Raw genomic sequence first — 57,671 nt, forward strand, 5'->3', positions numbered from 1 at the left:
ATAAAAATGGCAAGCGTACTAGGGATGCTTAGCCTCGTAAATTCGGTGATAAAATGAGAAAACACCGTTATTCGTGTAATTTTCAGAAAATCGTGTTAAACTGTTAAAGCGAAAATAATATATAATCTACGGCTGTCTGCCGGGATTAATTGAAGGATGTTATCATTAAATGGAACAAAATAAATTTTCAGAGTACAAGTTAGATGAGTCAATTATTAAAGCTTTGACTGTTCTAAAGTACACAGAACCAACACCGGTTCAAAAAGAAGTCTTACCGATATTACTCAATGAAAAAGATATTGTTGTCAAGTCACAAACAGGTAGTGGGAAAACAGCGGCATTTGGTATTCCTTTAGCTCAATTGGTTGATTGGGAAGAGCGTGCACCGCAAGCCTTAATCCTAACGCCAACACGAGAATTGGCAATGCAAATTAAAGATGAGCTATTTAATATTGGTCGTTACAAACGATTAAAAATTGAAGCGCTATACGGAAAAAGTTCGTATCAATCACAAGTTAAGAACTTGAAACAGCGTACGCATATTGTCGTTGCTACACCGGGACGTTTGTTTGACCATATCGTAAGAGGATCGATTGATTTATCAAAAATTAAAACGTTGATTATTGATGAAGCTGATGAAATGTTTGCGATGGGCTTTATCGATCAAGTGGAAGATATTTTAGCTGAATTGCCATCGGATCGTACGACTGCTTTATTCTCAGCGACGATGCCACAAGCGGTGAAAGAATTAGCGGATTCATTCTTGTATTCACCGAAATTCATCGAAATTGCGACACCTGAACATGCAAAACCACGTGTACGTCAACAATTTATTCGTGTTGAAGAGGAAGACAAGTTAAAAGCGTTCAAAGACCTCTTTATTGTAGATAACCCTGATAGCAGTATTATTTTCTGTAATACGAAAATCATGGTCGAGCGCTTGACGAAAGAAATGAGTCGCTTAGGCATTCAAGTTGAAATGCTACATGGTGGTATGGAGCAAAAAGATCGTACGCGAGTGATGAGCGATTTTAAACGTGGTTATTTCAGACACTTAGTTGCAACAGATGTCGCGGCCAGAGGGATTGACGTGGCAGATATTGCTTTGGTTGTAAACTATGACTTACCTGATAAGACGGAAACATATGTCCATCGTATTGGTCGTACCGCGCGTTTTGAAAACAAAGGAAAGGCGCTATCGCTTGTCGGACGTAATGATGAAGTGCAATTAGAAAACTTATTATCCCTTCAAGACCGATTAGTCGAAGAAATTCCCCGTCCGAGTCGTTCAACCGTTGAGAAATATCGGATGGATTTTGATCGTAAACAAGGCGAAAGACCAACAATCCGTAAAGAAAAAGGGTTAGACTTTAAAGAAGATATTATGAAAATCCATATTAATGCTGGGAAAAAGACCAAAATGCGTCCGGGAGATGTTGTTGGAGCGATTTGTAATATTGAAGGTGTCACAGCAGACGATATTGGTGTTATCAATTTAATGGATGTTTCCACTTTTGTCGAAATTCTAAATGGTAAAGGGGCAAAAGTGTTAAGCGCGTTACAAAAAATGCCAATCAAAGGGCGTCCACGTCGTGTAAGTCGTTCAAATGAGACAGAATACGAACGTGATTTAAGAAACGGTTACTAAAAAGCCTGTTTCTACTGTTTGCGGAGCATTCATCTTTCAACTCGGCGTACTCCATGTTAAAATAACAACATAATGAAATAATTTAAGCGGAGGAAGCCGATGATAGGAAAGAAAGTACTTTACTTAGAAGTTGCAAATGCTTTAAAAAAAGATATATTAAAAGAAGTTTATCCTGTCGGAAGTCTGATTCCTACTGAAAATGAGTTAGAGATGGTCTTTTCCGTTAGTAAGATAACGATTCGAAAAGCCGTTGAAATTCTTGTGCAAGAAGGTTATTTAGAGAAGAAGAGTGGGATTGGTACGACGGTGATCAGTAATCGTCCATTCAATAAGTTATCGAAAGCTGTCTCTTTTTCAACAATCTTAGAAAATGAAGGATTAAATATTCGGAAAGAATTTATTGCCATTGAAGAAGTAGCGAAAGAAGATTTGACGTTTAACTTAACGGGTCTGGGTCCTAAAGTCGTCAAATTAACGCGCTTATACTATTTGGATGATAAGCCGTATATTTTATTTGAACATTATTTACCCAATCTAGATGATTTTTCCTCGATTTCAAAAGATGAAGCATCCTTGTATCGTTGGCTAAGTCATAATGGCTATGTTATTAATTACATTAAGGATGATTTCGATTTAATTGAAGCGACATCAGAAATTAAAAAACAACTATCTTTAACAACACCTTATGTTTTAAGGCGTCATCGTTACTCATATAGTCGTCAACAAGAACTGGTCGAATATTCGATTGGTTACTATGATGTGACGCAACATGCTTACAGTATTGAATATGAAGTATAAGCGATCAGACAGAGAAGTTTCGGCTTCTTTGTCTTTTTTTATTTTTATTTACAGCCAAACATTATAATGTTATGATTTACTAAGGTGAAAGATAGGGTATGAATTTATTCATACCTTAAGGTGATAAGAAATGACAACAGGCATGCTATTGTTAACGGTAACAGGTTTATTATTCCTCTCTGTTTTAATTGGTATTTTTACTCGAATAACAGTCATCCCGATGGGTGTCACAATTTTACTTGCCTCGGTAATTTCAGCAAGATTTCGTAAAGGATTCAATCAAATGGAAAAAGGTGGAAAAGTATGAAAAGAAGATTAGGTGTTTCGTTATATCCAGATAACAGTGATTTTAATGAAGATAAGAAGTATTTAGATTTAGCTGCTAAATATGGCTTTTCTCGTATTTTTATGAGTATGTTAGAAGTTAGTGAAGGCCGTGATGTGGTCTTTCGTAAATTTAAGACCATCATTGATTATGCGAAAAGTCTCAATTTTGAAGTGATGCTTGATATTGCACCGGCTATCTTTGAAGCGTTGAATATTTCTTATGATGATTTATCCTTCTTTGCTGAAGTTGGAGCGGATGGTATTCGGTTGGATTTAGGTTTTGACGGTAATAAAGAAGCGCTCCTATCATTTAATCCTTATGGTTTAATCATTGAATTGAACATGAGTAATGACGTGGCTTATCTAGAGAATATTTTAAGTCATGAAGCGAATAAACCTTTTATTTATGGCTGTCATAATTTTTATCCGCAAGATGGTTCGGCATTACCACTTGATTTCTTTGTTTCATGTAGCCAACGTTTTAAGAAACATGGCATCCGGACAGCCGCTTTTGTGACGTCTGCAGCCGGAAAATTTGGTCCCTGGGATATTAATGATGGCTTACCAACGCTTGAAATGCATCGTTACTTGCCACTAGAAGTACAGACGAAACATTTATTTGCAACAGGATTAATTGATGATGTCATTATTGGTAATGCCTACGCATCTGAAGAAGAGTTAAAGGCGATGAGTGCAGTCAATCGTTATCAGTTGTCCCTAGCAGTTGAATTGGTACCCGAAGTGAATGACGTAGAAGAAGAAATCGTTCTTAAAAACCAACACATTCGTCGAGGCGATATTACCGCAAGAATGGTTCGTTCGACACATGTCCGTAAAATTTATCATGAAGAGAGCAATTCACCGCACGATAATCAGCAAACTTTCCAAAGAGGCGATATTGTCATCGGTAACGATCAATTCGGAAAATACAAAAATGAACTACAAATCGTGTTAGAAGAACACCTAGATGAACGAAAAAATAAAGTCGGACGGGTGATTGCAGAAGAGCATATTTTACTCGATTATATTAAACCATGGAGTAAGTTTTTATTTCAGTGAAAGTAGGAATGCAGATGTTGGATTTAGTTATCAAAAATGGCAGAACAATCGATAATCGTCCGATTGAAATCGGCATTAAGGCTGAAAAAATTGCAATCGTTGCAGAAGAAATAACGGAGTTGAGCCAATCACTGTTCGATGCAAAAGGAGCGATTATTTCAGCTGGATGGATTGATAGTCATGTCCATTGCTATGAAAAAATGAGTTTGTATTATGACTTTCCAGATGAAATTGGTATCAAAAAAGGGGTCACCACTGTAATCGATGCAGGTACGGCCGGTGAAAAAAATATCGAAGACTTTTATCAAATTTCAAAAAATGCCAAAACCAATGTCTTAGCAATGATGAATATTTCGGAAAGTGGGATTGTTCATCAAGATGAATTAGCCGATCTATCAAAAATAAATGAAGAAAAAAATCTTGATCGTATTGCTCAATTACCCGATTTTATCGTCGGAATTAAAGCGCGAATCAGTAAAACGGTTGTAGGAAATAATGGTGTCATTCCTTTAAAAATGGCGAAACAGCTACAGCGAAAAGCCAATCATCTACCATTGATGGTTCATATTGGTTCCGCTCCACCGACATTGGATGAAGTTTTAGAACTATTGGAAGCGGGCGATATCGTTACACATTGCTATAACGGCAAACCAAATGGTATTCTTGATGAAAAGGGACAGTTAAAATCATTTGTGATTGATGCCTACAAACGAGGCGTGTTGTTTGATATTGGTCATGGAACGGATAGCTTTAATTTTAAAGTCGGAAAAAAAGCCATTCAAGAAGCATTTTTATGCCAAACGATTAGCACCGATATTTATCACCGTAATCGTGAAAATGGACCTGTTTATGATTTAGCTACAACGATGGAAAAGGCCCTCTATTTAGGAATAGACAAACAAGAAGTACTTAAAATGGTCACTGAGAATCCAGCAAAAAACTTTCATTTAGATTCAAAAGGTCAATTGGAAGTGGGAAAAGATGCCGATTTGACGCTTTTTAAGTTTGAAGATGCAGAAAAAGTGCTAATTGATTCAAATGGAAATGAAGTAACCATCACGCAGCAAATCCATCCAATAGCAGCTGTTGTTGGTGGGGAAGTGCATGTCATTGAGGAGGAATAAAAGTGACGATTTATGAGAAATATGACTTGAAAAAAGTGATTAATGCCAGTGGTAAAATGACAATATTAGGGGTTTCAAAAGTGAGTGAGACCGTCTTAAATGCTCAAAAAATCGGTGGAGAAAATTTCTTTGAAATGTCTGAACTAGTCATCAATACCGGACGTTACATTGCTAATTTATTAGGCGCGGAAAATGCCACGATTGTTTCTTCTGCCAGTGCAGGTATTGCACAGTCGATTTCGGCTTTAATCGGACGAGGGGATGCGTATCATACGATGCATCCTTATACCCCTAAAATTACCCGTCGAGAAATTATTTTACCTAAAGGGCACAATGTCAATTATGGAACGAGTGTCGAGTTGATGGTACAGCAAGGTGGCGGTGTTGTTGTAGAAGCGGGGTATGCCAATGAATGCACCGCACAACAAATTGCGATGGAAATAACAGAACATACGGCAGCGCTGCTTTATATCAAAAGCCATCACACCGTTCAAAAAAGCATGCTTTCGATTCAAGAAATGGTGGAAATCGCTCAGGCACATCAATTGCCTTTGATTGTCGATGCCGCCGCAGAAGAAGATTTAACGACTTACTATGAACAAGGAGTCGATGTGGTTATCTATAGTGGTGCCAAAGCAATTGAAGGACCAAGTTCAGGATTGGTTGTTGGAAAAGAACCCTATATTACTTGGATTCAAGAGCAAAGTAAAGGCCTTGGTCGCTCGATGAAAATTGGAAAAGAAAATATTTTAGGGTTTGTTCAAGCTATTGAGGATTTCCTAGTCCATGGTTCTGAGTCAGGAGACAGTATGCAAGCGCGCTTAAGCCCGTTTATTGCGGACTTAAATCAAATGACCGGCATAGAAGCTTCAGTGGTTCAAGATGCAGCTGGACGCGATATTTACCGCGCGAAAGTTGTCGTTTCAGGTAATCTATCAGCGATTGAAGTCATTGAACGACTAAAACAAGGCGATACGGCCGTCTATACTCGTGAATACCAAGCAAATAATGGGATTATTGAGTTTGATATTCGCGCAGTGAATGCGGATGAAATGAAAACCATTGTCAAAAAAATAGCAGCGATACTAAAAGGAGCGAATTAAAATGTCAAGAACACCAAAATTTTACCAAGATCAAGTTTGTTTGAATGTGTTGGCTAATTCTGTCGATAATGCGATGGATTGTTACGATGCCGCTAAAGGGCACATCGTCTTAGGAGTCTTATCGAAAAACTATGCAAGCGATCAGTCGGCAATTAATGACATGAAACGTTATCAAGAGGCAACAGGAAATGCGCTATCCGTCGGTTTGGGTGCTGGTGATCCAAATCAAAGTGATATGGTCATTCGTCTAGCAGAAGCCTTACAGCCGCAACACGTCAACCAAGTATTTACGGGTGTTGGTGGTTCTCGCGCGGTATTAAAGCAAGAAGAAACATTTATTAATGGTCTTGTTTCACCAACAGGAAAAGTCGGGTATGTGAATATTGCGACTGGTCCGCTCTCATCTAAGGGAGAAGCGGTCGAAGTACCGATCGAAGCGGCAATTGCTTTATTAAAGGACATGGGTGGTTCTTCCATTAAATATTTTCCAATGAATGGATTAGCACATCTAGAGGAATACAAAGCTGTTGCAAAAGCGTGTGCTGAGAATGATTTTGCGTTAGAGCCAACGGGTGGCATTGATTTAGAAAACTTTGAAGCAATCTTACAAATAGCAGTCGATGCAGGTGTTAAAAAAATTATTCCACATATTTATAGCTCAGTGATTGATTCTGAAACAGGGAACACGCGACCAAAAGATGTTGCAACATTGTTTGAATTAACAAAAAAAGTCTTAGGAAAATAAAAGAGGTCAAACGATGAAAATTTTAGCATTTGGTGAAGTCATGATGCGTTTAAACCCTAACGGCTTCAAAAAAATGACCCAAACCGATTCGATGGATTTTTCTTTCACGGGAACTGGATTGAATATCTTAGCAGGACTGGCTCAAAATGGCTATGACACAACGATGCTAACCGCCTTACCCGATAATAATTTAGGCAAAACAGCCGCTGCCAATATTCGCAAATTAAACGTATCCGATCGAAAAATTTCATATTCAGGAAATCATTTAGGGATTTATATTTTAGAGTTGGGTTACGGTGGTCGACCATCGGAAGTGACGTACCTTGATCGCGCGCATAGTGCATTTAATGAATGGGAAGTTTCTGAAGCAGACTTGGAACAAGCATTAGAAAATGTTGACCTAATACATATTTGTGGAATCGCTTTGTCAACCTCTGCTATTTCGCGTAAAAATGCCTTAACTTTAGCAAAAAAAGCATCAGAAAAAGGCATTGAAATCTGTTTTGATTTTAATTTCCGTGCGTCATTAAATAACGAAGAAGGCATGACGAGTCTATTAGCAGCCTATCATGAAATATTACCACTAGTAACCATTGTCTTTGGTTCATTGCGTGACTTGCAAGAGCTATTGAAGATTCCAGGAGAGACAGAAGAAGACGTGGTTCAAACATTCATGTTAAACTACGGCATTCGTATTTTCTCTGGTACTTATCGCCACCAAGAGGGAAATCAAAAGCAGTTGCAGGGTTTCGTTTATCAAGGAAATAAAAAAGTTGTTTCTGATAAAATAACTTATGAAGTTTGGGATCGAATCGGAACAGGCGATGCTTTTGTTGCGGGAATATTGACTGGTTTGATTGAGAAATGGGCATTTGAAAAAACGGTGAAATATGGCGTGTATAATGCTGTATTAGCACATACTACAGTTGGAGATAGTCCGGTGTTGTCGAAAGAATTTGTGTTGAACTATATGGAGAAACAAGTAGATGTGATACGGTAAGAAGATAAAAAGCTAGCAATCATGAAAACTCTTCATGATCGCTAGCTTTTTTTATGAATAATATAAATTAACATTAATATCTTGATCGTGATTTCCGAAGCCTTCGCCAAAAATTGTAACGCCACCGGGATTTTGAGCGTCCTTACGTGATTCAATCTTGAGAGAAATAAATTCAGAATCATGGAGATTTAAATCAGTCACTGTAACTTTTGATGTCTCAGCACCGTTAAATGTTGTTGCATCATTCTTAATTAAGATTCTAAGAAGAACACCGTACTGACTAGAGTCATCAGCCCACCAATCTGGAGTGTGAAATCCACGGACATCTGAAAAGTTTCCTGGGCATGTCCAAGTACCCACCAAAACGTCATTAACGTAAAAATCAATGTCACTAGGCCAGACGTTACTAGAATTGGGGAATTCGGAAGCGATTTCCATAGTGATTTCTAAAAGTTCAGGATCAATATGTCGTTCTAAATTGTTAGGAATCTTATAGCTAACATGCCCACTGGCGAACCAAAGTAAGGAAGCTTCTGTGCGATCCGGAGCGAGAAAACTTTTAGTATCATCGAAATTACCAATCAATCTTTTCTTACTAGCCAGGCCGCAAGTAGGGTTTACAGAAAAGTCTAAATAGTGACCTAATTTTATTATTGATTTTTTTTGTTTGAATTCGCGATATACCGTACTAGGGAATACAATCTCGATATTGTCTACATTCTGGGAAACAATTTTCTGAGAACCAGAGTTTTTTTGTTTGATTCGATGAATAAGTAAACCAGCATCAATTAATTGTTGGACATGTCGTGTCGTTATAGCTTTACTTATATTTAAAGCTTTAGCAATTTCTGTTATATTAGAATCGTTTTCAGCAACTAAATTAAGAATATCTAGTCGGGTATCGTTAGCTAAGGCTTTATAAACGTTTAATGAATTATGAGAAATATCAAGCTTCATAGAGAACACCCTTTCCTTAAGTTTATTATTATTATATCAGATGTTATCAATTTAACCAAGTTAACAAATAAGTTTATTTACAGTGTGTTGTTGATATAGTTAACTAAATAGTTAAATTAATGAAAGCGCTTGACTACCTTATTTTGTTGATGTATATTCAATTTGTCATATATTTTATGTTGTTTACTAAAAGGTATTTATTTTACGTGTTAACTTTTTAGTGATGTTTTATAAGGGGTGGGAATGGGAGGGAGGAAGTAAAAATTATTTATCATTGTAATATTTTAGGACTATAAGTATAGGGAAAATAACATGTTTTGAAGTTAATTGATAGAGTCAACAGATACTCAAGAATGCATAGTTATAATTTGTTTTATCTATCCCTTTTATTAGCTGATAAAGGGGTAAATATAAAAATAATTAGGAGGAAGAAAAATGAACCGAAAATCATTTGCAGTACTGTCATTATTATCATTATCGTTATTGGGAGCATGCAGTTCTGAAAAACCAACAGAAGAAAATGCAGCAGCAAGTACGGATGCAGTGGAATTACACTTTACATTTTGGGGGGATCCGTTAGAAAAAAAATCTATCGAAGACTTAGTGGGAGCGTTTAATAAAGAAAATCCGGATATTAAAGTAACTACTCAAAATATTCCTCATGGAAACTACATGGAAAAGATGAATACCATGGCTAGTGCTAATAAACTTCCTGATGTAGGTTATTTCATGGAGGATAACTTAGGTGAATGGATGAATAGTGGTCAAATTAGAGATTTATCTGCACTATACGAGCCGGGACAACCTTTTGAGGGGAAATTAAAAGAAGGGATTTTCCAATTTGAGGAAGATGGACCAATAGCAGGTAACTTTAACTCTTTAGGTGCAATTACAATGTACTACAATGAAGCATATTTTGAAGAAAACGGTATTGATTTACCACCGCACAAACTAGAGGATGCTTGGGAATGGGAAGAATTTATTGATGTTTCTAAACAATTAACAGTTGATAGAAATGGAAAGCACCCTGGAGAAGATGGATTTGATGAGAAAAATATTGAAACATACGCAGTTAATAACTTTGCTGGTTTTACGTTCGAATCGTTCTTAGCTAGTAATGGTGGCGGAGTTGTTAGTCAAGATAATAAACAAATACTAATTGGAACAGAAGAGTCTATTGAAGCAATTCAAAATTTACAGGATTTAATGTATGTGCATCATGTGATGCCTAAACCTTCTCAAGCTTCAACAATACCTTCAACTGATACCGCTTTGTTAACAAATCGAGTAGTTATGTCAATTGGTGGTAGTTGGGATCTAAACGGATTAGGAAAAGCAATCCGTGAAAAAGGACTTAAAATTGGATCAGGCATACTACCAAAAATGGGAGAAGAAGTACGAATGATGAACTATGGCGCTCCTATAGTAGTTTTTGAAAACGATAACACTAAAGAAAATTTTGACGAAGTTCAAAAGTTCTTAGAATTCGTGAATGACCCTGAAAATAGTTTACCTATTATTAATTCAGGATTATGGAGACCCAATGAAACTTCTTGGTATACAGATAAAGATAAATTAGCTAAGTGGACAGAAACAGATATTACTCCTGATAATTATATTGAATCATTTGTTGAACCTGTGAAAACAAACTTAGTAAGAAACAAGGCTTTCTTTAATACGGATACTGCTCAAATCGGTGATATTGTAGGACCATCATTAGAGCAAGTTTGGACAGGTAAAAAGAGTGCAGAAGAAGTTGTTAAAGAAGACATTTTACCAAAGTTGAAAAAAACATTTGGTGATAAATATGAATATGTAGAGTAATAAGATGAATAATAAAGGGGGGAAATCAGTATGCAAAATATAAAAATAGAACAAGATATAAATAACGTTAAGAAAAAAAAGAAATTTTCGTTAAAGCGTAATGAAGCAATTGCGGGTTATATTTTTGCGATGCCAGCAATTTTAGGTTTATTAATTTGGACATTAGCACCAATGATTGCAAGTTTATTTTTAAGTTTCACAGATTATAACGCTATTAGTGATTTTAATTTTGTAGGTACAGCTAATTACAAAGAAGTTTTATTTGATGATTTATTTGTAAAAAAATCTTTAATAGTTACATTTATTTTTGCTCTAGGAAGTACCTTCTTTACACTCTTAGGAGCTTTAATTGTTGCGATGTTGATGAACTTAAAAGTAAAAGGACAAACATTTTATCGAACAATTTTCTACTTGCCGGTCATAGTACCGGCAGTAGCTTCTAATATCTTGTGGCTATGGTTGTTTAATCCGGATTTCGGACTATTAAATTCAATTTTAAAATTTTTTCACTTACCTGGATCAAATTGGGTATTTGATGAAAGTACAGCAATCCCTTCATTAATATTAATGGCAGTGTGGGGATGTGGAGGAACAGCATTAATATTTTTAGCAGGCCTACAAGATGTTCCCATCCAACTATTAGAAGCTGTTGAAGTTGATGGTGGGAATAAATGGCATAAGTTAAGATATGTGACAATCCCTTCACTGACTCCAATTATTTTTTTCAACTTAATTATGGGGTTGATAGGTTCATTCCAAACGTTTACACAGTCCTATGTAATGACTGGGGGAGGACCTAATAATGCGACATTATTTTATTCGCTTCTTATTTATCGTAATGCATTTGAGCAAAATCGATTCGGATATGCGAGTGCATTGGCATGGCTATTATTTATTATTATTGGATTATTTACATTGTTTATCTTTAAAACAGCTAAGGGTTGGGTATTTTATGGAGGTGATAACTGATGAAATTAAGTAAAACGTTTAAATGGTTTGTATATTTAGCATTAATCGTGGTAACAATATCATCTGTAATCCCATTTTTATGGTTAGTTAGAAGTTCATTGATGACAAGTAGTGAAATATTTGAATTTCCTCCCAAACTTTTACCTGAATCATTAATGTTTTCAAATTATTCTGACGTCTTTAACTTATTAGACTTTGGTACATATTTAAAAAATACAATGATTATAATGGTACCTGTAATGTTAGGTACTGTGTTTACTTCGTGTATGTGTGGTTATGCTTTTTCTAGATTAGATTTTCCATTTAAAAACTTTTGGTTTGGATTGATTATCGCAACAATGATGTTACCAAGTGCGGTGACAATGATTCCGACATTTATTATGTGGGCAAAAGTAGGAGGAGTAGATACATTTCTTCCGTTGATATTACCTGCATTTTTTGGTGGAGGAGGTTTCAATGTATTCTTGATGAGACAATTCTTTGCAGGAATCCCTAAAGAATTGGATGAAGCAGCGATTTTAGATGGAGCAAGTTATTATCAAATTTTCTTTAAAATAATGTTACCGTTAGTAAAACCAGCTTTAATGGTTGTAGGTTTCTTTACATTTATGAACGTTTGGAATGATTTTTTTGGTCCATTAATTTACTTAAATGATGAATCAAAACATACATTAGCTTTAGGATTGTTACAATTAAAAGGACAGTATAGTTCTGATTGGAATCTGATGATGGCGGCTTCTACAGCAATGACTATCCCAGCGATTATTGTATTCTTTATCGGTCAGAAATATTTTATCCAAGGAATTAGTTTAACATCTGGAAGTAAAGGATAATTTTTAAATATTATTGAGAGGATGTAAAATATAAAAATGAGAAATCACTACTTAAAACGTGTTTCATTGAAGAATGTGGAGTTGACAGAAGGTTTTTGGAAACAGCAATTAGATAAAATTAGTCAGGTGACTGCACGAGATATTCTTGAAAAGTTTGAAAATGATCATGAGGAAGGAATCATGAAAAATTTTGAATGGGTTGTGGAAGGTAAGACTGGCGAGCACGTAGGTCCACCGTGGTACGATGGTTTAATATATGAAGTTATAAGAGGGATAAGCGATATTATATCTCAAAATTATGATGAAACATTAGACTTGAAAATTGAAGAATATACAAAGAAAATTAGTGCAGCACAAAATATCGATCCAGATGGCTACATCAACACGTACACTACTTTAATTTGTCCCAATAATAAATGGGGTGAAAATGGAGGAAGCTTAATTTGGCAACATGATATTTATAATATAGGATGTTTGGTTGAAGCAGGAGTTCACTATTACTTAGCTACTGGAAAAATCAATTTATTGAGTTGTAGCATAAAAGCTGCGATGGGTATGGTTAACGTAATGGGTGAACACCCCAAAAAAAATATTGTACCAGCTCATTCATTACCTGAAGAAGCCTTAGTAAAATTATATTATTTATTTGAAGATGATGAAATGCTATATAGTCAAATGAAGGAAGCATACAATCTAGAAATCGATCATAATCAATTTTTAGATTTGGCTACATTTTGGATGAACAATCGAGGAGTTCACCATAATAGGACCTCATATCCGCCATATATGGGAGAATATGCTCAAGACCACTGTAAAGTAGAAGATCAATGTGAAGCTGTAGGACATGCTGTTAGAGCCTCGTTGATGTATACAGGTTTAACTTCAGTAGGTATGGCACAGAATAATGAAAAATTTTTAAAAGCATCACATAAAATTTGGAACAATGTTGAGAAAACCAAATTACATATTAGTGGTGGAATAGGAGCAATTCATAATGAAGAGCGCTTTGGTTTTCAATATGAGTTACCAAATAATGCTTATCTTGAAACTTGTGCAGGTGTAGGACTTGCCTTTTGGGCGGGAGAGTTAAACTTGGCATACGAAGACAGCAAGTTTATGGATGTATTTGAAAGAGCGATGTATAACAATATACTACCTGGTTTGTCAGTAGATGGTACGCATTATTTTTATGAAAATCCCTTAATCAGTGAGGGAGATATTGAGCGTTGGAGTTGGCACAGTTGTCCATGTTGTCCTCCAATGTATTTAAAATTCATGGCTGCATTACCTACTTTTATTTACACATATAAAAAGGATGAAATTGTTTTAAATCTACATATGAATAGTAAAGCAAAGATAATTTTAAGTGAGCATCAGATTGTAGTAGAACAAAAAGATGGGAATATTCCATGGTCCGGGAATAGTACAGTAGTGGTTACAACAGAGCACCCAGAAGTGTTCACGTTAAGTATCAGAAAACCTGAATGGGCAAAGGAATATAAAGTTATAATTGATAATGAAGCGATTGAAACAGAAGAGGTTTCAGGGTTTATCAAAATTAGTAGACAGTGGAATGGCGAAACTAAGATTCGCTTAGAATTATCTATGCCTGTGACTAAAATAGAAGCTCATCCGTATGTAAGTGCAGATACTGGGAAAGTTGCACTACAACGAGGACCGATTCTTTACTGTTTTGAAGAAGTAGATAATCCTCAAGGGGTAGATTCTGTATTAAGCACTGAAGAGCTTGAGGTTTTTGAAAAAGATATCTATGGAACAGTCCCTTGTTTAAAAACTTCATTTGTTGATGGAAGTGAAGTTGTAGCTATTCCTTACTATCTATGGAATAACCGAGGTAAAGGAAAAATGAATGTCTGGATTAGACAAGATGAAAAAATAGGATCACAAGAACGTCGTGAAGAGAACACTTCTTTTGCTGCACACAGTTTGGGTCAAATGGCTGAATATGAAGATATGAATGAATGGGAAAATATTTTATATCGTGAATGGAAAAACCCTAACCAATAATTCAGTGAGTACTATATCTTAATCACTTTGCTTGTTGATTGATCAATGACGAGTATAACGCTTTTGAAAATCAGGAGATAAAATGAAAAAAACAAATGATGAGTTGACGCAAATAATAGGGAAAATTGCTGCAGTCATTTCTATAGGAATGTTTGTAGCTTATATTCCACAGATTATTGATAATTTAAATGGCAATAAAGCTAATCCTATTCAACCATTAGTAGCCATGTTCAACTGTATATTATGGGTAATGTATGGAATGATAAAAGAAAAAAAAGATTGGCCAGTGGTAATTGCGAATACACCAGGAATAATTTTATCATTATTATCATTTTTAACGAGTATTTAGTAATGTAATCAATAATGGAGGAAAGACATGATAACTAACATTAAATTTAATGAGGTAATAATTAACGATGGCTTTTGGACACCAAAATTAAATCAATGGAAAAAAGATCTGGTTCGAGTGTGTTTGGATAAATGTTATGAGAGTGGCCGGATTGATAACTTCAAAAAAGCAGGCGGCCTAATGAACGGAGACTTTGAAGGAATCTATTTTAATGACTCTGATGTTTATAAAGTATTGGAAGGCGCTGCTTATATTTTACAATTAGAAAAAGATCCAGTTCTCGAAGCAGAAATTGATACAATTATTACCTATATTGAAGCAGCGCAAGAAGAGGATGGGTATTTAGATACTTATTATACTTTAGTTGAGCCAGAGAACAAATGGACGGACATGGAAAAACATGAGATGTATTGTGGAGGGCACTTAATCGAAGCAGCAGTAGCGTACTATCAGGCTACTGGGAAAGATAAGTTACTACAAGTAGCGATTCGATTAGCAGATTACTATGGAGAAGTTTTTGGAGCAGAGAAACGTCATTGGGTAGAAGGCCATCAAGAAATTGAATTAGCACTCATTCGTTTATATCACGCAACTGGAAATAAAAATTATTTAGAGTTAGCCAAATGGCTTCTTGAAGAACGAGGCCATGGATATGGACAAGGGATGATTTGGGATAGACCCGAGTGGGGACCAGCGTACTGTCAAGATGATGTTCCAGTTTCTGAAATTACCGAAGCAAAAGGACATTCGGTTAGAGCGATGTATATGTATGCAGCAATGACAGATTTGGTTTTAATGGATGAAGCCTCAGAGTATAAAGAAGCTTTAGATAGAGTATGGGAAGATATTGTCGAAACTAAAATGTATATAACAGGAGGAATTGGTAGTACTTCAATGAATGAAGGATTTGAAGAAAGTTATTGTCTACCAAATGAAACTGCATACTGTGAGACATGTGCTGCTGTTGGACAAATACTATGGAATCAAAGAATGAACTTACTTAATAAAGATGCAAAACACGCAGATATTGTCGAAAAAGCACTATACAATAATGTGCTTTCAGGGATTTCATTTGATAGTAAAGAATTTTTTTATGTGAATCCATTAGAATCCAAAGGGGGACATCATCGTGAAGCATGGTTTGACACCTCTTGTTGTCCGACAAATTTGGTTCGACTATTACCTTCCATTGGAAATTATATTAGTCAGTATGATGAACATACTATTTTTATTAATCAATATATTGGTAGCGCCTTTCAAGTTGAGGGGACTGAAGTAGTTATTGATAGTGAGTTTCCATTTAGCGGAAAAGTAAAAATTAAAATGAAAAATTTAAATAAAGAGTTAAAACTACGTGTTCCAAATTGGACGAAATCATTTGATTTGAAAATGAACGGCGAGGCAATTGAATACTCTTTAGCTAACGGTTATATCGAGATCGGCAATTTAGAACAAGAATTTATCAGTCTTGATTTAGAGTTTGACATGTTATTAGAAGAAGTTCGAAGTCATGATAATATTTTTGAGAATCGTGGGAAAATAGCTTATCAGAAAGGGCCTTTTATTTATTGTGTAGAAGAAATGGATGTCGAAGGAGAGTTCGATAAAATATTTGCACCAGAAAAATATAGATATGTGGAGACGAAAGAATCATCACTTGCAGGGGCAAGTAGTCTAACCTTATCTCATGAAAATGGAAAGTTAGTCTTAGTTCCATACTATACATGGGGAAACCGAACTCTAGGTAAGATGAAGGTCTGGATTCCAAAGGAAAGGACAGACAGCTTATATTATTGAATATATTGAGAGGATTAGTTAGAAATCCCAGATAAAAATGAATTTTTAAAGGAGAGTTGTATGTATAGAAAAGAATACCCTCGTCCACAATTTGTCAGAGAAGAGTGGATGAATTTAAATGGGAAATGGGATTTTACTTTTGATGATACTGAACAAGGAATGTTAGAGAAATGGTATGAAGAAAATAATGGGAATTTTGGATTAGAAATTGAAGTTCCTTTTGCGTTCCAATCAGAGCTAAGTGGTATAGATATAAAGGAGTTTCATGACACTGTTTGGTATCAAAGAAAATTTTCAATTTCAAATGAATGGAAAAACAAAAAAATTATTCTTCATTTTGGAGCAGTAGATTACCTAGCTAAAGTATATTTGAATGGTACTTATCTAGGTGAACATCGAGGAGGGCATACGCCATTTTCGTTCGATATAACACCTCATATAAAAGGTGGGGAAGAACGATTAACAGTATACGTGTATGATCCTTCAACTGATGAACGAATACCTAGAGGAAAACAGTATTGGCATGAAGAAGCAAGAGCAATTTGGTATCCAAGAACAACTGGAATTTGGCAGACTGTTTGGTTAGAAGCTATTTCAAGTACTGCTAATATTCTACCTCCTCGATTTACCCCTCGATTTTCAGAAGGTCAGATAGAAATTGATTATCGCTTTTCAGGAGAATATATCGGGAAAAAATTACTTACAGAAATATCCTATCAAGGGAAAAAAATTATAGAAGAAAGTTCTATTATTAATGAAGAAACCTTAAGAAAAAGCTATTATTTACAAAATAATCAAGTCGATCGTGGTGATTATCATGGTGTAGGCTGGACATGGACACCAGAACAACCCAACTTGTATGATATCAGACTGACTTTACTAGAAGAAAATTTGATATTGGATGAAATTACCTCATATTTTGGAATGAGAGAAATAAAAACAAGAGATGGTATGACATTACTTAATAATCGTCCGTACTATCAAAAATTAGTTTTAGATCAAGGTTACTGGCCTAGCAGTTTAATGACAGCACCTTCAGACGAAGACTTTATTAGAGATATTGAAATGGCTAAAAAAATGGGTTTCAATGGTTGTCGAAAGCATCAGAAAGTCGAAGACCCAAGGTTCCTATACTGGGCTGATAAACTGGGTTTCTTAGTATGGGGAGAGTGTGCATCGCCATCTGTCTATTCGAATGAAACAGTCAGTTACTTAACGAATGAGTGGTTAGAAATTATTGAACGAGATTATAATCACCCTTCAATAGTAACGTGGGTTCCAATTAATGAAAGCTGGGGCGTACCTGAAATTAGTATGAGCAATGTTCAACAAGAATTTTCACTGGCGATTTACCATCTGATACGTTCACTAGATTCAACTCGTTTAGTCATTTCAAATGATGGATGGGAAATGACAAAGACAGACATTTGTGCGATTCATAGCTATATTCATGGTAATAAAGATGAGCTGAAAATGATTGAATATTTCAAAAAGAAGTTAAGTACAGAAGAAGAATTATTACAATCAGAACCTAATCGTCGCCGATTGTATTGTGAAGGTTATGAATACCAAGGCGAACCAATTCTCTTAACAGAATTTGGTGGAATCAATTATCAAAAGGATGAAAACAAGGGCTGGGGATACTCCAATGCTAAAAGCGAAGAAGAATTCCTAGAGCAGTATGATCGTATTATGAAAGCGATTTACGAATCAGAGAAACTATTTGGTTTTTGTTATACGCAGTTAACGGATGTTGAGCAAGAGCAAAATGGCTTGCTGACATATGATCGACAAGAGAAATGTGAGTTAGATAAAATTCTGAAAATTAATAATCAATGGCATAGACCATCTATTAAGAAATAATTCAATAACAAAACTTGAGCAGTTGGACTGGAAGTTAGACTTATCAACTTTCAGTCCTTCTTTATCAAAGAAAAGGAGCAATCAAATGGCGCTAATTAATCGAGTGGCCTCGGTGCCACTCATTCTAAGTGATCCGTATTTTTCAATTTGGTCACCAGCGGATCATTTATACGATATCGATACCCAAAGTTGGACGGGAAAAGAAATTCCTATTCGAGGGTATATCACAGTGGATCAACAAGTTTTTCGATTTATGGGGAAAGATGAGAAGATTCCTACAATTGAGCAAACAAATCTAGATATCAGTCCAACTCGGACGACTTATCAGTTTGAGAATGATTTAGTAACACTTGAATTAACCTTCGCGGTGAATTTAGATTTATCGAATTTGGTTAAAATTTCTGAACCGATTACGATGATTCAAACAAAAATCATTAAAAAAAATCCGGCGAGTATTGTTCAGATTGATTGGCAGTTTAGCGATGAAATTTGTCAAGATTCACCGATGAAAGAGACAATTAACTGGCAAAAGCTTCATACTGAAACAAGTGATATTGTCTGGATGGGAAAAAGCCAACAAACGCCACTGAACTCAACAGGTGATTTGATTGATATTGATTGGGGATATTTTTACATTGCCGCTCAAAAATCAGTTAAAATGGCTTATTATCGCAATGGAAAAATGCTTGAGGCCAGTTATGTGCTAGATGACGAAGTGACGTTCTTAGTCGGATATGATGATATTCATGCGATAAATTATTTTGGTACGCCATGTAATGCACTTTGGAAAGAAAAGCATTTGACGATGTACAATTTATTAGAGAACTATCTTAATGAGATTCCGAAAAATTTAGAAAATTGTCAAAAAATTGATCAGGAAATTCAAAAAAATGCGATCCGTGTTGGTGGGGAAACCTTAGAATTTTTAACGAGTTTATCTTATCGTCAATCGATTTGTGCGCATAAATTAATTCGTAATCCAGAAGGTGAAATTATATTTTTATCGAAAGAATGCAGTTCAAATGGTTGTATTGGGACAGTCGACATTAGTTATCCTTCAATGCCTTTATACTTATTGTATCAACCAGAACTTGTTAAAGGGATGATGCGACCTGTTTATCACTTTGCGAATTTACCTGTTTGGGAATATGATTTTGCACCTCATGACGTAGGGAGATATCCTTATGTTACCGGTCAAGTCTATAGTTTAAACGAGGTTGATAATATTCAAATTGGACGTCGTGATACGATTTTTGATTATTATGCATTACCTGCAGGTCAGAAGGTTTATTTAGAGGAACATCAAATGCCGATTGAAGAATCAGGGAATATGTTAATTATGAATGCTGCGACATTCTTGATCGATCAAGACGAGGTTTTCTTTACGCAACATTTGACAACGAATCTAAAGTGGGCGGACTACTTATTGGCGTTCGGTCAAGACCCGAAAAATCAACTATGTACCGATGATTTTGCCGGACATTTAGCGCACAATGCGAATTTAGCCTTAAAAGCAATCAATGCCTTAGCGTTATTTGGTAAAGCATTGGTAGAAATTTCGCATGAAAAAGCATCGATCTATCAAGGAGCTGCAAAAGAAATGGCTCAAGTTTGGCTTCAAATGGCTAATAGTGGAGAGAAGACTAAATTAGCGTTTGATCAAGAAGACTCGTGGAGTTTGAAATACAATATGATTTGGGATCAATTATTTGAATTGAATTTATTTAATCAAGAGACTCGTGAGCAAGAAGTCGACCATTATTTAGCCCAAATAAATGATTATGGGACGCCACTTGATTCGAGAAAAACTTATACAAAAGCGGATTGGATTATGTGGACAGCGACATTATCAGAAGACAAAGAAAAATTTGAAACGATGATTGCACCAATAAAAAAATATTTAGAAGAATCGAATTCACGTGTGCCATTTTCTGATTGGTACGATACCGTGACGGCGGATGTCATGAACTTCAAAAACCGTACGGTCGTAGGTGCCATTTTTATGCCATTATTGAAAGAACAATTATTGTTGGAGGGAAGAAAAAATGTTTAACCGTAGAGAACACCCACGCCCACAGTTTATTCGTGAGGATTTCTTATCATTAGATGGACAATGGGATTTTACTTTTGATGATCAAAATGAAGGATTGAAAAACAAGTGGTTCCATCAATTTCCAGAAAGTCGAAAAATTGAAGTGCCTTTTACTTATGAAACCCAATTAAGTGGTATTGATGAGCAAGAGCAACATTCGGTTGTTTGGTATGAAAAAACCTTTAGTGTAGATGATTTAGCCAATCGTGTGCTGACTTTTGAAGGTTCGGATTACTATACGAAAGTTTGGTTAAATGGGGAACTTTTAGGTGATCATCGTGGGGCTTATGAACGTTTTAGTTTTGATTTAGCAGACTATTTAGTCGAAGGTGAGAATCGAATTACGGTTCGTATTGTTGATTCCTTAATGAACGAGCAGCCGCGTGGGAAACAAACGTGGAAGGAAGAAACATTTGGTTGTTGGTATGTTGGGACGACTGGGATTTGGAAATCCGTTTGGTTAGAAAAGGCTGCGTTTAATGGTTTACGTGCAGTGAAAATGACTCCTGACTTTGACAATGATTGTATTATTTTAGAGCCATCGTTTAAAAATAAGGCATTGTTGCCAACGGATAAAAACTATTTCTTTGAAGCAACCGTGACGTTTAAGGGTGAACTCGTGAGTTATCACAGAAGTCTATTCGTTCATGAGATGTCACCGATTCAAATGGAAACACGTATAAAAAAAGATTCAAACTGGGGGACGCAACGCTGGTCACCGCATGAGCCTAATTTATACGATGTGACGTTTAAATTATTTGATGAGTCAAACAATGAAATTGATTCGGTCGTGTCTTATTTTGGGATGCGTAAAATCTCGATTGAAAATGGCAAGGTCTTACTGAATAATGAACAGTTGTACCAACGTTTAATTTTAGATCAAGGTTATTGGCCGGAGTCTGGATTGACACCACCCTCAATCGATGCGTTAGAAAAAGACCTTGATTTAACGATTGAATCCGGTTACAATGGACTTCGTAAACATCAAAAAATTGAAGATGAACGCTTCATGTATTTGTGTGATACGAAAGGTTTACTCGTTTGGGTAGAAATGCCGTCAACGTATATCTTTAATGATTTGGCGATGACGAATCTGACCGATGAGTGGCGTCAAATTGTCGAACAACATTACAATCATCCGAGCGTGATTACTTGGGTTCCATTCAATGAATCTTGGGGTGTCAAAGGGATCGTTGATTTAGTTAAACCGCAGCAGTTTACTGAAAGCATTTATTACTTAACAAAAGCAATCGATGCCAATCGTCCAGTTATTACGAATGATGGTTGGGAGCATACGATTTCAGATATCTTAACTTTGCATGATTACGAAGAATTTGGAGCAGCTTTTGCGGAGCGGTATGCCGATAAAGAGGCGATTGTTGAAAATGATGTGATGTTTAATAGAGACTGGTTTGCTTTTGCTAAAGGTTATGGCTATAAAGGGCAACCGATTATTATTTCTGAATATGGCGGTATTGCTTTTGAAAACAGTACGGAAGAAAACTGGGGTTACGGTAATCAAGTCAAAAATGAAGCGGATTTCCTAGAGCGTTTCAATCGGATTACGCATGCGATTCAAGATTTGGAATATATTAATGGTTTTTGTTACACGCAACTAACGGATGTCGAGCAGGAGATTAACGGCTTGTATACACCGGATCGTCAACCGAAAGTAACCATTACGGAAATTAAAGCAACAAACGAACGACGTTTTAAATAATTTATTTTAGCCTGAGTGATGCCTTCGAGCGACTCAGGCTAAAATTTTATAATTGAATTAGAAAGGTGACAAGAGTAGATGAAAATGGATGTAGCAGCATTTGGTGAAAAAGGAGAAAAACTGATTTCTCTAACGAATAAAAATAATGTAACTTTAGGACTTTCGAATCATGGTGCACGAATCGTTAATTTAATTGCTGATTTTGGTACGGAGCAAAGAAACCTTGTTCTTGGTTTTGAGTCAGCGAAAGAATATGATGAAATTGACTCTTACTTAGGCGCTTCAATTGGGCGTGTAGCTGGTCGGATTTCGGGAGCGAAATTTGAGCTGGATGGTAAAGAATTTCAATTAGAAAAGAATGATGGTGAGAACAATCTACATGGTGGTGTGAATAGTTTTGACCGTAAGATTTGGGATTATGAAATGATTGAAGGAGACGAACAAGCCAGTGTTGTTTTCTCGATTGATTCCCCTCATATGGAAAATGGTTTTCCAGGAAATTTGAAGCAAAAACTTACGTATACGTTAACCGACAGCAATCAAGTTAAAATTGATTACTGGGCACAAACCGATGAGCGAACGTTGTATAATCCGACGAATCATGTCTACTTTAATTTAAATCCAAAAATCACGGAGACGGTTGCGAACCATCGCCTGTATCTGGATAGTGATTTCTTCGGTTCATTGACAGAAGATGTCTTGCCAACAGGAGAAAAAGTCGCTTCAGCGGGCACACCTTTTGATTTTAATGACAAAGAAGGACGTCTACTAGCGGATGGATTTACGAGTGATTATGCTCAAAATAAATTAGTGAATGGTTTTGATCATCCATTTGTGTTTAATGATAGCCCGTTTGAATCAATTAAAGGCACATTGTTTGGACCTGATGGAAAAGTCAAAATCAACCTTTATACGGATCAGCCAAGTGTTGTTGTTTACACGACGAACCAACTAAATGCGCCTGTTTCGATGCGTGGAAGCACTCAAGTACAACACGGAGGAATTACGCTAGAAACGCAAGGGTTACCTGATGCAATCAATCATGAGGGCTTTGGGAACATCATTTTAGATCCAGCAAGTGATTATCAATCAACAACGATTTTTGAATTAATTTTTTAATATACATACAAAAAACCTTTGAATCACCATTATTTTTTATGGAAATTCAAAGGTATTTTTTTCGGTAAAATAATTGAAACGAGTGTCCCGATATTCGGCTGACTCTCAATGATTAGTAGGTCTTTTTCTTGATAAATAAGTTCTAGACGTTCTGTAATATTGGAGATACCAATACCAGAAAAACGCTGTTGTTCTTGTGTTTTGGATGATGCATCGTGAACATCAAAGCCAATACCATTATCGATAATATCTATTTTAATTGTATCTGTTTGTTCTAAAATAAAGATATCAATTTTACCTAGTTTGTTTTCATTAGGAAAGGCATGGATATAACAATTTTCAACAAAAGGTTGAATGATTAATTTTGGTACGAGTATCGAGGTTGTAGCTTTTTGATGAATGGTCGTCTTAATGTTCGATCCAAAACGAATTTTTAAAATATGGATATAATCATTTAAATTGCGTAATTCTTCATCTAAGGAAATAAACTCATCTTTTGTCCCAATTAAATTTCTTAATAAACGAATGAAGGCGTCAAGGGAATCCACAGCATCTTGGTTTTTATTTTGGATGACTTGAAATTTAATGGCAGTTAAGGTGTTGTAAATAAAATGGGGTTGAATTTTTAACTGTAACGCTTGGAATTCTAGATAACGTTTTTCTTGTTCTTGTTGTAGTAACTGATTAACGTAGTTATGTAGACCGCCGAGCATAAAGTTGTAGGCATTGAGTAACCCTTTAATTTCACTGGTTCCTCTGACGTTAACCGCTTTGGAAAAGTCCCCCTTAATGACATCTGGAATTTTTCGTGTCAGTTCATAAATAGGAGCGGTTGCTTTTCGAATAATTAAAAATGCAATCAATGAGACGAGGAACATAATGAATAGACTAACAGAAATTACCGTTGGATACAGTACCATTTTTTGAGCAACAAGTTTTTCAACAACTAGATTATATAAATCATAATCAAAGGAGTAAATTTTTTCTTGTGAAAGGGCATTGACATTTTTGGCTTCTAATTTGGTGAATTGAGCTTTCTTTTGATCAATATTCGAGCCAATATCTTGTTTTTGATTGGAGGAAATTATCAAGCCGTCACGATTACTTATCCAAACCTGATTCACATTTGGATCTAACAGTCGGCTGTAAAATTGAGAAAATTCACTTTCTAGAATAGTCATTAAAACATAGCCGTAGACTCCATCTAAATCGTGAATGGCTTTTACGACAATCAGACTGGGCTTACCATCGGTTGTATAGCTATAACCCTTTGTGGAATAGTGATACACAGTGGACATTGGATCATCATGTGCTTGTTTAATGTATTCTTTTTCAAGTAATTCATCAGGTGTATATAAAGATTTTCCTTCTGATTGGTAATGAATATTCTTATTGGTACCTAAAATAACTAAGTTGGAAGAAATATTATTATATAATAAGTTTGTATTGAGTATTTGTTGTTTCATGTGGTAAATGGCTTGATTGAGTTTGGTTTCATCCGTAAAATCATCTTTCATATAATGCTTTACCGCAGGATTGAATTGCACTTCCTTAATAATGTTAATCATACTATCGTTAAGTGATTCATAATTATCATTCATTTGGCTAAGAAGTAATTGGCTCGAATCTTTATAAGAATCAACATAGGCTCGTTCGGCTGTCTTGATTGAGACAAAGGCAATGACGGTTCCAACACTGATGGTTGCAACTAAAAAGAGGAGTAACAATTTGATTAATAATTCGTTTCTTTTATAAAATGTTAGAATTTTAGTCAATATGAACACCCTTTCGTCGATAAGTAGAAGGTGAATAGCCCGTCTCCTTTTTGAAAACGCGTGAAAAATAGCTAATATCAGAAAAACCTACGGCAGCAGAAATCTCTGAGATATTTTGCTGATGTTCAGTCAAGAGTGTCTTTGCTTTTTCAATTCGAATCCGTGTTAAAAAATCAGTGAAATTTAAATCAAAATGTTGTGAGAAAAAACTTGAAAAATACGTATAATTAAAATGGAAAAAATCAGCTGCATCACGTAAAGTGATTTTCTTTGAGGCATTTTCCTTTATAAATTTAATGAGCTCTTGTTTTAGCTGTTCGTGATGATTACTTTTAAATGAGTAAAAAAGTTGCTCAAAATGAGTGAACTGCGTCTGGACATTTTCAATTAATTTTTTGTGTGTCAAGCTATTATTGATGATTGATAAGGTTGTTACTTTATTGATATTGACTAATGAATAGGCAGAATAAAATTTCTCAATGTGTTGAAATAATTGATAAAAAAGATTCGAAAAAAAATCTTTCATTTCATGTTCATCAAACAGTTGATGATCAAGCAAAGTCAAGTAACGAAAACAATAATTAAGAGCGGCCTCTTCTTCTAAACTATTTAAGAAGGAATGAAAAGTCTCGTAAGAAAATATCGGCAATCGTTGAATCGTAATAACTGTTTCATCAGTCACGATTTGCTGGTCATTTAAATAGAAACGTTGATTTAATGGGGAATCATTGATAAATGTTAGGGAAGGTGCTTGTGCATTGCCGTCAAAAAAAGGACGTAAGTAACCAAAAAAATCATGAAAACCGATTGTCTGTAAATACGAAACCATGGCCTCGTTAATCGCAGTTGTTACGAGTTTAGAATCGATAATAATGATTACATAATTTTGGATCGTTAACCAATAGATATTGCTATAAGGAAATAAATCAGTGAGTGTTAACTTGTTTTTTAAAACAAAATCCTCTTCGTAAAAAAGCAAATCGGTTACTAATAAGGTTTGGTAAGGGTATTGAAAGAGAGAATCTTGGATATCATTTTTATGAATCGCATGATTTGAAAAAAAACGATCCTTGAGTTGTTCTTCTATGGAGCGTTGTGGTTGATTTTCTAGCGTTTCTTGGATAGGTAGTGTATCAAGTGTGTTAAATAATTCGCTTTCATTTAGCGTCGCCTTTAACAGGTAATTTTTAGCACCATTTAATAAGGCTTGTTTGACATATGAAAAATCGCTATAGTTGCTTAAGATGACAACAGAAATTTGTGGATAGTGCTTGGTTAGATAGCTAGTTAAATCAATACCGTTCATGATGGGCATCACAATATCTAATAAAATAATATCGGGAACGCTGACTTGAATAAAATCGATTGCTTGTTGACCATTGGCTGCTTCTCCGATTATTTTATAAGGTTGCTCTTGCCAGTTAAATCCTTGGATAATGCCTCGTCTAATTTCACTTTCATCATCGACGACTAATAGGGTACGCATGTTGACTAGCCTCCTGATTGTATTATTTCAATATCCTATTATCATTGTACTGAATCTGTTAGCGATACTCAATCTTATTTCAATTCGATTTTTTGTATTATTTTCATATTTTTGTACTATTTATTGAAAGCGCTTTAAATGGATTGATTTCAAGGATTAATTTGATTATATTGTAGAGGAAATAGGAATACAAAACGAAGGGGAGTCAAAAAAATGAAGAAATTATCAAAATTATCTATTGCCCTACTAGGTACGTTATTGATTGCGGCATGTGGAAGTGGTGGTGGAGCGAGTGAAAGTGGCGACACACCGAATAAAGGCGATGACAAGCAAAAAGCCGTTGTTGCATGGGCTTGGGATCCAACATTTAATATTAAAGCTTTAGAAGAGGCAAATAATATTTATTCTTCCGATGAGAAAATTGAAATCGTTGCCAGTTCGCAAGATGATATCGTTCAAAAATTAAATACCGCGCTAACTGCAGGAAACAAAGATGGTTTACCGAGTATTGTTTTGATTGAGGACTACAAAGCACAAGGATTTTTAGAATCTTATCCGGATGCCTTTGAAGATTTATCAGACATTATTAATGAAGATGATTTTGCACAATATAAATTCGGAGCCTCAAAAGGTAAAGATGGAAAAATTTATGGATTGCCTTTTGATAGTGGTGTTTCTGGTTTGTTTTATCGTTCGGATTTAATTCAAGAAGCAGGCTACACAGATGAAGATATGACCGATTTATCGTGGGATGAATACATTAAGATTGGTAAAGATGTAAAAGAAAAAACAGGTAAGCAATTACTATCACTTGATCCAAGTGACTTGGGACCAGTTCGAATCATGATGCAATCGGCAGGTGAATGGTATACGGGAGAAAATGGTGAAGTAACGATTGCGAACAACAAATCATTAAAAGCAGGTATCGAACTTTACATTAAAATGTTAGAAGAAGGCATTGCTTTATCTGTTTCAGATTGGGATTCAGGAGTAGCTGCATTAAATACTGGTGAAGTAGCATCTGCACCAAGTGGTTCATGGTACTCAAGTTCAATTATGCAAGCAGAAGATCAAAGTGGCTCGTGGAGAATTGCACCAACACCGCGTCTGTCTGACGTATCCAGTTCTGTCAATGCTTCAAGTATTGGTGGTGGTAGCTGGTATGTCCTAAAAGGTGTGGGAGATACTGCTAAAGCGAAAGAGTTCTTGAAGGAGACCTTTGGTTCAAGTGAAGATTTGATGAACACGTTAGTAAAAGAAATTGGATTAGTAAGTACATTGAAGGCTGCTGAAAATACGGAAGCTTACCAAGCAGAAAGTGAATTTTATAGCGGACAAAAAGTCTATCTTGATTTTTCAGAATGGATGAATGAGATCCCGACAGTCAAATATGGAAAACATACAAATGAAATCGAAGCGATTATGACAGAATTTGTTCAACGAGCAATTAACGGCGAAGATCTAGATCAATTGCTGACAGAAGCACAAGCGCAAGTCGAATCAACAATTAATTAATTTTATGAAAAAAGAGCGGTCTGATCAGTAGCAACAAAACGCAATGATTTGATAGGAATGCCTCATGACTCTTGTTCAAGTGTAGCGGATTTTTGCAAATGACTGATTGCTCTTTTTCTCGTATGAAAGGAGAAGCGTATATGAAGAAAAAAAGCAGTGGAAATTACTTCATCTTACTTCCGATTGTATTGATTACGTTACTTGTGTTTGTTCCGATGGTTTCGGGTTTATTAACGTCATTTAAAACAGGTATTCCAATTGATATGCAATTTAGTGGTTTAAGTAATTATAAACGAATGTTAAGCGATACAACCTTTAAGAAAGCCTTGTTTAACACATTTGCTTATTTAATATTTCAAGTGCCGTTGATGTTATTTTTAGGTTTGGTTTTTGCACAAATGTTGAATGATAAGAAGCTTAAGTTTCGTGGTTTCTACCGTACGGCTTTATTTTTACCAAGTATTACGTCCTTGGTGTCTTACTCTTTAATTATGAAGAGTTTGTTCGGTCAAACTGGTTTTGTAAATAAGATTTTATTAGATTTTCATTTGATTGATCAAGCAATCCCTTGGCTAACCCATCCAGTTTGGGCAAAAGTTTTAATTGTGATTGCTATTACTTGGCGCTGGACGGGTTATAATATGATTTTCTATATTTCAGGCTTGCAAAATATTGATCCGGAAATTTATGAGGCGGCAGATATTGATGGTGCGAGTAAAATACAACAATTTTTCTCGATTTCAATTCCAAATCTAAAACCTGTTATTTTATTTACGACAATTACTTCAACAATTGGCACATTACAACTCTTTGATGAGGTGCAAAATATTACCAAAGGTGGACCGGCTAATAGTACAATTACGCTGTCACAATACATTTATAATTTGAGTTATAAATTTACACCAAATTTTGGTTATGCAGCAGCTGTGTCTTTTGTGATTGTCTTCTTTATTGTCGTTTTATCAATCATTCAAAAAAGAGTTATAAAGGAGGATTAAGATGGGTAAAAAAATTAGTTTAGGCTTAAAATATGTATTTTTAAGTTTCTTATCGTTTATCTCAATTTTTCCTTTTATTTGGATTTTAATTGGTATGACGAATAAGACGGTCGATATTAATGCTGGAAAACTTTTTTTTGGCAATCAGTTTCTAATTAATTTACAAAACTTATTACAAAATGACGTTGGATTTATGAATGCTTTTAAGAATTCGATGATTATTGCGATTATAACTACGATTTTTGCTTTACTGTTATCTTCTGCTGCAGGTTATGGTTTTGAAATTTTTCAAAGTAAAGCCAAAGACCGGATTTTTACCATCTTGTTGTTGTCAATGATGGTACCTTTTTCAGCAATTATGATTCCATTGTATCGTATGTTTAGTACATTTAATGGCACACCTTTAAAAGGAATCGGCTTAGATTCAATGTTTTCTGTTATTGTTCCTTCAATTTGTACCGCATTTTTAATTTTCTTCTTTCGCCAAAACATTAAATCTTTTCCAAAGGATTTAGTTGAAGCCGCACGGATTGATGGCTTAAGTGAATGGGGAATTTTCTTCAAAATATATATGCCTGCTTCAAGGAACACCTTTGCTGCAGGAGCAATTATTACCTTTATGAATAGTTGGAATAACTATTTATGGCCATTAGTCTCGTTACAGTCTCCTGAAAATCGGACAGTTCCTTTAGCTCTCTCCGTAATTGGCGCTTCGTATACACCCGATTTTGGTATGATGATGGTATCAATTGTTATTGCAACAATACCGACGGCACTAATTTTTTTCCTTCTACAAAAACAGTTTGTTCAAGGAATGTTGGGTTCAGTTAAATAAGATCAAAGCATAAAGAAAGCGCTCTAACATCATTGTGTTATACTTAAAGAGTAGAAAAAACACATGGATTGAATGGAGGGCTTTTTTTATGGAATTTTTAACATTAAACACAGGGATTCAAATTCCTTATATCGGAAGTGGGACGAATACGTTTGGTAAAGAAAACCACCAGTATGACGGAAAAATCAATGATGATACGAGTGAAATATTATCTGCAATTGGCGCAGGGTATCGTCATTTTGATACCGCAATTTCTTATCGTAATGAACGAGTTGTTGGGTTAGCGATCAAGAAAAGTCAGTTGCCTCGGGAAGCTTTTTTTATTACCTCTAAAATTCCTGGAAAACCTAGGTATGTTTCAAGTGAAAAAGCGGTCCTTGATGCAGTCGATTCAACATTAAAAGCTTTAGATAGTCCATATGTTGACTTATATTTGATTCACCATCCATGGGAAAATTTAGAAGAGATGGTGCTTGTTTGGAAAGTACTTGAAAAATTTGTTGATGACGGAAAAATAAAGGCGCTTGGCGTTTCGAACTTTGATGAAAAGCAATTGAACTATTTATTGGAACATTCGCGCATTAAACCAGCCGTTAATCAAGTTGAATCGAATCCAGGGAATTGGAATCATGAAATTATTGAATATTCACTAAAAAATAAAGTGATTCCAGAAGCGTGGGGGCCATTAAAAAAAGTCGATGAAAAAGCACAAGCGACTTTAACGGAAATTGGTCAACGCTATAATAAAACTTGGGCGCAAGTCTTATTACGTTATCAAATTGAGCGAAATGTGATTGTAATTCCAAAATCGCACAATCTCCAAAGGCAAAAGGAAAATCTAGACTTATTTGATTTTTCATTATCAAATGAAGAACGTGCGATAATTGGACAATTATAAATTGAAATAAAAAGGTATGACTCCACTGCTTTTAGTTAAGCGAGTGAGGTCGTACCTTTTTTCTAATAAAATAAGAATGACTCAATGCTTTTGAATGATGAAAAGTTTTCAGAAAATTACGAATTTTCAACTCAAAATGGTTTACTTTATTCGTAATAATTGCTAGTATGGTTCTATTATTATGTGAAAGTTATCATTGTTCTATCTTTTTAGTTTAATCTAATATTAATGTGAGGTGTCGAAATGCAATGGAATCGTAGTTTGCCAAATGGAACAAAAGATAAGTTGTTTAAGGAAGCCAGTTATAGTCATCAGCTCGAAAGTTTAGTCAATCAGCATTTTGCGCTACGCGGTTACCATCGAGTCGAAACACCATTAATTGAATTTGAGGAAGTTTTCCAAGGGATGGATCAAAAAGCCACCTCTCGCTATCGCTTTTTTGATGAACAAGGGCAAATTGTTGTGTTAAGACCAGACATGACGTTACCGATTGGACGGGTCATGAGTACCACGGGGATTATTCCGCCAGTTCAATTGTTTTATAGTGGGAAAGTCTTTCGTGTGAATAAGGGACACTCAGGTGAATACAATGAACAGCTACAAGCTGGAATGGAACTAATTGGTTATACTTCATTAAAAGCCGAAACGGAGTGTTTAATGAATGCCGTCAGTGTTTCGCAAAAAAGTGGTTTAAATGATTTCCAAATAGAACTGGGACATGCTTCAATCTATCAAACGATTGTTAGCGAGTTGCAATTAACTACAACAGAAAAAGCCCATTTTAAATGGTTGCTACAAAGTAAAAATATGCCTTCTATGGCTTTATTTTTGGATGCGTACCAAACACATCCTTTATATTCTTTTATTTTGAAGTTGCCACGATTATTTGGAGATTGGAGTATTTTTGACGAAGTAATGGCACTGACGGATCATCCCAATATTTTAAAAGCAATCGCTGAGATGAAAGAACTGATTCAACGTGTTCAGCAAGTATATCCTAAACAGGTTCTGACGGTTGATATTGGCCTAGTACCTGAAATGAAATACTATACGGGCATTACGTTTAAAGGCTATGCCGATCGTTCGTCGGACGCCTATTTTAGTGGCGGACGCTATGATAATTTACTGACAGAGTTTTCGGTGGCGTCTATTGCGGCTGTCGGTTTAGTTTTTTATTTAGACCGAATGTATGCGATTTTTAATCGACAAGAAAGCAATCGACCATTAGAAATCGCGACCTTGATTCATTTTGAAAATGATTGCTTACAAGTGGCTGAAAGCTTAATTGCCAAAGAAGAGAAAAGTCGATTGAGTTTGCAAGAAACGCTCTCAGAAACAATCCAATATGCGGAACAGTGGGCGATTCCTAGGGTTTTAATTGTCTCAGATACTGGCGTTGAAGAATTACTTTTAGTCGAAGAGGAGGGATGAGGGTGGCAAAACTAAAAATAGCTCTAACCAAAGGGCGGATTGAACAAAGTACGATTCAGTTATTCGAAGAAATTGGGATTAATTGTGATTTTTTACGAAATAAAAAAAGGAAATTGGTCTTTGAAAGTCCCTACGATGACTACGAGTTCATTTTAGTTAAGGCAGTTGATGTGTTGACTTATGTCCAACAAGGGGTAGCTGATATTGGGATTGTTGGTAGCGACGTCTTATATGAAGATGAACGGGAACAATACGAAATGCTCGACTTACAAATAGGCAAGTGCAAGTTTTGTATTGCTTCAACACCAGATTATGATCCATTTGATTATCGTCGGAAAATTGTCGCGACTAAATACCCAAGAACGGCAGCTCATTATTTTCAAGCAAAGGGCGAGGATATCGAGATTATCAAAATAGAAGGATCGGTAGAAATTGCGCCACTATTAGGCTTAGCAGATGCGATTGTAGATATTGTTGAGACAGGCGATACTTTACGTGAGAATGGTTTAGTCATTTTTGAAGAAATGCTACCGATTTCGACGCGTTTAATTGTCAACCCAGCATCGTTAAAGCGCAAAAAAAGAGAAGTTTGTCAGCTAGTTGACAAACTAGCAGCACATATTCAGACGAAAGAGGAGGCGGTGACGTGAAGATTTTAACAGGCGATTATGCCACTTTGATTGAGCATCTCGAAAGAAGCGGACAGCAGGATGAGCAAGAAACCGTTGAAAATCAAGTTAAGGACATTTTACGGGCAGTCAAAGAAACGGGCGATGAGGCACTCATTACATATACAAAAAAGTTTGATGGTGTTGATGTGGTCGATTTTCGTCTTTCAAAAGAAGCGATTCAAGCGGGGTATGAACAGACAACGCCAGAAGTTGTTGCTGCGTTGCAAGCTGCGAAGAAAAACATTGAATCGTTCCATCAAAAGCAAAAGCAAAATGGTTTTGTTGATGCCGAAAAATCAGGGGTAATTCGTGGTCAGTTGGTTTTACCGTTAGAAACAGTTGGGATTTATGTACCAGGTGGGACTGCGCGCTATCCTTCATCCGTTTTAATGAATGCTTTACCTGCAAAAATTGCTGGGGTAAAGAAAATCGTGATGATTACACCACCAGATGTGAATGGTGTACCAGATGGGATTTTGGCGGCAGCAGCGATTTGTGGCATTGATGAAATTTATCAAGTTGGTGGGGCACAAGGAATTGCAGCATTGGCTTACGGCACAGAAACGATTCCGAAAGTTGATAAAATTGTAGGGCCGGGAAATGTTTACGTAGCGACAGCTAAAAAGCTTCTTTTTGGTGAAGTTGCGATTGATATGATTGCAGGACCATCTGAGATTGTGGTGTTAGCCGATCAATTTGCCAATCCAAGGTTTATCGCAGCTGATTTATTGTCGCAAGCGGAACATGATACACTTGCTCGCTCGATTTTAATTACAACGAGTGAGGAACTAGCTTTGGGCGTTCAAAGTGAACTAGAAGCACAATTGTCAGATTTGCCTCGAGCAAAAATCGCTCGTCAGGCACTTGAAGATCACGGTTATTTGTTTGTTGTACCCGATTTGAAAACGCAGTTTGATCTAATGAACGCAATCGCGCCCGAACATTTGGAAATTCAAATAGCCGAACCAATGAGTCATTTGAGTCGTGTCAAACATGCAGGATCTGTCTTTCTAGGAAATTATGCTTCTGAGCCATTAGGTGATTATTTAGCCGGACCGAATCATGTGTTACCCACAAGTGGGACGGCACGTTTTTTTTCACCTCTTGGGGTCGAAGATTTTGTGAAACGTACGGCTTTTATTTCTTATACAAAAGAGGCATTGAGGTTAGAGCAAGAGGCGGTGACCGTCTTAGCACGTGAAGAAGGATTAGAGGCCCACGCACGGGCGATAGAAGTGCGATTTGAAGAGGACGTAGGAGGAGAACAATGAGAGAAGCGAAATTAGAAAGAGCAACAGCTGAAACGAAAATTGTTGTTTCATTGGCTTTAGATGAAGAAAATCCCGTTTGTGAAATTGAAACAGGTGTCGGTTTTTTTGATCACATGTTGACACTCTTTGCTCGTCACAGTCGAATTAGTTTTCGCTGTCGGGCGGAGGGAGATTTAGAAGTGGATAGCCATCATACGGTTGAAGATGTGGGAATTGTGATTGGAAAATGTCTGAAGGAAGCGCTAGGTGACAAAGTCGGCATTAATCGTTATGGACATGAATATGTTCCGATGGATGAAAGCTTAGGCTTTGTGGCACTTGATTTAAGTGGTCGCTCGTACTTAGTCTTCGATGCAGCATTTAGCAGTTCAAAAGTAGGGGACTTTGATATCGAATTGGTGGAGGAGTTTTTCCAAGCGCTAGCTTTTAATGCCGAGATGAATTTGCATCTGAAAGTTCTTTATGGAAAAAATAACCATCATAAAATCGAAGCATTGTTCAAAGCTTTTGGTCGCGCATTGCGTCAGGCAATTGAAGTGAATCCTGCAATTAAAGGCGTCAATTCAACCAAAGGTGTTTTGTAAGTACAAAAATGATTGAAAGAAAGAGGACAGGGAAGATGATTATTTATCCAGCAATTGATTTAAAAAACGGCCGCTGTGTCCGGCTATATCAAGGTGATTTTGAGCAGGAAACGGTCGTAAATCCCGATCCGCTTTCACAAGCAAAGTCGTTTGAAAAAACAGGTGCCAAGGCACTACATATTGTTGATTTGGATGGCGCATTAAGTGGTGATTTAACGAATTTTCGTGTGATTGAAGCGATGCTAAAAATGTTGACGATTCCTGTACAAGTCGGTGGGGGCATCCGCTCCATCGAACAAATTGAAGCCTATTTAACGATTGGGGTATCAAGGGTGATTATTGGGTCAAAAGCGGTGGAAGATCCCGATTTTGTGAAAGAAGCAGTCCAAAAATATGGCGATAAAATTGCTGTGGGGATTGATGCTAAAGAAGGTTTGGTTGCCACAAGAGGCTGGTTAACGGTTTCAGATCAACATTATTTAGATGTTGCAACGGCAATGGAGAAATTAGGTGTTAAAACCATCATTTTTACGGATATTAGCAAGGATGGTACGTTACTGGGTCCTAATTTAGAACAATTAGCCGCGATTCAAAAACAAGTACCGACTGTACAAATTATTGCATCTGGTGGTATTAGTTCAAGAGAGGATTTAGAGCAAGTCAAAGCTTTAAATGTCTATGGAGTGATTTCAGGTAAAGCGCTATACAATGGTAATATTACAATGAAAGATGTTGTGGAGGTTGGACGATGAGTGAAAAAAAACGAATTATTCCATGTTTAGATGTTACAGGTGGTCGTGTGGTAAAAGGGGTAAATTTTGTTGACTTAAATGATATTGGTAATCCAGTGGAAATTGCGCAAGCTTATGTTGCTGCTGGGGCGGATGAACTCGTCTTTTTAGATATTTCGGCTACTGTCGACCAACGAAAAACGATGGTTGATTTAGTTGCAGAAACGGCGAAACACGTCGCGATTCCCTTAACGGTCGGTGGAGGTATTGCGACAGTTGAAGATATCCGTGCTTTGTTTGCAGCTGGTGTCGATAAAGTTTCGATTGGATCGGCAGCTCTTAAAAATCCAGCTTTTATTCAAGAAGCAGCTGAAAACTTTGGTAAAGAAAAAATTGTTATTGCGATTGATGCAAAATATCAACCAGAAACAAAAACGTGGCATGTTTATAGCCATGGTGGTCAAGTCGATACAAACATCGATGTGATTGATTGGGCGAAAGAAGTCGAAAAACGTGGCGCTGGCGAAATTTTATTAACGAGTATGGACGGTGACGGTGTGAAAACCGGTTATGATATCGATTTGACTAAGGCGGTTGCGGAGGCCGTTCAAGTACCAGTTATTGCATCAGGAGGTTGTGGTAGTATCGAGGATATTATTGCTGTCTTCAAAGAAACAAATGTGAGTGGTGCTTTGGCAGCTTCGGTGTTTCATTATGGTGAATTAGAAATCCCAGAGATTAAGGAACGCTTAAAAGCAGAAGGGATTGCTGTTCAATGACACAACCTGATTTTTCAAAAGGTCTCATTCCGGCCATTATTACGGATCACGAAACAAAAGAAGTCTTAATGCTGGCTTATATGAATCAAGAAAGTTATCAAAAAACATTAGAGACCAATCAGACGTGGTTTTATTCTCGTTCACGTGAAGCGCTATGGCACAAAGGAGCGACAAGTGGGCATTTCCAACAAGTAAAATCGATTGTTTTAGATTGTGATTTTGACACGTTATTAATTGCTGTCGAACAAATCGGTGCGGCTTGTCATACAGGGGCGAAAACGTGCTTCTTTAACAAAGTCAAAGAGGTGAAATCTGATGGATAGTTTAACAACGTTATATGAAGAAATTCAAGAACGACGGGTGCAACCGAAGGCAGGTTCTTATACGGCTTATTTATTTGATCAAGGCCTAGATAAGATTTTAAAAAAAGTCGGTGAAGAAACAACTGAAGTCGTGATTGCCGCAAAAAATGCCGACAAAACGGAGTTGGTTTCGGAAAGCGCGGATTTACTTTATCATTTGCTTGTTTTATTGGTCGAACAAGAAGTGAGTCTTTCGGAGGTTGAAGCGGAATTAGCGCAACGACAAGGAAAAGTTAGTGAAACGAAAGAACGTCGAACCATTACAGACTTATAAGAGAGGAGGAGAGGGCACAAATGGAAGAAAAAGCAACGCTAGCTAGCCTAAGTCCTTACGTACCCGGAAAGCCAATTGCCGATGTTCAGGCAGAGTATGGTTTAGAAAAAGTCATTAAATTGGCTTCAAATGAAAATCCGTTTGGTTCTTCAAAAAAGGTACAAGCGGCATTAGCTAAAAGTTTAGACAATTTAGAATATTATCCGGATGGCGGTGCCAAAGCATTAAAGAAAGCCATTGCTGATTTCAATGGTGTTTCGGAAGAGCAACTCATTGTTGGTTCTGGCTTAGATGATGTGATTCAAATCATTTCTCGAGCGATTTTAAGTGATGGCGATGAAATTATTGTGGCCGATCCGACTTTTTCACAATATGAATTACATGCAGTTGTTGAAGGGGCTAACGTAATAAAAGTACCAGTTGATTCAGAAACAGGTACGATCGATTTACAGCAAATGCTTGCAGCAATTACTGATAGCACAAAGATTATTTGGCTATGTAATCCAAACAATCCGACAGGCACGTACCTACCACAAGCTGAAATCATCGATTTTTTAGCTCAAGTGCCAAGGGATGTTTTGGTAATTAGTGATGAAGCGTATCAAGAATATGTCACGATCGAAGCGGTTTCGACGAGTTTAGACTTACTGCCTAAATATTCGAACTTGATTGTCATGCGTACATTCTCTAAAGCATACGGTTTAGCAGCATTACGCATTGGTTATGCGATTGTTTCAGAAAGATTCAAGCGACCTTTTGAAATTGTCCGACTGCCATTTAACACAAGCACGTTAGCACAAATTGCAGCAATCGAAGCGTTAGGCGATCAAGCATTTATTGAAGAAACGGTTCGAACGAATGCGTTGGAATTAAAAAAATGGGAAGTTTTTCTTACGGACTCCCAAGTCGATTTCTATCTTTCGCAAGCAAACTTTATTTTCTTTGACACTAAGCAAGATAGCCGGAAATTAGCGGAGCAGTTAATGCGACGAGGTTATATTGTTCGAGCAGGTTTACGTGAAGGTTGGCTTCGTGTAACGATTGGTTATCCAGAAGATAATCAAAAATTAAGGGAAATCTTAAGCAATATTTGGTAATAAAAAGGACGGGCGACAAAAATCGCTTTGTTTTGAGAGATTTTAGGTACAATTGGAACTTTCAAATGCTCAGATGTAGTGACATTTTACGAAAGAGCAGACTTTTGTCACTAATGAATCAGTGAAATATTCGTATAACAACAAGAGACCACGACAGAAGTCGTGGTCTCTTGTTGTTAAAAGTCGTAAGAGTCTTCTTGTTCTTTCCAAACTTGTTGGTAAGCTTTCGTTAATACAATCGCATCTTCGATTAACTTATCGATACGAAATAAGACATCATCACTCGTGATTGTGGTTTGGTAGAAATCTTTTTCTTCAATGAAGACATAGTTGGCCACAAGATTGCCTTTCATGTAGTTAATGATTGGTTTTAATTGCATTTCAGCAACTAAGAAATGTTTTGGTGAGCCAGCAGTCATTACTATGCCAATGATTTTTTGTTCAAATGCACTTTGCGGTAATAAATCAAAGACATTCTTTAACGTCGCTGGAATCGAAGCTTGGAAAGTGGGCGACCCAATTAAAATCAGATCGGCTTCCATTAAAGTTGTAGTCACATATAGCGTATCGCCTGAATAATCAAGGTAATTACGACCATCACTAAATTCAACAGATAATTCTTTTAAATCGATGAAAGTTACTTCAGCGCTAGGGTGTTGTTCAATTATTTTATTTTGGATAATTTTCATCGCTGTTTGTGTTTTAGAACCAACGATTGATCCTGAAAGTAATGCAATTTTCATCTCTTCACCTACTTCGCAGTATATTTTTTAATAGCTGGTAAAATATCATTTCCGATTAATTCGATATTTTTCATGATCTTATCAAAAGGTACGCCACCAAAATCAAGTTGGGCGATGTATCTTTGATGGCCAAATAATTCATGTTGATATAAGATTTTTTCGATAATTTCTTGCGGTGAACCAACGTTTAAAATACTACGAGGATCCTGGGCATGAACGAAGGCTTGTTTAGGGAATCCTTGCCCGTTAGTCAGACGAATTCCTTGATCTACATGTGGATAAAATTCACGCATTGCTTCTTGCGTCGTATCTGCGACATAAAAGAGTCCTGCAGTGGCGATAGGAAGGCTTGCTGCGTCATAACCTGCTTCAGCTGCTGATTGACGATAGGTATCAATGGTATATTTAAAGGATTGTGCAGCACCGGCTAAATGCGCCATATACATCGGAACACCTGCACGGCCAGCACGAACAGCACTTCCAGGACCGCCGCCTACTGCACGCCAAATTGGCAACTGTTTGTTTAATGGACGCGGTAAGACGTGAGCGTTGCGTAGAGGTGCTCGGAATTTACCTTCCCAATCGACGTATTCACTTTGGTTTAGTTTTAGTAGTAAATCAAATTTTTCTTCAAATAATTCTTCATAATCTGCTAAATCATAACCAAGTAATTCAAACAAGCCAACACGTGAAGCACGTCCACCAACGAGTTCAATACGACCATTTGACATTAAGTCAATCGTTGCAAAGTTTTCAAAAATTCGAACGGGATCAGAAGTACTGACAATGGTAGCACCACTTGAGATTTTGATTTTTTCAGTCGCTTCAGCAATCATAGCTAAGACAATTGCATGTGCCTGCGTGACAAAGTGATCTTGGTGACTTTCACCAACGATAAAAGTATCTAAACCAGCTTGTTCAGATAAAATTGCCATTTCTTTAATATTATTTAAGCGTGTTTGTGGCGAGATGGGCTCTCCTGTATGTGGATTTTTAATATGGTCACCTAATGTATAAATACCGAATTCTAGTCCCTTTGAAGCATCGAATTTTGGGATAAAGTTTAAGTTTTCTTTAGTCAATGAATTACACGTCCTTAATCGTTTGTTTGTAGGTTTAGAATAAAGCAAAATCGAATTTCTTGCAAGAGATTGAATTCATCTCGAAATCGTGATGAATGTCAAGAAGATGAAAATACAGATGTTTTTTTTAAAATCTTGTTCAAGTATAAAGGAAAAAACCTAAAATTCCGGTTGTAATTAAAATCCAAATCGGGTTAATTCGCCATTTTCTTAAAGCGAACAACACACCGATAAACACAGGAAATGCGAGCCAATTAATAGTGGAAGTCTTCAATTCGAGCGTCATATTGCCAAAGAAGGCAATCGAAAGAATCGATATGGAGGCAGAGGCGATTAAACCGATAGCAACAGCTTCTAGTCCGGTGAAAAGGTACTTCATTCGTGTAGAATCTTGATTTTTTTTGAAAAAATGATAGAGCAATACCGAGATAATACATCCTGAAATAACGGTGCTGACGGTTGCAATGAAGGCGCCAAGTAAACCAGCGACTTGAAGGCCAACAAAGGTCGAACTGTTCACGGCTAAAGGACCAGGTGTCATTTGTGAAATCGTAATAATATCGGTGAAAGCTTTTGTTGTTAACCATTGATTTTCAACGACGAGTATTTGTTGAATCAATGAAATGGTTGCATAACCGCCACCAATACTGAATAAACCAATTTGGAAAAAATAGAAAGCTAAAAGCAAGTAAGTCATTTATTTGTCGCCTCCTAAGTCTCTAAAAATAAAGAGCAACATCAGGATGGTTACAATGATTAATAGGATTGGATGAATGTTGAAAAAGTAATTTAGAATAAAAGTAATGACTGGAATCACAAGTAAAAAGGGTTGTGACTTTCTTGCAAGTTGTTGAAACATGGTAATGACCAAATCGACAATAATTGCTGCCACACCGGCTTCCATTCCCTTTAATACGCCGTTAACAATCGTATTGGTAGCGAATGCTGTATAACTATAGGAAATAATTGATAAAATAATAAAAGAAGGGAGAATACCAGCGAACCCACTCACGAAAGCACCTGATAGCTTATTGATACGATATCCAACAAGGACAGCTAAATTAATCGCAATGGCTCCTGGAGAAGTTTGTGAAATCGTAGCAAGTTCATAGAGTTCATCTTTTGAGAGGTAATTCTTTTTTATGACGAAGTACTTTTCCATCATGGGGATCACGACGTATCCACCACCAAAGGTAAACATACTAATAAAAAAATTAATGAGAAATAATTCTCTGTTTTTATACAAAAAATCATCCTTTCTTATTGAATTTGCAACTTCTATTATATCATAATATCCTTATTTTTTTAGGTGGTTCTCGTAAGGAACGTCCTTTCTTTCTTGAATGAAAATCAGAATGTCCTGTTCTTAATTTTTTTGAAAAAGAGGGTTGACAAAAAAGTTAAATGAGATTAAGATGAGTTTATGATTAAAAAAAATAACGAAACGCGTAGAAAAAGAAAGTAAAATTTGATGGAATTCTTAACAGAAAGCCTTGGTAGCTGAGAAGAGGTAGAAGAAAACGAATTTGAAAATGGCTTTTGAGCGGGTATCTCGAGAAGGTGACTTTTAGAGGTACACGGATATTCCCGTTAGAAGAATCCCAATGTCACATGTTTGTGTCGCATTGGAAGATGAGGCAGAAGTAGCGATACTTTTGCGAATTAAGGTGGTACCATGTATGTTAATACATCCTTAGAAGAGAATACTCTTCTAGGGATTTTTTTTGGTTTATTTGAAGGGGGAATCACAGTTAAAAAGGAATAGTGGTTGGTTAATGGTTGATAACAAATAATAGGGATAAAAAAGGAGAAGAGAAAATATGACAGACAAATTTGAAACAATTCAATTACACGGTGGACAAACAATTGATAAAGATACAGGGAGTCGCGCGGTGCCAATTTATCAAACGACCGCATTTGTTTTTGAGGATGCGGATCAAGCAGCAAATCGCTTTGCATTATCTGAAGGCGGAAATATTTATTCACGTATTACAAACCCAACCAATGATGTTTTGGAACAACGCTTGGCTTTATTAGAAGGTGGCGTTGGCGCGTTGGCAACTGCCTCTGGTTCAGCAGCGATTACTTATGCGATTCAAAATATTGCTAAAACAGGTGATCATATTGTTTCAGCAGCCAGTATTTACGGTGGGACGTTTAACTTATTTTCACATACGTTACCCGATTTAGGAATTACAACCACGTTTGTCAATGGAGATGATCCGGAGAATTTTCGTGCGGCAATTCAAGACAACACTAAAGCGATTTTTGTTGAATCATTAGGAAATCCTGATATTACGATTTTAGAACTCGAAAAAGTGGTTGAAATTGCACATGAAGCAGGGATTCCAGTGATTGTCGATAATACCTTTGCGACACCCTATTTATTTAAACCGTTTGACTATGGTGCAGATATTGTTGTTTATTCAACGACGAAATATATTAGCGGACATGGTGTGACACTCGGTGGAGCGATTGTTGATTCGGGTAATTTTGATTGGACGAATGGCAAATTCCCACGCTTAGTTGAACCAGATGCAAGCTATCACGGTGTTTCATGGGTAGAAGCGGCAGGTAAAGCTGCTTATATTACACGTGCACGTACAATCATTTTACGAGATACTGGAGCCGCAGCTGCGCCGTTTAACTCATGGTTAACGTTACTAGGTTTAGAAACGTTATCGTTACGTTTGGAGCGCCACGTTGAGAATGCTCAAAAAGTCGCTGAATTTTTAGAAAGTCATCCTAAAATTGCTTGGGTGAGCTATCCAGGATTAAAGAGTAGTAAATATTATGACCTAGGTCAAAAATATTTTCCTAAAGGCGCGAGTGCAATCTTTACGGTTGGCTTAAAAGGTGGCGCTGAAGCTGGTAAGAAATTAATCGATGGCACAAAAATCTTCTCACTATTAGCCAATGTCGGTGACGCGAAATCACTGATTATCCACCCTGCATCAACGACCCATTCTCAATTAAATGAAGAAGAATTAGCTGCAGCCGGAATCAAGCCAGAAGCGGTTCGCTTATCTGTCGGAATTGAAAATATTGATGATCTAATTGCAGATTTAGAACAGGCTTTAGCGACTATTCATTAAATTTTGCTTTAAAATCCCTTTTACTAAACGAGTAGGAGGGATTTTATTGTGCGCTTTTCTGGCTCTAAATGATGATGCCAGTGGCTTTTCTCACAAATTATACTTGTAATGTAGGATTCAATGGGCTAGTCTGTACGTGTAATTAAGATTGGATTGATAAAAAACAAGAGGTGAGTGAAAAATGAGTTATGAATATTCTCTAAGGTACGCGTTAGACCCTGCAAAAGACAACGAAGAACGAATCGAGGAATTAATTTTATTTTGTCGGGAAGCGCAAATTGATGAAGTGAATTTCTTTATTAACCACGAAGAGATTGGAAGAGGACACATATCACTACAAGAAACCGTTGAATGGATGAAAGCTTCGTTGCAATTAAAGGAACGACTAGCGAAAGAACAGATTGGCTTTTCCTTAAATCCTGGGATTACTTTAATGCATGGTGATCGTGGAAGAGTCGTCGATCCACTTTTAGGGATTCAAACGATGGTCGATCGGGATGGGACAAAAGCCTCGGCTGTTGCGTGCCCTGGAGATCCTATTTGGCAAGAATATATTGCGAAGAACTATGGGATTTATGCGAGTGTCGAGCCAGAATATTTATGGTTAGAAGATGACTTTAGGCATTTTAATCATAAACCGGTACTATGGGGTTGTTTTTGCGATGCACACATGGAGAGATACCAAACAGCATTGGGGCAAGAAATTTCAAGAGAAGATTTCGTGGAACAAATACTTGACCCGAAAGAACCAACGATGGCACGTCAAGTTTATTTAGATATTTGTCGTAACGAGATGAATGAAACCGCTTTTAAAATAGAGCAAGCAGTCCACGCTGTCTCACCGCAGACCAAATTAGCACTAATGACATCTCAGCCTGAAGAGCATGCAACCGAAGGGCGTGATTGGCAACAGATTTTTGAGAACTTATCCGGTGACCACCCTTTTGTGGCACGTCCGCACTTACCTTCTTATAATGAAGTTACGCCAAAAGTTTATAACAATGGTTTTAATCGTGTGAGCCGTATCACTGCGCACTTATTAGGCGATGACAGTGTGTTATATCCGGAATTAGAAAATTATATGTACTCGCGTTATGCGAAATCAAATCAGTTCTCACGATTTCAATTAGAGAGCTCGCTAATCTTGCATCCAAAAGGTTCAACAATGAATTTGTTTGATATGATGGGAACGGGAGTTGTGAGAGATTATCAACTTCAAACGATGTTGTCAGAAGCAAAGCCATTCTTGACTCGAATCTCTGCACTTGATTTACGTATTTCGGAACAACGAGGGATTCACGTTTTATATGGTACACGAGGAAGCTACTCGATTCGAACGAAAGAAGGTGCTAGACGTGAAGAATTAATCCCTCGAGAAGATTCATGGTTAGCGTTACTCGGTGCATTTGGGATCAGCTCGATTCCTGCAACGTATTCTAGACTGTTAAAAAATCAGGTAGTAGCTATTTCTGGACAATATTTACGTCAATTAACAATAGAAGAAATCGAACAGTTATTTACTGAAAATTTTGTTTTGCTCGATGGCGAGTCAGTGGCCGTCTTAGTCGAGCGTCATCTCGGAAGTTTAATCGGTGTTGAATCGTGTGAATGGTTAGCCGTTCGAAGCGGGCAACAATCATATGAACAAGTTGATAATGGTCATCGTTATTGTGGTGTGAAAGAAGCGCGCCTAACGTTGATGCAACAAGTAGGAGATTATTTGAAAATCAAATACAATCAAGTACCAAAACAAGTCATTTCAAATGCTTACAATGAGTACCACGAAATCCAAGGCCCGTACTTGGTTCAAATGGAAAATTGTTTGATTTTACCCGTTGCTTGGGATGAAAAAGATGGTTGGAATAGTCAGTACATCAGTCTAAGAGAGGCGATGGTAAAAGAAGTTATTGCTGGAATAAAACCGAGCTATCCGAAATTAGCGATGACAAACGATATGCCTTATTGCAATTTGTACCATTATCAAAAAGAAGGAAAAATCTTTTATATGATTGCGAATTTCTCAACAGAACCGTATGAAGTCATTGAATGCCAATTAATAACAGCAGATTCAGAGCTAATCGAGTATTCAAGACAAGGCGAGAAAATGGTTGCATATGATGGTGAAAAAATACAGACGGCAATTGGGAGTTATGAATTAAAAGTCTTTGAAGTAAAATAAGAACAAGGGATGCGACCGCGGTTGCATCCCTTATTCTTATTACTAGTCACTACTCGTTCTATAAATAATCTTTATTACTCTGTCGAGAAGTCTAAATAATATTTGTACTTTCTTCCGATATAATAGCATTCCGTATATTCAGAAAAATGATTGGTCGGATCACTCGTAAAACGCACGCGTTTTAAAATGGGTTCGGGTTTTGTGAGTTTTAAAAGCGCTTGAATTTCGTTGTTAGCAAGCATTGCTTCGACGTACTCGACTTGTTTGGTTGGGAAAATATTAAATTGTTGTAAGTAGTCGTAAAATGAACCGTAATAATCTTTTGAAGTGAGTGAAAAATAAGGTTTAAAAGGAACGTAGGTCACGAAATAAGCTAAAAAATCTTCATCAGAACCACGGACACGCTTAAGCATCAAGACATCTTCTCCGGGATTGATTTTCAAATATTTGGCAATTTGATAATCAGCGGCAATTTTACTAACTTCGGCATGAATCGTGGTAGCGACTTTTCCTTGTTCACGCATCTCTTGTGTAAAGCTTTTAATCATGGTGATATGGTTGGTCTTTTCGGGTGAATATTGATTCACAAAAGTACCTTTGGCTTTTTTACGGATGAGTAAATTTTCACGTACTAATTCTTCGACAGCTTTTCGGATAGTAATACGACTGACATGATAAATTTCGCATAAGTCCATTTCAGTTGGGATTCGTTGACCTTCAATCCATTTCTCTGTTCGGATATTGTCACGTAAATCATTGGCGATTTGAGCATAAAGTGGTTGTGTTTTTTGATTGTTTGACATGAATGTATCCTCCTTTTGTCCTAATGATATAACAATAGAGAAAAACCCTTGATACGATGGGGCTAAAAATAAACAAAAATCAGAAATAAAACGTGCTATAGTTAAGAAAATAAAGAAAAAGGGGAATCCTATCAATGAAGTATAACTTCCGTCCTGTAACGAATGTAGCCAATGAAACAACAATATATACCAATTATGATGCCATTGTTCAGCAATTAAAACAAGAGCGAATTGAAAAAGGGCTGAATGTCATAACAATTGAGAACTATCCGATTGTGAATGAACAAGAAATCAGAGAATCGTTAATTGAACAGCTCAATCCAGAGTTGATTGTTCATACGGATGAGATTTTAATTGACCAAGCAGCGATGGAACAAATGATTGCTCACAATTTAACCGATGACCGTGTTTTTGGTGTGATGAGTAACCATCAATTGCCAGAATTTATTGATGATGAAAAACATCAAATCACACAAACAAAAATTAATCGCGTGATTGCAACGGGAGGTCTAGTTGTTGTTTACGGTGTTGGAGCAAGTCTAGTAACAGCGCCTGATTTATTAATTTACGCCGATCTTTCGCGTTGGGAAATTCAAACACGTTACCGTTCAGGAGATTTTAGTAACTGGCATGCGGATAATGCGGGAGAAGATCCAAACCGCATGTTAAAACGTGGCTACTTTTTTGAGTGGCGTGTGGCAGACAAACAAAAGAAAAAAGCCTTGCCAAAATCAACTTATGTTTTAGATACACACCAAGCTGGTCAACCAGTCATGATTCAAACGAATGCTTATTTAGCAGGATTAAAAGAAGTTTCGAAGCAACCGTTTTCACTTGTTCCGTTCTTTGATCCAGGTGTTTGGGGTGGTCACTGGATGCAAGAGACCTTTGATTTTAGAAAAGATGAAGTCAACTTGGCATGGAGTTTTAATGGTGTACCAGAAGAAAATAGTTTGTTACTTGATTTTGGTGAAGCAGAATTCGAAACACCAGGGAATAACTTAATGTTCTTTTACGGTGAAGAAGTACTAGGACTACGTGTGTTTGGTCAATTTGGCGAAGAATTTCCGATTCGTTTCAACTTCTTAGATACGGTTGGTGGTCAAAACTTAAGTTTGCAAGTTCATCCGAAATTAAGTTATTTACAAGATACCTTTGGCGCACATTACACACAAGATGAAAGTTACTATATTTTACATACAGACACAGACGAAGCCAATGTTTACTTAGGTTTTAAAAATGGTGTTGAAAAAGAAGAACTGATGGCAGCGCTACGCAAAGCGGAAGCGGGCGAGGAAGTCTTTGATGATCAAAAATACATTTATCAACAACCAATTAAAAAACACGACCACTATTTAATTCCAGCTGGAACGATTCATTCGAGTGGGGCAGGGAGTGTCGTACTTGAAATTAGTGCCACACCGAACCGTTTTACATTTAAATTGTGGGATTGGGAACGTGTCGATTTAGACGGCAAGCCGCGTTCGGTTCATTTACAACATGGCGAACCAAACTTAGATATGCGTCGTGATGAAGATTGGGTCAAAAAAGAACTGATTAATCAATTTGTCGTTGTTGGAGAAGGTGACGGTTGGATTGAGGAGCAGACAGGTTTACATAAAACCGAATGGATTGAAACAAGACGTCATACATTTACTAAAGCGGTTGTTCATGAGAACCATGATAGCGTCAATGTCTTGAATTTAGTTGAAGGTGATGAAGTCACGGTTGAAAGCCTCGATGGCTCCTTTGCACCATTTGTCGTACATTACGCGCAAACCTTTATTATCCCAGAATCGGTTAAGGGTTATAAAATTACACCAAGTGGCACAGCAGTTGGTCAAGAATGCAAAACAATGAAAGCCTACATTCGTTAATGATTGGAGGGTAACTGATGAAACGTTATTATTTATTATTTGATGTCGGGGGAACGGAGATAAAAATCAATGCATTGACAGAAGACAAAGAATTTTTGCTTGATCAGCATCAATACGTCCCCTCTTTTTCACAAGAATCAAAAGAAATTATTTTAGATCATTTTCGCTCAGTTATCGGGGAGTTGATTCATCGATTTAAAAAGGAGTATCAATTGGTAGGGATTGGCTTAGCTTTTCCTGGTCCATTTGATTATCAAGCAGGCATTAGTCGGATGCAAGATTTGCGTAAATACGAAGCAATTTATGGCATCAATCTACGTGAAGCCATTCAATCTTGGCTGACCGAATGGGGTTTTTCTGAGTTACCAATTGTTTTTGAAAATGATGCGACATGTTTTGCTTTAGGTGAGTACCATCAACAAAAAAATGTTCATCGTGGGATTTACATTACTTTAGGTACGGGCTGTGGTTCGAGTTTTATTGCCAATCAGCAAGTCGTAAAAAGTGGCTATGGTTTAAACCAGATGGGAATGATTTACGATGTCCCTTTTAAAACAGGAATCATCGATGAGTATCTATCAATCAACGGTTTAAAGGAAATTGCCACCAAAAAGGCGTATCCTTTTATCAATGGCAAGGCCTTAGCTGAAGACGCTTTTTCAGGGCAAACATTAGCCAAAGAAATTTATCAGGACTTTGGCACAATGATTGGGCAAGCCTTAGCGCCATTTGTCACTTGTTTTACCCCTGATGAAGTCGTTTTTGGGGGACAAATTAGTAAAAGTTTAGATTTATTTAAAGAAGCTATTTTAAAGGAATGGTCGGGGAAACAACCGATGATTCGCAGCAGTTTCGATACGACAACTGCCACACTCTATGGAATTTATTATGTCATTTTAGACAATATTAAGGGAGATTAATCATGACTAAAACACTTTATTTAATTCACCATTCACACACGGATATCGGTTATACTGATCGCCAAGAAAAAATTAGTCGCTACCACGTCAACTTCATTCGTCGAGCAATTCAAATTTTAGATGAAATTGAAAGCGGCCAAGCACCACAATGGGCGGGTTATAACTATGTTTGTGAAAACTACTGGCAAGTTGAGCAATTTTTAGCGCATGCGACCGAAACAGAAAAAACGAGTTTTACGAAATACGTTGAAAAGGGACTTATTGATATTTCATTAACATACTTAAACTTAACGGAATTAGTCGATAATGTGATGTTAGATAAGAAATTTGCGGATGCTAAAAACTATGTTAGTCAGTTTGATCGTAAATTTGATTCAGCGATGACAGCTGACATCAATGGTTTTGCTTGGGGCTATGTGGATTTAATGCACAAAAACGGCATTCGCAACTTTTTCTCTTGTTTGCATACACACCATGGAATGTTCCCGTTATTTAAAAAGCAAATGCCATTTTACTGGCAAGGTCAATCTGGTGAAAAAGTCTTGGTTTGGAATGGTGACCATTATCAAATCGGAAATGACTTCTTGTTTTCACCAAATACCGATCAAAGTAAGCAATATGGCATCGAAGGCTTCACTGAAAAAGATTGGGAAGACCAATTTGAAGCAACAAAACAACGTGTTTTTGGTTATTTCGACCTCTTAGAAGAAGAAAATTATGAATTTGACTTTTGTCCAGTGATGATTAGTGGAATTGTGACCGATAACTCACCGACTAGCCCACGCATGATGGAAGGAATCCACCGTTGGAATGAAGTTTATGGCGATGAAATCAAAGTTGAATTAGTCACATTAAACCACTTCTTTGAAATTTTACGTGGTAAAGAATTAGAGATTCCAACTTACTCAGGCGACTGGGCTGACTGGTGGGCGGATGGGGTATCATCAACGCCAGCTGGGGTGAAATTATACCGTGAAGCACAACGCAAATACCGTTTAGTTAATAAACTCGATCCAAATGGTGAGAAAGCCAACCCGGCTCAATTAAAAGACGCAGAAGATCATTTAGTGATGTACGCAGAACATACTTGGGGCTTCCATTCATCGGTTTCTGAACCTTGGGATGCCTTTGTAAACTTGTTAGATACTCGTAAACTGTCTTATGCCATTAATGGCAATCGTTTGGTATCAAACCATTTAGATGATATTTTAGAAACCTATGGGGAAGAGCCGAACCAATTGGATCGCGAAAGCTTCTTTAAAGTGATTAATCCACATGATGATCAAGTGAAAACACTCGCTAGTATTTATGTACAACACTGGCAAACAGTCGATGATTCCTATTTCTATACGACACTGAACGATTTTGTTGAAGTGGTTGATTGCCAAACAGGTGAAGTGCTTGTGTCACAAGTTTCTGATAGTTCACGTGGTAAAAAGATTTCGTTTTATGTTGATTTGGCAGCAAAAGAAGAAAGAACTGTTCGCCTAAGACGTAAAGATACGAAATTTAAAATGAATCAAAAATATGACAACCACGCACACGTTGGAACAGAGCAAATTGCAGATATTGCACCATATGAAGGCTTTACTCATGATGTTTCGATCTATGGCGTTAAAACCGATCATTTAGATATTACAATTGATCAAAATAGTGGGATTTCTTCGATCATTGATCGCAAGACAGGGGCACAATTAATTCATCCAGATGCGTTACATGCACCATTTGCCGGTGTCTATGAAGTGACATCATTTAAAGATTCAAATCCGTATTCTGTTCGTAGTATTATGGGGCGCAATCGTAAAGCGCCATCAACGGAGCGTTACACGTCCAAATTAGTTAATATTAAACAGTTAGCTGATGGACCGTTATATGCTGTTCTCTTATTGAAATATGAATTAGAAGGCACGGGAATGTACGACGTGGTTCTAACCGTTCATAAAGGAGCGCCACAAATTGACGTAACGATTCGTTTACAAAAAACATGTGCTTGGGAGCCAGAAAACTTATACGTTGCCTTACCATTCACTTACGGAACACCGGAAAAAACAGAGAACTATTTTGAAAAATCAGGTACGATTTTCCGTCCTGGCATTGATCAATTACCAGGATCAAACACGAATTTCTATTCATTAGATAACGGAGCCATCTTTAAAAACGAAGATCAACATTTATTTGTTGCAATGAAAGATACGCCACTTGTGACACTCGGTTCGTTAGAGAGTCAATTAGTAGAATTATGTGATGAAAATAGCCGCAAGAAAAACAAAGAAGTCCTTTACTCATGGGCAATGAACAATTTCTGGGAAACCAACTTTAAAGTTGATTTATCTGGTTTCTATGAATTAGAGTATGCCATTTACTTGCTTGAAGATGAAGCAACCGATGTGGCACAACCGATTCAAAGTGCTCGTAATTTGATCGAAGGGTTAATTACAATCCCTTACAACCCAACAGATTTAGAAAAATCGACTTTTTAAAAAGGAGAAAAACAAATGAAGAAACGTTTACACGTTGTTTATAAAACACATTTAGATATTGGTTTTACGGATTTAGCAGAAAATGTTGTCGATCAATACTTGTATGATTTTATTCCTAAAGCACTTGAACTCGGTGAAAAATTACCGGAGAAGTTTACTTGGACAACAGGTTCATGGCTTATTGATTTTTACTTACAACATCCTGACGTCACAGAAGAAAACAAAGAACGCATGCGTCAAGCGATTAAAGTGGGAACCATTCGTTGGCACGCACTGCCATTCACCATCCATACAGAATTAATGGATGGTGAGTTGATGCGCTATGCGACATCGATTTCGAAAGCGTTAGACCAAGAATTTGGCAAAACAACGATTGCTTCTAAAATGACGGACATTCCAGGTCATACCATTAGCATGGTGCCTTACTTAGCAGAAGCTGGGATTGAATATATGCATATCGGTGTGAATGCCAGTTCAGCGATTCCTAAGATTCCGACAATGTTTGTTTGGAAAGGGATCGATGGTTCAGAAGTCATAATTCATTATGCCAAGGATTACGGTGAAGTGTTTGAGAGAGAAGATTGGGAAGACGCTTTATACTTTGCGCACAGTCATGACAATATGGGGCCACCAAGCAGTGTTGAAGAAGTTGAAGCATTGTTTGAAACGTTAGAAGCTCAATATCCAGATTACGAAATTATCCCTTCCTCTTTGGATGCTTTCACACGCGGTATCTTGGCTTACAAAGACACGTTACCAGTGATTGAAGAAGAAATTGCAGATTCTTGGATCCATGGTATTGCAGCGGATCCTAAGAAAATTGCTGAATACAAAGCATTATTACGTTTACGTAACGAGTGGTTGGAATCTGGCAAATTGAGCCGTGATTCCGCAGCTTATAAAGGGTTATCAGCCAATCTATTATTAGTCGCAGAACACACTTGGGGGGCAAACGGCAACGTTTATTTACCAGAATATCGTAATTTCCCGTTGGATGAATTTGAAGAGGCACGTAAAAAAGACTTAGTTGTCTTTAATCACGATCGAACAACGATGGATTTTGCTGATTTGATGTCTTATTTAAGTACAGATATCGATTGGGAGTCAATGGCAGACCGCCGTCGTTATAGTTTATATGAAGCTTCGTGGCAAGAACAACGAGATTATATTGAAAAAGGCATTCAGTCTTTGCCTGATGATTTAGCGACTGAAGCACGTGCTTACTTAGCTGAACAAAAGACAATTGCAACGGTTGAAAAAGTCGAAAAAATCATGCCAGGAACGCCGTATCAATTCGATAACGTTTCGTTTACCTTTAGTCCGACTGGCGGCATGAGCGAGCTAGTCATTGATGGCTTTGCTTTAATTGAAGCAGGCAAAGAATTTGGTGGCTTGTCTTACGAACGTTTTGATTTTAGCGATTACTCAAAATTCTTTAGCCAGTATAGCCGTTTAACACGTTGGACAACGAGCTGGGCGATGGGCGATTTTGGTCGTCGTGGTATTGAAGCCTATCAAGAAATTCGCCATGAAATTTTGAAACCGTATATTTTAGACGCGGGGATGCAAGTCAAAGAAAACATGGTAGAAGTAACAATTGATGTTGCTTATCGTGAAGATGAAGTCAAAAATTGGGGATTGCCAACGAAAAACACACTTGTCTATCGTATTGATTTAGCAAGCAAAAAAATCGATTTAAGTTATCAATGGCAAGATAAAAAAGCCAATCGTATGCCAGAGGGTTACTGGTTAGAAACAAGTATTAACGTGGCGAATCCATCACGTTGGGTTATGCAAAAAATGAATCATCCCGTTCAACCGCTGAATGTGATTGAAAATGGGAATCGTAACATGCATATTTTATCTGACGAAGGCATGACTTATACTGGATATGAAGGCCGTTTTGACCTGATCACGAAAGATGCCCCATTAATGTCACTTGGTCGTCGTTCATTATTAAACTTTGATAATCAATTGCCAAACTTAAATGACGGTTTGTTTATTAATTTATTTAATAACGTTTGGGGAACAAACTTTGCGGCTTGGTATGAGGGCGATATGACGTATCATGTTAGCTTTAAGTGGGAAACAAATGAGATTATTTAAGAACTAAAATCAAGCAAGTTGTGCCTTTTTCTCAAGGGGCGCCTTGCTTTTTTTGGTAAACTGGAAGGATTCATTAAAGCATGCTATAGTAGTTAGTGAATAACAAAGCAAAATGCTTGAAGGAAAGGAAGAAATCATTATGGCAACATTACCAAATTGTCCAATGTGTCAATCAGAATATACTTACGAGGATCGAGGGCTTTTTATTTGTCCAGAATGTGCACATGAGTGGTCTGGTGAAGAAACGGTTGAGGCAACGGAAGAATTTGTTGTGAAAGATATTAACGGTAATATCTTAGTCGATGGTGATAGCGTCACAGTTATGAAAGATTTAAAAGTGAAAGGTGCTCAAGGTCCACTAAAAATGGGAACGAAAGTTAAAAACATTCGTTTAGTTGATAGTGACCATAATATCGATTGTAAAATTGATGGTTTTGGCCCGATGAAACTAAAATCAGAATTCGTAAAAAAACTATGATTATGATAAAAAAGCTCGCTGATACCCTTTTTATAAAAGGAGTTTAGCGAGCTTTTTTATTGTTGAAATAAATTTTAAAGTATTCCAGCGAATCACTTGAAAGGGCTTTTTTGACTGTAGGAACTATGGTAAAATTTAAGGAGTATCAAAAATAAAAAATGAACCATTCCAACAAAAAAACGGAATTAGGGTAAAGGATGATTGCAATAAGTCAGAATGAAAAAGAATTGATTACGCAAGTTATTGATGATGTTACGTTGACGTTAAGAGAAGCAACCGATTTCTTATTCTTAAAAGAATATGGTCGTGTTTTTTGTGTGTTTGATCAAAATGATTCTGGGAATATTAGTTTTGGTGTGGAGCAAATGGACGGACGAAAATATTTCATTAAAGTTGCTGGTGTTGCGACGATGAATGGTGCCGTGTCAAAAGCCGAAAGTCTCACAGCCTTAAAACGCGTCCCAGATGTCTACCAAGAGCTAAAGCATCCGCAAGTCATTCATTATTTACATTCAGGCTCTTACCAGCAATTATTTTATTTAGTTTTTGAATGGCGGGCAGGCGACTGTCTATTTGATCATTGGAATTTTGATTACTATGAAACACATCCGAAAGTAGTGCCGCCTAGCCAAAAAATAAAAAGACTCGCTTTGAGTAAAAAACAGCAACTGGCCAATCAAATCATTGAATTTATGACTTTTGTTGAATCTAAGGGCTATGTAGCGGTTGATTTTTATGAGGGTAGTTTACTGTATGATTTTGAAAAAGAACAATTAACGATCTGCGATATTGATCTCTTTCAAAAAAAGCCATTTATGAATACGATGGGAGTGGACTACTGGGGGAGCAAGCGGTTTAAATCCCCAGAAGAATATCAAATGGATACTGAAATTAAAGCTACCACGAATGTCTTTACACTAGGGGCGATGCTCTATCATTTGTTTGGTGACTATTCAGGAGAGACGATCCACAAAATGAATCAAGAAAGTCGTTTTATCCCGTTAGAGCAGAGGGAAACGAATTTATCAAAAGGACAATACGACATTTTATTGAAAGCGGTGGCAAACAAGCCAGTTAACCGCTATCAAACGATTGCTGACTTTCAAGTCGCGTGGCAAGCAAATACAAATGAATGAAAGAGGAGTTTAGAAGCAAAATGACAAATAGTTATGAAAAAATTATGAAGCGCACGGAATGGTTCCGTGAAGATCGATTTGGAATGTTTATTCACTGGGGATTGTATGCGATTCCAGGTCGAGGTGAGTGGGTAAAAACAACGGAAAGAATGACGAATGAAGAGTATAGTCAGTACTTTGACGCCTTTAATCCGGTTGATTATGATCCGAAAGCTTGGGCGAAAGCAGCCAAAGCAGCTGGAATGAAATACGTTGTTCTAACAGCGAAACATCATGATGGTTTTTGTCTATTTGACAGTCAATATACGGACTACAAATCAACAAATACACAAAGCGGGCGTGATTTAGTGCGGGAATACGTCGATGCTATTCGTGCAGAAGGTTTGAAAGTTGGTTTATATTTTACTTTGATTGACTGGTATCATCAAGACTATCCAAAGTACAATGATTTGCACCACCCAATGCGTGGAAACGAAGCCTATAAAGATGAAGTGATTGATTTTGATAATTACTTAAATTACATGCATAACCAAGTCGAAGAATTAGTTACCAATTATGGAAAATTAGATATTTTATGGTTCGATTTTTCTTACGAACAAATGACTGGTGAAAAATGGCGTGCAGAAGAATTAATGGCAATGGTTCGCCAACATCAACCAGACGTGGTGATTGATAATCGTCTAGAAACTTCAGGTGAAGCTTTTGGTAGTATCGTATCCGATCAACCAAGCAATTATTCAGGAGATTTCTTTAGTCCAGAACAATTATTGCCACCAGAAGGAATTACGAATTCTAAAGGACAACCAATCCCTTGGGAATTGTGCATTACAATGAATAATAACTGGGGTTACAATCCACGTGATAAAGATTATAAATCAAGCAAAACCTTGATTCATAAACTCGTTGAATGTGTCAGCAAAAATGGAAACATGTTGTTGAACGTTGGACCAGATGCGAAAGGCGTCATTAATGAAGAAAGTATGGCTATTTTATCCGACTTTAGCCGTTGGATGAATAAAAATAGTGAATCGATTTATGGTTGTGGTAAATCAAGTCTACTACCTAAGCCAGAGTGGGGCTATTATACACAAAAAGGCAACACACTTTATGCTCATATTTTTGATCAACCAATTGGTCCTCTAGCAGTTGCAGGTCTAAAGAAAGACCAGATTCGTCGCGCAAGCATGTTGCATGACGGTAGTGAGGTTAAAGTTGCAGATGCTTGGACTACTAAAGCCTTTGATTCAGTGACTTACCTTGAACTTGGCGGTGTGTCACACTTTACTTATCCATTACCAGATGCGGTAAATACAGTTATCAAAATTGAATTAAACGATTAAAAAATTGCTGGAACCAATGAATCATTGGTTCCAGCAATTTTTTTTAGTTATAAGCTTTGTTCTTATGCGTGATTCGATCAAAAGTAGTTTGATCTTGTAGGTAATTTAAATACGGAATTTCTTGAATGTTTTCTAAACCGGTCATTAATAAACCAGAACCATCATGTGTACAGTTATAGACAATTGCGCTGGCTTCACTGCTAATATTAAATTTTCTAGCTATTTCTTGATCTTTCCAAAACAGTTCTTTAACAAGTTCTGAAGTCCGATCTTCGAGAAACATCGAATAATCCCCATTTTTTGTAAAGAATTCTTTCACAAGCGTCTCTGGGTAAGGGCGTTTTCTCGCAAATATCTGGTGTTGAACCATCAATAAGAATTTACTGGCGATTTTTTTCCCTTGGATTTGAGCAGCTTTAAAATCAAGTGCGACTTTATAGGCAAGATGCATATAAGCATTGCGTGTGTCTAAATCCACGCGCTGATAGTCAAAATTGGCAGCAATGATTTTCGGATTAACGACAGGTATAATGGTTAGCTTTACTTTTTCAGTACTGTTGTTTGAAAACTTGAGTAGTGCTTCTTCTGCTTTAACAGAGCATCTGTCTAGTGGATTTATGAATAAATAAATCTCAATCAATGGATAAACCCCCAAATGTTTTTTGATGATTGCCTAAGAGGCTGTCACCGATATTGAACAAGAGTGAGCGAAACGTCTTACTGTTATTCAACCACACTGTAACAGATTTTTTCGTAAAATAGAAATAAAACACCTCTTATTGATTACTTATTGCACGCATGATTTTATTTTCACCTGGGGTATACGGGATTTGAAAAGTTTCTAACAAGGATTTAAAATCAGCTTTTCCTTGAACTTCGTCGGTGACTTCTAATTCCAGTTCATAATCATGGATCTTACCATACCAACTCTCATCTAGAGCGAGGAGGCCAATTGGTAATTGAAGTTCGTAACGTTTAGTACGTAAACTAGCAATCGGTTGCAATTGCTCAATCGCGATGCTTGATTCGAGTAGTTTTTCGGCTACGGCACCGGACGTTAAAATGGTTTGATTTTGCAGTAAGTTTACGAGTTGTTCTTTCGATAATGTATCGGTAATTTCAAGCAAACCGTGACCTTTGGTAGGGCATTTTAAAGTGAGCTCCCCTTGATCATCTCTAAAGCGACGAATTCGTAAGCCAAAACGTTGTTGGCGAAGCTGTTGATCAGGTGTGTCAAAATATATATTTGTTTGATCGGTATATGGTTGCTTATCAAATTGGTAGTGTTGATAAATTTTTTGGTAATCACTCGCATGTAAGAGTGTCTTAAATTCAATTTCAAGTTCTTGGGCCATTATTATCCTCCGTTT

50 protein-coding genes and 1 other annotated feature are annotated in these 57,671 nt (G+C 36.8%); of the genes, 40 read left to right on the forward strand and 10 right to left on the reverse strand.

The window, feature by feature from the left end:
* The first annotated feature begins 169 nt into the window (after positions 1-169).
* The 8 genes from IEV09_RS05910 (at position 170) to IEV09_RS05945 (ending at position 7,804) form a co-directional block, all read left to right on the forward strand.
* Positions 170-1,648: a DEAD/DEAH box helicase gene (locus IEV09_RS05910; protein ID WP_188367353.1), complete on the forward strand. Its 1,479-nt coding sequence runs from the start codon at positions 170-172 to the stop codon at positions 1,646-1,648.
* A 99-nt stretch (positions 1,649-1,747) separates the two neighbouring features.
* On the forward strand, positions 1,748-2,446 hold the full coding sequence (locus tag IEV09_RS05915) for a GntR family transcriptional regulator (RefSeq protein ID WP_188367354.1): 699 nt from the start codon (positions 1,748-1,750) through the stop codon (positions 2,444-2,446).
* A 130-nt stretch (positions 2,447-2,576) separates the two neighbouring features.
* Positions 2,577-2,753 (forward strand): hypothetical protein, encoded by a 177-nt coding sequence (locus IEV09_RS05920; protein WP_188367355.1) that lies wholly within the window; start codon positions 2,577-2,579, stop codon positions 2,751-2,753.
* Positions 2,750-3,832, forward strand: a complete 1,083-nt coding sequence (locus IEV09_RS05925) for a DUF871 domain-containing protein (protein ID WP_188367356.1) — start codon at positions 2,750-2,752, stop codon at positions 3,830-3,832. The genes IEV09_RS05920 and IEV09_RS05925 overlap by 4 nt, the downstream gene beginning before the upstream one ends.
* A gap of 14 nt (positions 3,833-3,846) precedes the next feature.
* Positions 3,847-4,956 (forward strand): amidohydrolase/deacetylase family metallohydrolase, encoded by a 1,110-nt coding sequence (locus IEV09_RS05930; protein ID WP_188367472.1) that lies wholly within the window; start codon positions 3,847-3,849, stop codon positions 4,954-4,956.
* Between the two features lie 2 nt (positions 4,957-4,958).
* The gene (locus tag IEV09_RS05935; RefSeq protein ID WP_188367357.1) at positions 4,959-6,059 is read left to right on the forward strand and encodes a DgaE family pyridoxal phosphate-dependent ammonia lyase; all 1,101 of its coding nucleotides are present in this window, start codon (positions 4,959-4,961) and stop codon (positions 6,057-6,059) included.
* A gap of 1 nt (position 6,060) precedes the next feature.
* Entirely contained in the window at positions 6,061-6,804 is a 744-nt protein-coding gene (gene dagF / locus IEV09_RS05940; RefSeq protein WP_188367358.1) for a 2-dehydro-3-deoxy-phosphogluconate aldolase, read from the forward strand.
* A gap of 13 nt (positions 6,805-6,817) precedes the next feature.
* Entirely contained in the window at positions 6,818-7,804 is a 987-nt protein-coding gene (locus tag IEV09_RS05945) for a sugar kinase (protein ID WP_188367359.1), read from the forward strand.
* A gap of 51 nt (positions 7,805-7,855) precedes the next feature.
* Here IEV09_RS05945 and IEV09_RS05950 read toward each other — a convergent pair whose 3' ends face one another.
* Positions 7,856-8,761, reverse strand: coding sequence for an ArsR/SmtB family transcription factor (locus IEV09_RS05950; RefSeq protein WP_188367360.1), 906 nt, complete (start codon positions 8,759-8,761; stop codon positions 7,856-7,858).
* Positions 8,762-9,196: 435 nt separating this feature from the next.
* On the opposite strand from IEV09_RS05950, the gene IEV09_RS05955 reads away from it, so the two are divergent.
* From IEV09_RS05955 to IEV09_RS06000, 10 genes are all read left to right on the forward strand, one after another.
* The gene (locus IEV09_RS05955) at positions 9,197-10,585 is read left to right on the forward strand and encodes an ABC transporter substrate-binding protein (RefSeq protein WP_188367361.1); all 1,389 of its coding nucleotides are present in this window, start codon (positions 9,197-9,199) and stop codon (positions 10,583-10,585) included.
* A gap of 30 nt (positions 10,586-10,615) precedes the next feature.
* Complete coding sequence (locus tag IEV09_RS05960) at positions 10,616-11,554, forward strand: carbohydrate ABC transporter permease (RefSeq protein WP_188367362.1); 939 nt, start codon at positions 10,616-10,618, stop codon at positions 11,552-11,554.
* Positions 11,554-12,387 carry a carbohydrate ABC transporter permease gene (locus tag IEV09_RS05965; RefSeq protein WP_188367363.1) on the forward strand — a complete coding sequence of 278 codons (834 nt, stop codon included), beginning with the start codon at positions 11,554-11,556 and terminating at the stop codon, positions 12,385-12,387. Before IEV09_RS05960 ends, IEV09_RS05965 begins: the two co-directional genes overlap by 1 nt.
* Before the next feature lie 81 nt (positions 12,388-12,468).
* On the forward strand, positions 12,469-14,415 hold the full coding sequence (locus tag IEV09_RS05970; protein ID WP_188367364.1) for a glycoside hydrolase family 127 protein: 1,947 nt from the start codon (positions 12,469-12,471) through the stop codon (positions 14,413-14,415).
* 82 nt (positions 14,416-14,497) lie between these two features.
* Complete coding sequence (locus tag IEV09_RS05975; RefSeq protein WP_188367365.1) at positions 14,498-14,764, forward strand: SemiSWEET family transporter; 267 nt, start codon at positions 14,498-14,500, stop codon at positions 14,762-14,764.
* Between the two features lie 27 nt (positions 14,765-14,791).
* Complete coding sequence (locus IEV09_RS05980; protein ID WP_188367366.1) at positions 14,792-16,561, forward strand: glycoside hydrolase family 127 protein; 1,770 nt, start codon at positions 14,792-14,794, stop codon at positions 16,559-16,561.
* 60 nt (positions 16,562-16,621) lie between these two features.
* Positions 16,622-18,424 (forward strand): glycoside hydrolase family 2 protein, encoded by a 1,803-nt coding sequence (locus tag IEV09_RS05985; RefSeq protein ID WP_188367367.1) that lies wholly within the window; start codon positions 16,622-16,624, stop codon positions 18,422-18,424.
* A gap of 85 nt (positions 18,425-18,509) precedes the next feature.
* Positions 18,510-20,477 (forward strand): glutaminase domain-containing protein, encoded by a 1,968-nt coding sequence (locus tag IEV09_RS05990; protein ID WP_188367368.1) that lies wholly within the window; start codon positions 18,510-18,512, stop codon positions 20,475-20,477.
* Positions 20,470-22,236, forward strand: a complete 1,767-nt coding sequence (locus IEV09_RS05995) for a glycoside hydrolase family 2 protein (protein WP_188367369.1) — start codon at positions 20,470-20,472, stop codon at positions 22,234-22,236. The genes IEV09_RS05990 and IEV09_RS05995 overlap by 8 nt, the downstream gene beginning before the upstream one ends.
* Before the next feature lie 84 nt (positions 22,237-22,320).
* A complete protein-coding gene (locus tag IEV09_RS06000) occupies positions 22,321-23,355 on the forward strand; it encodes an aldose epimerase family protein (RefSeq protein WP_188367370.1) in 1,035 nt (344 codons plus the stop codon).
* A gap of 29 nt (positions 23,356-23,384) precedes the next feature.
* Here the strand turns inward: IEV09_RS06000 and IEV09_RS06005 are convergent, their stop codons facing one another.
* Positions 23,385-25,130: a cache domain-containing sensor histidine kinase gene (locus IEV09_RS06005; protein WP_188367371.1), complete on the reverse strand. Its 1,746-nt coding sequence runs from the start codon at positions 25,128-25,130 to the stop codon at positions 23,385-23,387.
* Positions 25,123-26,616 carry a response regulator gene (locus IEV09_RS06010; RefSeq protein WP_188367372.1) on the reverse strand — a complete coding sequence of 498 codons (1,494 nt, stop codon included), beginning with the start codon at positions 26,614-26,616 and terminating at the stop codon, positions 25,123-25,125. The genes IEV09_RS06005 and IEV09_RS06010 overlap by 8 nt, the downstream gene beginning before the upstream one ends.
* A gap of 213 nt (positions 26,617-26,829) precedes the next feature.
* Here IEV09_RS06010 and IEV09_RS06015 point away from each other — a divergent pair, with 213 nt between their 5' ends.
* From IEV09_RS06015 to hisC, 13 genes are all read left to right on the forward strand, one after another.
* On the forward strand, positions 26,830-28,131 hold the full coding sequence (locus tag IEV09_RS06015; RefSeq protein WP_188367373.1) for an ABC transporter substrate-binding protein: 1,302 nt from the start codon (positions 26,830-26,832) through the stop codon (positions 28,129-28,131).
* A 140-nt stretch (positions 28,132-28,271) separates the two neighbouring features.
* A complete protein-coding gene (locus tag IEV09_RS06020; RefSeq protein WP_188367374.1) occupies positions 28,272-29,129 on the forward strand; it encodes a carbohydrate ABC transporter permease in 858 nt (285 codons plus the stop codon).
* A gap of 1 nt (position 29,130) precedes the next feature.
* On the forward strand, positions 29,131-29,964 hold the full coding sequence (locus IEV09_RS06025) for a carbohydrate ABC transporter permease (RefSeq protein WP_188367375.1): 834 nt from the start codon (positions 29,131-29,133) through the stop codon (positions 29,962-29,964).
* An 88-nt stretch (positions 29,965-30,052) separates the two neighbouring features.
* Entirely contained in the window at positions 30,053-30,862 is an 810-nt protein-coding gene (locus IEV09_RS06030; protein ID WP_188367376.1) for an aldo/keto reductase family protein, read from the forward strand.
* A gap of 243 nt (positions 30,863-31,105) precedes the next feature.
* Positions 31,106-32,293: an ATP phosphoribosyltransferase regulatory subunit gene (locus tag IEV09_RS06035; RefSeq protein WP_188367377.1), complete on the forward strand. Its 1,188-nt coding sequence runs from the start codon at positions 31,106-31,108 to the stop codon at positions 32,291-32,293.
* Positions 32,290-32,943, forward strand: coding sequence for an ATP phosphoribosyltransferase (gene hisG / locus IEV09_RS06040; RefSeq protein ID WP_245329640.1), 654 nt, complete (start codon positions 32,290-32,292; stop codon positions 32,941-32,943). The genes IEV09_RS06035 and hisG overlap by 4 nt, the downstream gene beginning before the upstream one ends.
* The gene (gene hisD, locus IEV09_RS06045; protein WP_188367379.1) at positions 32,940-34,235 is read left to right on the forward strand and encodes a histidinol dehydrogenase; all 1,296 of its coding nucleotides are present in this window, start codon (positions 32,940-32,942) and stop codon (positions 34,233-34,235) included. The genes hisG and hisD overlap by 4 nt, the downstream gene beginning before the upstream one ends.
* Positions 34,232-34,819 (forward strand): imidazoleglycerol-phosphate dehydratase HisB, encoded by a 588-nt coding sequence (gene hisB / locus IEV09_RS06050; protein ID WP_188367380.1) that lies wholly within the window; start codon positions 34,232-34,234, stop codon positions 34,817-34,819. Before hisD ends, hisB begins: the two co-directional genes overlap by 4 nt.
* 35 nt (positions 34,820-34,854) lie before the next feature.
* Positions 34,855-35,571, forward strand: coding sequence for a 1-(5-phosphoribosyl)-5-[(5-phosphoribosylamino)methylideneamino]imidazole-4-carboxamide isomerase (gene hisA / locus IEV09_RS06055; RefSeq protein WP_188367381.1), 717 nt, complete (start codon positions 34,855-34,857; stop codon positions 35,569-35,571).
* Positions 35,568-36,329, forward strand: coding sequence for an imidazole glycerol phosphate synthase subunit HisF (gene hisF, locus IEV09_RS06060; protein ID WP_188367382.1), 762 nt, complete (start codon positions 35,568-35,570; stop codon positions 36,327-36,329). The genes hisA and hisF overlap by 4 nt, the downstream gene beginning before the upstream one ends.
* Positions 36,326-36,652 carry a phosphoribosyl-AMP cyclohydrolase gene (gene hisI / locus IEV09_RS06065; RefSeq protein WP_188367383.1) on the forward strand — a complete coding sequence of 109 codons (327 nt, stop codon included), beginning with the start codon at positions 36,326-36,328 and terminating at the stop codon, positions 36,650-36,652. Before hisF ends, hisI begins: the two co-directional genes overlap by 4 nt.
* Positions 36,645-36,965 (forward strand): phosphoribosyl-ATP diphosphatase, encoded by a 321-nt coding sequence (gene hisE, locus IEV09_RS06070; protein WP_188367384.1) that lies wholly within the window; start codon positions 36,645-36,647, stop codon positions 36,963-36,965. Before hisI ends, hisE begins: the two co-directional genes overlap by 8 nt.
* Positions 36,966-36,985: 20 nt before the next feature.
* Positions 36,986-38,062 (forward strand): histidinol-phosphate transaminase, encoded by a 1,077-nt coding sequence (gene hisC / locus IEV09_RS06075; RefSeq protein ID WP_188367385.1) that lies wholly within the window; start codon positions 36,986-36,988, stop codon positions 38,060-38,062.
* A gap of 176 nt (positions 38,063-38,238) precedes the next feature.
* Here the strand turns inward: hisC and IEV09_RS06080 are convergent, their stop codons facing one another.
* The 4 genes from IEV09_RS06080 to IEV09_RS06095 all read right to left on the reverse strand — a co-directional run bounded on the left by IEV09_RS06080 (position 38,239) and on the right by IEV09_RS06095 (position 41,133).
* Entirely contained in the window at positions 38,239-38,805 is a 567-nt protein-coding gene (locus IEV09_RS06080; protein WP_188367386.1) for an NADPH-dependent FMN reductase, read from the reverse strand.
* 8 nt (positions 38,806-38,813) lie between these two features.
* Entirely contained in the window at positions 38,814-39,887 is a 1,074-nt protein-coding gene (locus tag IEV09_RS06085) for an LLM class flavin-dependent oxidoreductase (protein ID WP_209651424.1), read from the reverse strand.
* A 139-nt stretch (positions 39,888-40,026) separates the two neighbouring features.
* Positions 40,027-40,584: a chromate transporter gene (locus tag IEV09_RS06090; RefSeq protein ID WP_188367387.1), complete on the reverse strand. Its 558-nt coding sequence runs from the start codon at positions 40,582-40,584 to the stop codon at positions 40,027-40,029.
* The gene (locus IEV09_RS06095; RefSeq protein WP_268234659.1) at positions 40,585-41,133 is read right to left on the reverse strand and encodes a chromate transporter; all 549 of its coding nucleotides are present in this window, start codon (positions 41,131-41,133) and stop codon (positions 40,585-40,587) included.
* Positions 41,134-41,327: 194 nt separating this feature from the next.
* Positions 41,328-41,585 (forward strand) — a binding site (T-box leader).
* A gap of 122 nt (positions 41,586-41,707) precedes the next feature.
* Between IEV09_RS06095 and IEV09_RS06100 the strand changes: the two genes are divergently transcribed.
* Both IEV09_RS06100 and IEV09_RS06105 read left to right on the forward strand, forming a co-directional pair.
* A complete protein-coding gene (locus IEV09_RS06100; protein ID WP_188367388.1) occupies positions 41,708-42,982 on the forward strand; it encodes an O-acetylhomoserine aminocarboxypropyltransferase/cysteine synthase family protein in 1,275 nt (424 codons plus the stop codon).
* 181 nt (positions 42,983-43,163) lie between these two features.
* A complete protein-coding gene (locus IEV09_RS06105; RefSeq protein ID WP_188367389.1) occupies positions 43,164-45,161 on the forward strand; it encodes a hypothetical protein in 1,998 nt (665 codons plus the stop codon).
* Positions 45,162-45,235: 74 nt separating this feature from the next.
* Here IEV09_RS06105 and IEV09_RS06110 read toward each other — a convergent pair whose 3' ends face one another.
* Positions 45,236-45,964 carry a GntR family transcriptional regulator gene (locus tag IEV09_RS06110; protein WP_188367390.1) on the reverse strand — a complete coding sequence of 243 codons (729 nt, stop codon included), beginning with the start codon at positions 45,962-45,964 and terminating at the stop codon, positions 45,236-45,238.
* Between the two features lie 134 nt (positions 45,965-46,098).
* Between IEV09_RS06110 and IEV09_RS06115 the strand changes: the two genes are divergently transcribed.
* The 7 genes from IEV09_RS06115 (at position 46,099) to IEV09_RS06145 (ending at position 56,301) form a co-directional block, all read left to right on the forward strand.
* Positions 46,099-47,841 carry a class I mannose-6-phosphate isomerase gene (locus tag IEV09_RS06115; protein WP_188367391.1) on the forward strand — a complete coding sequence of 581 codons (1,743 nt, stop codon included), beginning with the start codon at positions 46,099-46,101 and terminating at the stop codon, positions 47,839-47,841.
* Positions 47,842-47,858: 17 nt separating this feature from the next.
* Positions 47,859-48,761: an ROK family protein gene (locus IEV09_RS06120; protein WP_188367392.1), complete on the forward strand. Its 903-nt coding sequence runs from the start codon at positions 47,859-47,861 to the stop codon at positions 48,759-48,761.
* A gap of 2 nt (positions 48,762-48,763) precedes the next feature.
* Positions 48,764-51,241, forward strand: coding sequence for a glycoside hydrolase family 38 N-terminal domain-containing protein (locus IEV09_RS06125; RefSeq protein ID WP_188367393.1), 2,478 nt, complete (start codon positions 48,764-48,766; stop codon positions 51,239-51,241).
* Positions 51,242-51,256: 15 nt separating this feature from the next.
* On the forward strand, positions 51,257-53,347 hold the full coding sequence (locus IEV09_RS06130; protein ID WP_188367394.1) for a DUF5054 domain-containing protein: 2,091 nt from the start codon (positions 51,257-51,259) through the stop codon (positions 53,345-53,347).
* A 139-nt stretch (positions 53,348-53,486) separates the two neighbouring features.
* A complete protein-coding gene (locus IEV09_RS06135; RefSeq protein ID WP_188367395.1) occupies positions 53,487-53,825 on the forward strand; it encodes a zinc ribbon domain-containing protein YjdM in 339 nt (112 codons plus the stop codon).
* 197 nt (positions 53,826-54,022) lie between these two features.
* Positions 54,023-54,961: a protein kinase domain-containing protein gene (locus tag IEV09_RS06140; RefSeq protein ID WP_188367396.1), complete on the forward strand. Its 939-nt coding sequence runs from the start codon at positions 54,023-54,025 to the stop codon at positions 54,959-54,961.
* Between the two features lie 20 nt (positions 54,962-54,981).
* The gene (locus IEV09_RS06145) at positions 54,982-56,301 is read left to right on the forward strand and encodes an alpha-L-fucosidase (RefSeq protein WP_188367397.1); all 1,320 of its coding nucleotides are present in this window, start codon (positions 54,982-54,984) and stop codon (positions 56,299-56,301) included.
* Positions 56,302-56,344: 43 nt separating this feature from the next.
* Here IEV09_RS06145 and IEV09_RS06150 read toward each other — a convergent pair whose 3' ends face one another.
* Both IEV09_RS06150 and IEV09_RS06155 read right to left on the reverse strand, forming a co-directional pair.
* Positions 56,345-56,941: a DsbA family protein gene (locus IEV09_RS06150; RefSeq protein WP_188367398.1), complete on the reverse strand. Its 597-nt coding sequence runs from the start codon at positions 56,939-56,941 to the stop codon at positions 56,345-56,347.
* 136 nt (positions 56,942-57,077) lie between these two features.
* The gene (locus IEV09_RS06155) at positions 57,078-57,656 is read right to left on the reverse strand and encodes a CYTH domain-containing protein (protein WP_188367399.1); all 579 of its coding nucleotides are present in this window, start codon (positions 57,654-57,656) and stop codon (positions 57,078-57,080) included.
* Between the last annotated feature and the right edge of the window lie 15 nt (positions 57,657-57,671).

Source organism: Enterococcus alcedinis (genome assembly GCF_014635985.1).
GTDB classification, from domain to species: domain Bacteria; phylum Bacillota; class Bacilli; order Lactobacillales; family Enterococcaceae; genus Enterococcus_I; species Enterococcus_I alcedinis.

Excerpts from the sequence above, each read along its gene's own strand:
- IEV09_RS05910 (WP_188367353.1), top strand. The coding sequence starts at position 170 with ATGGAACAAAATAAATTTTCAGAGTACAAGTTAGATGAGTCAATTATT.
- IEV09_RS05915 (WP_188367354.1), top strand. The coding sequence starts at position 1,748 with ATGATAGGAAAGAAAGTACTTTACTTAGAAGTTGCAAATGCTTTAAAA.
- IEV09_RS05920 (WP_188367355.1), top strand. The coding sequence starts at position 2,577 with ATGACAACAGGCATGCTATTGTTAACGGTAACAGGTTTATTATTCCTC.
- IEV09_RS05925 (WP_188367356.1), top strand. The coding sequence starts at position 2,750 with ATGAAAAGAAGATTAGGTGTTTCGTTATATCCAGATAACAGTGATTTT.
- IEV09_RS05930 (WP_188367472.1), top strand. The coding sequence starts at position 3,847 with ATGTTGGATTTAGTTATCAAAAATGGCAGAACAATCGATAATCGTCCG.
- dagF (WP_188367358.1), top strand. The coding sequence starts at position 6,061 with ATGTCAAGAACACCAAAATTTTACCAAGATCAAGTTTGTTTGAATGTG.
- IEV09_RS05945 (WP_188367359.1), top strand. The coding sequence starts at position 6,818 with ATGAAAATTTTAGCATTTGGTGAAGTCATGATGCGTTTAAACCCTAAC.
- IEV09_RS05950 (WP_188367360.1), bottom strand. The coding sequence starts at position 8,761 with ATGAAGCTTGATATTTCTCATAATTCATTAAACGTTTATAAAGCCTTA.
- IEV09_RS05955 (WP_188367361.1), top strand. The coding sequence starts at position 9,197 with ATGAACCGAAAATCATTTGCAGTACTGTCATTATTATCATTATCGTTA.
- IEV09_RS05960 (WP_188367362.1), top strand. The coding sequence starts at position 10,616 with ATGCAAAATATAAAAATAGAACAAGATATAAATAACGTTAAGAAAAAA.
- IEV09_RS05965 (WP_188367363.1), top strand. The coding sequence starts at position 11,554 with ATGAAATTAAGTAAAACGTTTAAATGGTTTGTATATTTAGCATTAATC.
- IEV09_RS05975 (WP_188367365.1), top strand. The coding sequence starts at position 14,498 with ATGAAAAAAACAAATGATGAGTTGACGCAAATAATAGGGAAAATTGCT.
- IEV09_RS05980 (WP_188367366.1), top strand. The coding sequence starts at position 14,792 with ATGATAACTAACATTAAATTTAATGAGGTAATAATTAACGATGGCTTT.
- IEV09_RS05985 (WP_188367367.1), top strand. The coding sequence starts at position 16,622 with ATGTATAGAAAAGAATACCCTCGTCCACAATTTGTCAGAGAAGAGTGG.
- IEV09_RS05990 (WP_188367368.1), top strand. The coding sequence starts at position 18,510 with ATGGCGCTAATTAATCGAGTGGCCTCGGTGCCACTCATTCTAAGTGAT.
- IEV09_RS05995 (WP_188367369.1), top strand. The coding sequence starts at position 20,470 with ATGTTTAACCGTAGAGAACACCCACGCCCACAGTTTATTCGTGAGGAT.
- IEV09_RS06000 (WP_188367370.1), top strand. The coding sequence starts at position 22,321 with ATGGATGTAGCAGCATTTGGTGAAAAAGGAGAAAAACTGATTTCTCTA.
- IEV09_RS06010 (WP_188367372.1), bottom strand. The coding sequence starts at position 26,616 with ATGCGTACCCTATTAGTCGTCGATGATGAAAGTGAAATTAGACGAGGC.
- IEV09_RS06015 (WP_188367373.1), top strand. The coding sequence starts at position 26,830 with ATGAAGAAATTATCAAAATTATCTATTGCCCTACTAGGTACGTTATTG.
- IEV09_RS06020 (WP_188367374.1), top strand. The coding sequence starts at position 28,272 with ATGAAGAAAAAAAGCAGTGGAAATTACTTCATCTTACTTCCGATTGTA.
- IEV09_RS06025 (WP_188367375.1), top strand. The coding sequence starts at position 29,131 with ATGGGTAAAAAAATTAGTTTAGGCTTAAAATATGTATTTTTAAGTTTC.
- IEV09_RS06030 (WP_188367376.1), top strand. The coding sequence starts at position 30,053 with ATGGAATTTTTAACATTAAACACAGGGATTCAAATTCCTTATATCGGA.
- IEV09_RS06035 (WP_188367377.1), top strand. The coding sequence starts at position 31,106 with ATGCAATGGAATCGTAGTTTGCCAAATGGAACAAAAGATAAGTTGTTT.
- hisG (WP_245329640.1), top strand. The coding sequence starts at position 32,290 with ATGAGGGTGGCAAAACTAAAAATAGCTCTAACCAAAGGGCGGATTGAA.
- hisB (WP_188367380.1), top strand. The coding sequence starts at position 34,232 with ATGAGAGAAGCGAAATTAGAAAGAGCAACAGCTGAAACGAAAATTGTT.
- hisA (WP_188367381.1), top strand. The coding sequence starts at position 34,855 with ATGATTATTTATCCAGCAATTGATTTAAAAAACGGCCGCTGTGTCCGG.
- hisF (WP_188367382.1), top strand. The coding sequence starts at position 35,568 with ATGAGTGAAAAAAAACGAATTATTCCATGTTTAGATGTTACAGGTGGT.
- hisI (WP_188367383.1), top strand. The coding sequence starts at position 36,326 with ATGACACAACCTGATTTTTCAAAAGGTCTCATTCCGGCCATTATTACG.
- hisE (WP_188367384.1), top strand. The coding sequence starts at position 36,645 with ATGGATAGTTTAACAACGTTATATGAAGAAATTCAAGAACGACGGGTG.
- hisC (WP_188367385.1), top strand. The coding sequence starts at position 36,986 with ATGGAAGAAAAAGCAACGCTAGCTAGCCTAAGTCCTTACGTACCCGGA.
- IEV09_RS06080 (WP_188367386.1), bottom strand. The coding sequence starts at position 38,805 with ATGAAAATTGCATTACTTTCAGGATCAATCGTTGGTTCTAAAACACAA.
- IEV09_RS06090 (WP_188367387.1), bottom strand. The coding sequence starts at position 40,584 with ATGACTTACTTGCTTTTAGCTTTCTATTTTTTCCAAATTGGTTTATTC.
- IEV09_RS06100 (WP_188367388.1), top strand. The coding sequence starts at position 41,708 with ATGACAGACAAATTTGAAACAATTCAATTACACGGTGGACAAACAATT.
- IEV09_RS06105 (WP_188367389.1), top strand. The coding sequence starts at position 43,164 with ATGAGTTATGAATATTCTCTAAGGTACGCGTTAGACCCTGCAAAAGAC.
- IEV09_RS06110 (WP_188367390.1), bottom strand. The coding sequence starts at position 45,964 with ATGTCAAACAATCAAAAAACACAACCACTTTATGCTCAAATCGCCAAT.
- IEV09_RS06115 (WP_188367391.1), top strand. The coding sequence starts at position 46,099 with ATGAAGTATAACTTCCGTCCTGTAACGAATGTAGCCAATGAAACAACA.
- IEV09_RS06120 (WP_188367392.1), top strand. The coding sequence starts at position 47,859 with ATGAAACGTTATTATTTATTATTTGATGTCGGGGGAACGGAGATAAAA.
- IEV09_RS06125 (WP_188367393.1), top strand. The coding sequence starts at position 48,764 with ATGACTAAAACACTTTATTTAATTCACCATTCACACACGGATATCGGT.
- IEV09_RS06130 (WP_188367394.1), top strand. The coding sequence starts at position 51,257 with ATGAAGAAACGTTTACACGTTGTTTATAAAACACATTTAGATATTGGT.
- IEV09_RS06135 (WP_188367395.1), top strand. The coding sequence starts at position 53,487 with ATGGCAACATTACCAAATTGTCCAATGTGTCAATCAGAATATACTTAC.
- IEV09_RS06140 (WP_188367396.1), top strand. The coding sequence starts at position 54,023 with ATGATTGCAATAAGTCAGAATGAAAAAGAATTGATTACGCAAGTTATT.
- IEV09_RS06145 (WP_188367397.1), top strand. The coding sequence starts at position 54,982 with ATGACAAATAGTTATGAAAAAATTATGAAGCGCACGGAATGGTTCCGT.
- IEV09_RS06155 (WP_188367399.1), bottom strand. The coding sequence starts at position 57,656 with ATGGCCCAAGAACTTGAAATTGAATTTAAGACACTCTTACATGCGAGT.